Origin of the sequence: Gordonia sputi NBRC 100414, from assembly GCF_000248055.1 — a bacterium.
Classification (GTDB): domain Bacteria; phylum Actinomycetota; class Actinomycetes; order Mycobacteriales; family Mycobacteriaceae; genus Gordonia; species Gordonia sputi.
On the sequence record NZ_BAFC01000087.1, the window covers coordinates 1 to 57,375 of the forward strand.

At 65.3% G+C, this 57,375-nt stretch carries 51 protein-coding genes (1 of these 51 only partly in view); 29 read left to right on the forward strand and 22 right to left on the reverse strand.

From position 1 onward, the window contains the following. Positions 1-81: 81 nt before the first annotated feature. The 5 genes from soxR to GOSPT_RS14655 are packed head-to-tail and all read left to right on the forward strand — an operon-like array spanning position 82 to position 4,483. Positions 82-528, forward strand: a complete 447-nt coding sequence (gene soxR, locus GOSPT_RS14635; RefSeq protein ID WP_005207156.1) for a redox-sensitive transcriptional activator SoxR — start codon at positions 82-84, stop codon at positions 526-528. Positions 529-566: 38 nt separating this feature from the next. Then, entirely contained in the window at positions 567-1,574 is a 1,008-nt protein-coding gene (locus GOSPT_RS14640) for a patatin-like phospholipase family protein (RefSeq protein ID WP_005207157.1), read from the forward strand. A 5-nt stretch (positions 1,575-1,579) separates the two neighbouring features. Then, positions 1,580-2,806, forward strand: coding sequence for an MFS transporter (locus GOSPT_RS14645; protein WP_005207158.1), 1,227 nt, complete (start codon positions 1,580-1,582; stop codon positions 2,804-2,806). Between the two features lie 46 nt (positions 2,807-2,852). After that, positions 2,853-4,088, forward strand: a complete 1,236-nt coding sequence (locus GOSPT_RS14650; protein ID WP_005207159.1) for an arginine deiminase — start codon at positions 2,853-2,855, stop codon at positions 4,086-4,088. An 8-nt stretch (positions 4,089-4,096) separates the two neighbouring features. Beyond that, positions 4,097-4,483 carry a GntR family transcriptional regulator gene (locus GOSPT_RS14655; protein WP_005207160.1) on the forward strand — a complete coding sequence of 129 codons (387 nt, stop codon included), beginning with the start codon at positions 4,097-4,099 and terminating at the stop codon, positions 4,481-4,483. A gap of 194 nt (positions 4,484-4,677) precedes the next feature. On the opposite strand, the gene GOSPT_RS14660 is transcribed toward GOSPT_RS14655, so the two are convergent. Next, entirely contained in the window at positions 4,678-6,300 is a 1,623-nt protein-coding gene (locus GOSPT_RS14660) for a dolichyl-phosphate-mannose--protein mannosyltransferase (RefSeq protein ID WP_005207161.1), read from the reverse strand. 29 nt (positions 6,301-6,329) lie between these two features. Here GOSPT_RS14660 and rsmI point away from each other — a divergent pair, with 29 nt between their 5' ends. Next, positions 6,330-7,205, forward strand: coding sequence for a 16S rRNA (cytidine(1402)-2'-O)-methyltransferase (gene rsmI, locus GOSPT_RS14665; RefSeq protein ID WP_039856150.1), 876 nt, complete (start codon positions 6,330-6,332; stop codon positions 7,203-7,205). A gap of 369 nt (positions 7,206-7,574) precedes the next feature. On the opposite strand, the gene GOSPT_RS14670 is transcribed toward rsmI, so the two are convergent. The 3 genes from GOSPT_RS14670 to metG are packed head-to-tail and all read right to left on the reverse strand — an operon-like array spanning position 7,575 to position 11,560. Beyond that, entirely contained in the window at positions 7,575-8,777 is a 1,203-nt protein-coding gene (locus tag GOSPT_RS14670) for a GAF domain-containing protein (RefSeq protein ID WP_005207163.1), read from the reverse strand. A gap of 10 nt (positions 8,778-8,787) precedes the next feature. After that, entirely contained in the window at positions 8,788-9,969 is a 1,182-nt protein-coding gene (locus GOSPT_RS14675; protein WP_039856165.1) for an aminodeoxychorismate synthase component I, read from the reverse strand. Between the two features lie 19 nt (positions 9,970-9,988). Then, positions 9,989-11,560, reverse strand: coding sequence for a methionine--tRNA ligase (gene metG / locus GOSPT_RS14680; RefSeq protein ID WP_005207165.1), 1,572 nt, complete (start codon positions 11,558-11,560; stop codon positions 9,989-9,991). A 206-nt stretch (positions 11,561-11,766) separates the two neighbouring features. Here metG and GOSPT_RS14685 point away from each other — a divergent pair, with 206 nt between their 5' ends. Next, the gene (locus GOSPT_RS14685; protein WP_005207166.1) at positions 11,767-12,882 is read left to right on the forward strand and encodes an alpha/beta hydrolase; all 1,116 of its coding nucleotides are present in this window, start codon (positions 11,767-11,769) and stop codon (positions 12,880-12,882) included. A 30-nt stretch (positions 12,883-12,912) separates the two neighbouring features. On the opposite strand, the gene GOSPT_RS14690 is transcribed toward GOSPT_RS14685, so the two are convergent. Beyond that, positions 12,913-15,267: a glycoside hydrolase family 65 protein gene (locus tag GOSPT_RS14690; protein ID WP_005207167.1), complete on the reverse strand. Its 2,355-nt coding sequence runs from the start codon at positions 15,265-15,267 to the stop codon at positions 12,913-12,915. Next, positions 15,264-15,974, reverse strand: coding sequence for an HAD family hydrolase (locus GOSPT_RS14695; RefSeq protein ID WP_039856167.1), 711 nt, complete (start codon positions 15,972-15,974; stop codon positions 15,264-15,266). Before GOSPT_RS14695 ends, GOSPT_RS14690 begins: the two co-directional genes overlap by 4 nt. 162 nt (positions 15,975-16,136) lie before the next feature. Between GOSPT_RS14695 and GOSPT_RS14700 the strand changes: the two genes are divergently transcribed. From GOSPT_RS14700 to rsmA, 4 genes are all read left to right on the forward strand, one after another. Next, positions 16,137-16,994, forward strand: coding sequence for a PhzF family phenazine biosynthesis protein (locus GOSPT_RS14700; protein ID WP_005207170.1), 858 nt, complete (start codon positions 16,137-16,139; stop codon positions 16,992-16,994). A gap of 65 nt (positions 16,995-17,059) precedes the next feature. Next, positions 17,060-17,974 carry a TatD family hydrolase gene (locus GOSPT_RS14705; RefSeq protein WP_005207171.1) on the forward strand — a complete coding sequence of 305 codons (915 nt, stop codon included), beginning with the start codon at positions 17,060-17,062 and terminating at the stop codon, positions 17,972-17,974. 203 nt (positions 17,975-18,177) lie between these two features. Next, positions 18,178-19,263, forward strand: a complete 1,086-nt coding sequence (locus tag GOSPT_RS23645; protein ID WP_005207172.1) for a resuscitation-promoting factor — start codon at positions 18,178-18,180, stop codon at positions 19,261-19,263. Next, on the forward strand, positions 19,227-20,135 hold the full coding sequence (gene rsmA, locus GOSPT_RS14715) for a 16S rRNA (adenine(1518)-N(6)/adenine(1519)-N(6))-dimethyltransferase RsmA (protein WP_005207173.1): 909 nt from the start codon (positions 19,227-19,229) through the stop codon (positions 20,133-20,135). The genes GOSPT_RS23645 and rsmA overlap by 37 nt, the downstream gene beginning before the upstream one ends. 121 nt (positions 20,136-20,256) lie before the next feature. Here the strand turns inward: rsmA and GOSPT_RS14720 are convergent, their stop codons facing one another. The 3 genes from GOSPT_RS14720 to GOSPT_RS14730 are packed head-to-tail and all read right to left on the reverse strand — an operon-like array spanning position 20,257 to position 23,268. Then, on the reverse strand, positions 20,257-21,576 hold the full coding sequence (locus tag GOSPT_RS14720; RefSeq protein ID WP_005207174.1) for an amidohydrolase family protein: 1,320 nt from the start codon (positions 21,574-21,576) through the stop codon (positions 20,257-20,259). After that, positions 21,573-22,607, reverse strand: coding sequence for a PDR/VanB family oxidoreductase (locus GOSPT_RS14725; RefSeq protein WP_005207175.1), 1,035 nt, complete (start codon positions 22,605-22,607; stop codon positions 21,573-21,575). Before GOSPT_RS14725 ends, GOSPT_RS14720 begins: the two co-directional genes overlap by 4 nt. 55 nt (positions 22,608-22,662) lie before the next feature. Beyond that, positions 22,663-23,268, reverse strand: coding sequence for a helix-turn-helix domain-containing protein (locus GOSPT_RS14730; RefSeq protein WP_005207177.1), 606 nt, complete (start codon positions 23,266-23,268; stop codon positions 22,663-22,665). 369 nt (positions 23,269-23,637) lie between these two features. Here GOSPT_RS14730 and GOSPT_RS14735 point away from each other — a divergent pair, with 369 nt between their 5' ends. The 12 genes from GOSPT_RS14735 (at position 23,638) to GOSPT_RS14790 (ending at position 36,707) form a co-directional block, all read left to right on the forward strand. Then, the gene (locus GOSPT_RS14735) at positions 23,638-24,876 is read left to right on the forward strand and encodes an amidohydrolase family protein (RefSeq protein ID WP_005207179.1); all 1,239 of its coding nucleotides are present in this window, start codon (positions 23,638-23,640) and stop codon (positions 24,874-24,876) included. A gap of 63 nt (positions 24,877-24,939) precedes the next feature. Next, positions 24,940-25,713 carry an ABC transporter ATP-binding protein gene (locus GOSPT_RS14740; protein WP_051993929.1) on the forward strand — a complete coding sequence of 258 codons (774 nt, stop codon included), beginning with the start codon at positions 24,940-24,942 and terminating at the stop codon, positions 25,711-25,713. After that, a complete protein-coding gene (locus GOSPT_RS14745; RefSeq protein WP_005207182.1) occupies positions 25,710-26,591 on the forward strand; it encodes an ABC transporter permease in 882 nt (293 codons plus the stop codon). The genes GOSPT_RS14740 and GOSPT_RS14745 overlap by 4 nt, the downstream gene beginning before the upstream one ends. 73 nt (positions 26,592-26,664) lie before the next feature. Further along, entirely contained in the window at positions 26,665-27,840 is a 1,176-nt protein-coding gene (locus GOSPT_RS14750; protein WP_005207184.1) for an ABC transporter substrate-binding protein, read from the forward strand. Next, a complete protein-coding gene (locus tag GOSPT_RS14755) occupies positions 27,840-29,171 on the forward strand; it encodes an FAD-binding oxidoreductase (RefSeq protein ID WP_005207187.1) in 1,332 nt (443 codons plus the stop codon). Before GOSPT_RS14750 ends, GOSPT_RS14755 begins: the two co-directional genes overlap by 1 nt. Continuing rightward, the gene (locus GOSPT_RS14760) at positions 29,168-29,941 is read left to right on the forward strand and encodes a creatininase family protein (RefSeq protein WP_005207188.1); all 774 of its coding nucleotides are present in this window, start codon (positions 29,168-29,170) and stop codon (positions 29,939-29,941) included. The genes GOSPT_RS14755 and GOSPT_RS14760 overlap by 4 nt, the downstream gene beginning before the upstream one ends. Before the next feature lie 116 nt (positions 29,942-30,057). Further along, positions 30,058-30,555 carry a pyridoxamine 5'-phosphate oxidase family protein gene (locus tag GOSPT_RS14765; protein ID WP_231894565.1) on the forward strand — a complete coding sequence of 166 codons (498 nt, stop codon included), beginning with the start codon at positions 30,058-30,060 and terminating at the stop codon, positions 30,553-30,555. Next, a complete protein-coding gene (locus GOSPT_RS14770; RefSeq protein WP_005207190.1) occupies positions 30,552-31,934 on the forward strand; it encodes an amidohydrolase family protein in 1,383 nt (460 codons plus the stop codon). Before GOSPT_RS14765 ends, GOSPT_RS14770 begins: the two co-directional genes overlap by 4 nt. After that, on the forward strand, positions 31,931-32,437 hold the full coding sequence (locus GOSPT_RS14775) for a cupin domain-containing protein (RefSeq protein ID WP_005207191.1): 507 nt from the start codon (positions 31,931-31,933) through the stop codon (positions 32,435-32,437). Before GOSPT_RS14770 ends, GOSPT_RS14775 begins: the two co-directional genes overlap by 4 nt. Before the next feature lie 96 nt (positions 32,438-32,533). After that, complete coding sequence (locus GOSPT_RS14780) at positions 32,534-33,511, forward strand: 4-(cytidine 5'-diphospho)-2-C-methyl-D-erythritol kinase (RefSeq protein ID WP_005207192.1); 978 nt, start codon at positions 32,534-32,536, stop codon at positions 33,509-33,511. A 76-nt stretch (positions 33,512-33,587) separates the two neighbouring features. After that, positions 33,588-34,745 carry a lipase family protein gene (locus GOSPT_RS14785; protein ID WP_005207193.1) on the forward strand — a complete coding sequence of 386 codons (1,158 nt, stop codon included), beginning with the start codon at positions 33,588-33,590 and terminating at the stop codon, positions 34,743-34,745. A gap of 72 nt (positions 34,746-34,817) precedes the next feature. Beyond that, positions 34,818-36,707, forward strand: coding sequence for an ABC-F family ATP-binding cassette domain-containing protein (locus tag GOSPT_RS14790; protein WP_005207194.1), 1,890 nt, complete (start codon positions 34,818-34,820; stop codon positions 36,705-36,707). A 30-nt stretch (positions 36,708-36,737) separates the two neighbouring features. Here the strand turns inward: GOSPT_RS14790 and GOSPT_RS14795 are convergent, their stop codons facing one another. Further along, positions 36,738-37,589: an SGNH/GDSL hydrolase family protein gene (locus tag GOSPT_RS14795; protein ID WP_005207195.1), complete on the reverse strand. Its 852-nt coding sequence runs from the start codon at positions 37,587-37,589 to the stop codon at positions 36,738-36,740. 175 nt (positions 37,590-37,764) lie between these two features. Here GOSPT_RS14795 and GOSPT_RS14800 point away from each other — a divergent pair, with 175 nt between their 5' ends. Together GOSPT_RS14800 and GOSPT_RS14805 are read left to right on the forward strand one after the other, a co-directional pair. Continuing rightward, a complete protein-coding gene (locus GOSPT_RS14800) occupies positions 37,765-40,053 on the forward strand; it encodes a carbon starvation CstA family protein (protein WP_005207196.1) in 2,289 nt (762 codons plus the stop codon). 11 nt (positions 40,054-40,064) lie between these two features. Beyond that, positions 40,065-40,259, forward strand: coding sequence for a YbdD/YjiX family protein (locus GOSPT_RS14805; protein ID WP_005207197.1), 195 nt, complete (start codon positions 40,065-40,067; stop codon positions 40,257-40,259). Positions 40,260-40,657: 398 nt separating this feature from the next. On the opposite strand, the gene GOSPT_RS14810 is transcribed toward GOSPT_RS14805, so the two are convergent. After that, the gene (locus GOSPT_RS14810; RefSeq protein WP_005207198.1) at positions 40,658-41,422 is read right to left on the reverse strand and encodes an alpha/beta fold hydrolase; all 765 of its coding nucleotides are present in this window, start codon (positions 41,420-41,422) and stop codon (positions 40,658-40,660) included. A 74-nt stretch (positions 41,423-41,496) separates the two neighbouring features. Next, positions 41,497-43,038 carry an ABC-F family ATP-binding cassette domain-containing protein gene (locus tag GOSPT_RS14815; RefSeq protein ID WP_005207199.1) on the reverse strand — a complete coding sequence of 514 codons (1,542 nt, stop codon included), beginning with the start codon at positions 43,036-43,038 and terminating at the stop codon, positions 41,497-41,499. Positions 43,039-43,288: 250 nt separating this feature from the next. Between GOSPT_RS14815 and GOSPT_RS14820 the strand changes: the two genes are divergently transcribed. After that, a complete protein-coding gene (locus tag GOSPT_RS14820; RefSeq protein WP_039856156.1) occupies positions 43,289-44,290 on the forward strand; it encodes an enoyl-CoA hydratase/isomerase family protein in 1,002 nt (333 codons plus the stop codon). A gap of 5 nt (positions 44,291-44,295) precedes the next feature. Here the strand turns inward: GOSPT_RS14820 and GOSPT_RS14825 are convergent, their stop codons facing one another. The 4 genes from GOSPT_RS14825 to GOSPT_RS14840 all read right to left on the reverse strand — a co-directional run bounded on the left by GOSPT_RS14825 (position 44,296) and on the right by GOSPT_RS14840 (position 48,626). After that, positions 44,296-45,156 carry a hypothetical protein gene (locus tag GOSPT_RS14825; protein ID WP_245548725.1) on the reverse strand — a complete coding sequence of 287 codons (861 nt, stop codon included), beginning with the start codon at positions 45,154-45,156 and terminating at the stop codon, positions 44,296-44,298. A 20-nt stretch (positions 45,157-45,176) separates the two neighbouring features. After that, a complete protein-coding gene (locus GOSPT_RS14830; RefSeq protein WP_005207202.1) occupies positions 45,177-46,787 on the reverse strand; it encodes a peptide chain release factor 3 in 1,611 nt (536 codons plus the stop codon). A gap of 70 nt (positions 46,788-46,857) precedes the next feature. Further along, positions 46,858-47,874 (reverse strand): beta-ketoacyl-ACP synthase III, encoded by a 1,017-nt coding sequence (locus GOSPT_RS14835; protein WP_005207203.1) that lies wholly within the window; start codon positions 47,872-47,874, stop codon positions 46,858-46,860. A gap of 50 nt (positions 47,875-47,924) precedes the next feature. Next, on the reverse strand, positions 47,925-48,626 hold the full coding sequence (locus GOSPT_RS14840) for a PadR family transcriptional regulator (RefSeq protein ID WP_051993926.1): 702 nt from the start codon (positions 48,624-48,626) through the stop codon (positions 47,925-47,927). A 272-nt stretch (positions 48,627-48,898) separates the two neighbouring features. Between GOSPT_RS14840 and GOSPT_RS14845 the strand changes: the two genes are divergently transcribed. Together GOSPT_RS14845 and GOSPT_RS14850 are read left to right on the forward strand one after the other, a co-directional pair. Beyond that, on the forward strand, positions 48,899-49,912 hold the full coding sequence (locus GOSPT_RS14845) for a daunorubicin resistance protein DrrA family ABC transporter ATP-binding protein (RefSeq protein ID WP_005207205.1): 1,014 nt from the start codon (positions 48,899-48,901) through the stop codon (positions 49,910-49,912). Beyond that, on the forward strand, positions 49,909-50,670 hold the full coding sequence (locus tag GOSPT_RS14850) for an ABC transporter permease (RefSeq protein ID WP_005207206.1): 762 nt from the start codon (positions 49,909-49,911) through the stop codon (positions 50,668-50,670). The genes GOSPT_RS14845 and GOSPT_RS14850 overlap by 4 nt, the downstream gene beginning before the upstream one ends. Before the next feature lie 61 nt (positions 50,671-50,731). Here the strand turns inward: GOSPT_RS14850 and GOSPT_RS14855 are convergent, their stop codons facing one another. The 4 genes from GOSPT_RS14855 to GOSPT_RS14870 all read right to left on the reverse strand — a co-directional run bounded on the left by GOSPT_RS14855 (position 50,732) and on the right by GOSPT_RS14870 (position 55,126). Continuing rightward, positions 50,732-51,802 carry a beta-ketoacyl-ACP synthase 3 gene (locus tag GOSPT_RS14855; protein WP_005207207.1) on the reverse strand — a complete coding sequence of 357 codons (1,071 nt, stop codon included), beginning with the start codon at positions 51,800-51,802 and terminating at the stop codon, positions 50,732-50,734. A 151-nt stretch (positions 51,803-51,953) separates the two neighbouring features. Next, on the reverse strand, positions 51,954-53,789 hold the full coding sequence (locus GOSPT_RS14860; protein WP_005207208.1) for an SLC13 family permease: 1,836 nt from the start codon (positions 53,787-53,789) through the stop codon (positions 51,954-51,956). Positions 53,790-53,882: 93 nt separating this feature from the next. Next, positions 53,883-54,449, reverse strand: a complete 567-nt coding sequence (gene pth / locus GOSPT_RS14865) for an aminoacyl-tRNA hydrolase (protein WP_005207209.1) — start codon at positions 54,447-54,449, stop codon at positions 53,883-53,885. Positions 54,450-54,499: 50 nt separating this feature from the next. Next, entirely contained in the window at positions 54,500-55,126 is a 627-nt protein-coding gene (locus GOSPT_RS14870) for a 50S ribosomal protein L25/general stress protein Ctc (RefSeq protein ID WP_005207210.1), read from the reverse strand. 236 nt (positions 55,127-55,362) lie between these two features. Here GOSPT_RS14870 and GOSPT_RS14875 point away from each other — a divergent pair, with 236 nt between their 5' ends. Continuing rightward, on the forward strand, positions 55,363-55,818 hold the full coding sequence (locus tag GOSPT_RS14875) for a limonene-1,2-epoxide hydrolase family protein (protein WP_005207211.1): 456 nt from the start codon (positions 55,363-55,365) through the stop codon (positions 55,816-55,818). Between the two features lie 11 nt (positions 55,819-55,829). Here the strand turns inward: GOSPT_RS14875 and eutC are convergent, their stop codons facing one another. Both eutC and GOSPT_RS14885 read right to left on the reverse strand, forming a co-directional pair. After that, complete coding sequence (eutC, locus tag GOSPT_RS14880) at positions 55,830-56,618, reverse strand: ethanolamine ammonia-lyase subunit EutC (RefSeq protein WP_005207212.1); 789 nt, start codon at positions 56,616-56,618, stop codon at positions 55,830-55,832. Then, positions 56,615-57,375, reverse strand: partial view of an ethanolamine ammonia-lyase subunit EutB gene (locus GOSPT_RS14885; RefSeq protein ID WP_005207213.1) — the 3' portion only. The gene runs 646 nt beyond the window's last position; the window shows 761 of its 1,407 coding nt (coding positions 647-1,407); its start codon lies beyond the right edge, outside the window — the gene reads right to left on this strand; the stop codon is at positions 56,615-56,617. Before GOSPT_RS14885 ends, eutC begins: the two co-directional genes overlap by 4 nt.

Sequence of the window (57,375 nt, forward strand, 5' to 3'; positions counted from 1 at the left end):
ACGCGTTCGATCAGCGGTTGGCATCTCGATCAGCGGGCATAGGCGACTTCAAGTCAACTTGAAGTCGCCTATCCTCGTCGTATGGGCCTGAAGAAGATCGAACTGTCCGTCGGTGAGTTGGCGCAGCGCGCGGGCATCGCGCCGTCGGCCGTGCGGTTCTACGAGGACCAGGGGCTGATCTTCTCGCGGCGTACGCCGGGCAACCAGCGGCGATACCACCGCGCGATGCTGCGCCGGGTCGCGTTCATCCGCGCTTCCCAGGCGGCGGGGATACCCCTCGCGGTGATCGGGGAGGTGTTCACCGAGCTCGGCGATCACGAGTCGCCGTCGCGCGCAATGTGGGAGGCGGCGTCGCAGCGCTGGATCGCCGACATCAATCACCGGATCGAGCTGCTCGAGACCATGCGCGACATGATCGGCTCCTGCGTCGGATGCGGTTGCCTCTCGCTGGGTGCGTGCAACCTGCTCAACCCCGGCGATGAGCTGAACCGGCAGGGTGCGGGGCCGCGTCGGCTTCCTATCGACTGACGCGTGCGGCGTCGGACGTCATCGTTAGGCTGAGCATCATGGCCCGATCGACTCGCGTGGCCCTCGCTCTGGGAAGTGGGGGAGCTCGCGGCTACGCACACATCGGCGTCGTCGCCGAACTCGACGCACGTGGGTACGAGATCGTCAGCGTCGCCGGATCGTCGATGGGCGCGCTGGTCGGCGGGCTCTACTGTGCCGGGCGCCTCGACGACTACGTCGACTGGATCAGCGGGTTGTCCCAGCTCGACGTGATGCGACTGCTCGACGTCTCGCTGTCCAAACCGGGCGGGATGATCGGCGCCGAGCGCATCCTGGCACGGGTCCGGGAGATCCTCGGCGACACCGTGATCGAAGACCTCGACATCCCGTTCACCGCGGTCGCCACCGATCTCGCCGCCGGGCGGCCGGTGTGGTTCCAGAAAGGCAGTCTCGTCGACGCCATCCGGGCGTCGATCGCGATTCCCGGAGTGATCCGACCCCACGAGGTCGACGGCCGACTGCTCGCAGACGGCGGCATCCTCGACCCACTGCCCGTCGCGCCGACGTCCGCGGTCAGCAGCGACGTGACGATCGGCGTTGTGCTCGACGCCGACGACGGTGCAGAACACGGCGCGAGTCGAGCACCCAAGACCAAGGGCGTGATCCGCCGCAACATCACCCCGTTGTTGGAGAACGACTGGGTGCGCTCGGTGCGCGAACGGTTCGGCGTCGAGGCCGACGACTCCGTTAGCCACGACGCACCCGCGGAGGACACGCCCGCCGGGTCGGACGGATCCGACGACGTCGAGCCGCTGTCAACGTCGAGCGACGTCGACGACGGCGCCAAAGCGGCTCCGATGGGCAGGATCGAGATTCTGTTGCGCTCGCTCGACATCATGTCGATCGCGCTGACGCGCTATCAGATCGCGGGATACCCGCCGGACATCCTGATCCGAGTGCCGCGTAAAGCCGTGCGCACGTTGGATTTCCACAAGGCGACGGAGATGATCGAGCTGGGTCGTGCACTGACCGCCGAAGCGCTCGACAAGCTTCCGGAGGAGCCGTGATCTGAGTGAAGCAGATTCCTCGCGGGATCTGGGTGCTGCTGGCGGCCAACGTGGTCATTGCTCTCGGCTTCGGTCTGATCGCGCCCGCGCTCCCGACTTTCGCGCGCAGCTTCGACGTCGGCTACACCGCGGTCTCAGCGGTGGTGTCGGCGTTCGCGGTGATGCGACTTGTCTTCGCGCCTGCCACCGGACGCCTGGTGACGGTCCTCGGCGAGCGTCGGATCTACCTGACAGGTCTACTGATCGTCGCGGCGAGCACGTTGGCATGTGCGTTTGCGCAGAACTACATTCAGCTTCTGCTGTTCCGCGGTGCGGGCGGTATCGGTTCGACGATGTTCACGGTGTCGGCGATGGCGCTGCTGATCAGGTTGTCGCCCAACGAGATCCGCGGCAAGGTCTCGGGCTTCTTCTCCGCGGGCTTTTTGATCGGCAACATCACCGGGCCGCTGATCGGCAGCGCGCTGGTCGGATTCGGCTTGCGCATGCCGTTCGTCGTGTACGCCGTCGCGCTGTTGATCGCATCGGCAGTCGTCGCAACACAACTGCGCGATACCGCGGCGCCAGAGGTCTCCGACGCTCCGCAACGAGGGGCGATGTCGCTGCGAACCGCGTTGCACGACAGCGCCTACCGCGCGATCATCGCGTCGAACTTCACGCAGGGTTGGGCGTCGATGGGCGTGCGCGTCGCGGTGGTGCCGCTGTTCATCACCGAGGGACTCGACGAGTCGGCCGCCATGACCGGTGTGGTCCTCGCCGTTTACGCAGCCGGTAACGTCGCCGCGATCCTGGTCGCGGGCAGGATGTCCGACAGGGTCGGTCGCCGACCGGTGATGCTTCCCGGCCTCGCCGTCATGGCGATCTCGACGGCGCTGCTCGGCTTTTCGCCGAACATCGTCGTCGCGCTGGTGCTGTCGCTGTTCGCCGGAGTCGGATCGGGCTTGTTCGCTCCGACGCATCAGGCCGCGCTCGCCGACGTTCTCGGCGCCAGACGTCAGGGCGGTTCGGCGCTTGCGGCGTACAGCATGTCGTCGGATCTCGGTGCGGTCACCGGACCACTGATCGTCGGTTTCGTTGCGGGAAGCGTCGGATTCGGCCCGGCATTCGTGCTGACGGGAGGGGTGGCCGCCGTGGCTTTCGTCGCGTGGCTGTTCGCACGCGAGTCGGCACCCGAGGTTGTCGGTGCCGTCCCGCGACTGCATCCGACCCAGCAGTCCGATCCCGACGCACCCTGACGCTCGGCGTCGAGCATGCACGGCCCTCGGCGACTAGATTTGATCCATGCCTGCGTCGACTGCCAGCAGTGACTACACACTCGGCTCAAACACAGAGGTCGGCCGACTACGCGCGGTGATGCTGCACCGTCCCGGCGACGAACTACTGCGCCTCACCCCGCGCAACAGCGACCAACTACTCTTCGACGGTTTGCCCTGGGTGGCCCGTGCCCAAGAGGAGCACGACGAGTTCGCGGAAGCACTCACCGCGCGCGGCGTCGACGTCTTTCTCCTCGGTGACCTGCTCACCGAGACGCTCGACCACAGCGGTGCCGCGCGAATCCAGGGCATTGCCGCGGCAGTCAACTCGCGCCTACTCGGGCCGCACCTCGCGGAGGAACTCGCCGGGTATCTGCGCGGGCTGTCCGCACCGGAACTCGCCGACGTGTTGACCGCTGGGATGACCTTCGACGAATTGCCGTTGACCCCGGCCGCGGAGTCGGCGTCGCTGGTGCGTCGGATGCACGTCGGGCCGGAGTTCGCCATAGCGCCGCTGCCCAATCTGCTGTTCACCCGCGACAGTTCGTTTTGGATCGGGCCTCGATTTGCGATCACCTCGCTCGCACTGCCGGCCCGCGTGCGCGAGACCTCTCTGACCGATCTGATTTACGCGCACCACCCGCTGTTCACGGGTGCGCGACGCGCGTACGAATCGCAGGTCGCACCCGTCGAGGGAGGCGACGTGCTGCTGCTGGCACCGGGAGTCGTCGCCGTCGGAGTCGGTGAACGCACCACTCCCGCAGGCGCAGAAGCCTTGGCGCGCAGCCTGTTCGCCGACGGACTGGCCCACACCGCGCTGGCGGTTCCCATCGAGCAGCAGCGCGCCTTCATGCACCTCGATACGGTCTGCACCATGGTCGACGCCGATGCCGTCGTGATGTACCCGAACATCCGCGACACCATGTCGGCATTCACGTTGCGCGACCTCGGCGACGGCGACGTCGACGTGAGCGGGCCGCGACCCTTCGTGGAGGCGGCAGCGGACGCGATGGGCATCGGCAAACTCCGCGTCATCGACACCGGCCTCGACCCGGTCACCGCCGAGCGCGAGCAGTGGGACGACGGCAACAACACTCTCGCAGTCGAACCGGGCGTCGTGGTCTCGTACAACCGCAACGTCGAGACCAACCGCAGACTCGTCGACTCGGGTATCGAGGTGATCGAGATCGAGGGCCGCGAACTCGGCTCGGGCCGCGGCGGTCCACGGTGCATGTCGTGCCCGCTGTCGAGAGATCCGCTCTGAGGTCGACGATGGATCTCGCCGCACAACTCGCCATCGACGCCGACTCCGATCGCGCACCCTTCGAGCAACTCCGCCTCGGTGTCATCGACCTCGTCACACGCGGCGAACTGCTTGTCGGAGAACGACTTCCGACGGTGCGCGCACTGGCCGCCGACCTCGACCTCGCCCCGAACACGGTCGCGAAAAGCTATCGCGAACTCGAGGCCGCCGGGATCATCGAGACCAGGGGCAGGCGCGGATCGTTCATCAAAGCCGGATCGAACACGACGCTCGACGACGCGCAGCGCGCCACCGTCGAGCACGTCGAAGCGCTGCGCGCGATGGGAGTGGACGACGCCACGATCGTCGAACTGGTCACGCGGGCCGTCGGCGGCGATGCGCAGCCCGCCCGCTGAGCAACGTCCTGCTGGTTGAGCACGATCCCCGCTGGTTGAGCTACGTCTCGCTGGTTGAGCCTGTCGAAACCACACGGCCGCTGGTTGAGCTTGTCGAAACCACCCGCCGCTGGTTGAGCCTGTCGAAACCACCCACCGCTGGTTGAGCGACCCGCCGCTGGTTGAGCTTGTCGAAACCACCCCGCCCCGAAGGCTCAGCCCCAGCTCGGCAGCCAGAGCTGTTGGTGCCACTGTTCCGGCGAGATGGGGCTCGCGGTCAGGATCGGCCACAGCCAGGCGAAGTTCGCCACCACCAGCCCGATGTAGATCGCGACGACGATGATGCCGAGTGCCTGCCGTTCCGGCCGGGGTCTGCATGGCGACGATCTGGTCGTTCGCAGTATGTCGCCGCAACACAGTGCCAGGCCCATCACTAGGAACGGCGCGAGGACCGTCGCGTAGAAGAAGTACATCTGGCGGTCGAGTTCGGCAAACCACGGCAGAAATCCCGCTGCGTATCCGACGATCACTGCGGCGTATCGCCAGTCGCGTCGGATGAGAAAGGCCCACAACCCCCAGAGCAGCATCGGAAGCGCGAGCCACCACATCGCCGGCGACCCGATCAGCATCTGGGCCCGGACGCACTGGCCGCCGCCACACTGATCGGGCCCATTCTCGAGCGCGTACAGCATGGGGCGCAGGCTCATCGGCCAGGTCCATGGCTTGGACTCCCACGGGTGGTGGTTGCCTGCGGAGTTCGTCAGCCCCGCGTGGAACTTGAGCACCCCCGCCTCGTAGTACAAGAGTGATCGCCACGCGCCGGGAACCCACGCGAACGGGCCGTCGGTCCCGATCGTGTTGCCGACCTGGTAGCGGTACACCGACGTCTCGCTGGTGAACCACGGCACGAAGCTCGCGAAGTAGATGGCGATCGGCATCGCGACGAGGCTCGCGACACCGGGCACGGCGTCGCGGACAAGAGCGCCGGCCCAGGGACGTCGAACGTGATAGGCCTTGCGCGCGGCGACGTCGAATCCGATCACCAGCAGGCCGAAGAAGACGATGTAGTAGATGCCCGACCACTTCGTCGCACACGTCAGGCCGAGCATCACACCTGCGGTGAAGCGGTACCACCGGAAACCGAGGCGGGGTCCGAACTGGGAGTCGTTGATGCGGCCGTCGAGGTAGGCGTTGAACATTCGCTCGCGTACCTGGTCGCGGTCGCAGATGACCGCGGTGAATGCGGCGACGACAAACAGGCACTGGAAGATGTCGAGCATGCCCATGCGGGACTGCACGAAGAGCACGCCGTCGCAGATCGCGAACACCGCGGCGATCGCTCCGACGAGCGTCGACCGTGCCATACGACGCACGACCCGATAGATCATCACCACGATCGCGACGCCCGCGACCGCGGACATGACTCGCCAACCGAGCGGACTGTAGCCGAACATCCACTCGCCGACGGCCAACAGCCATTTGCCGACCGGCGGGTGCACCACGAGCCCGTAGGCCGGATTGTCCTCGATCCAGTTGCCGCCGGTCAGCACCTGCCAACCCTGCGGAACGTAATGCTTCTCGTCGAAGACCGGTGTGGCGTGGTCTGTGGGGAGGTTCAGCCCCCAGAAGCGGGTGGCGATGGCCACCAGGGTGATGATCAGACCGACGATCAGGCCCCGCCTGCGGTCGGGTGCGCCGAAGAGCGGCACCTCGATTTCGGGATCGGGCCGCACCCGCGTCGAACGCAGGGCAGCCACTTTGAGCAGGCGTCCACGGTCGGGTGTCGGATCGGCGGCGGGCGCAGCGATGGGGCCGTCGACGATGGTCACCCGGCCCATCGTAATGGGCCGCTCGTACAGTGATTCGCATGAATCCCGCTCCGGACGTGTCAGATACCGACACCGGCAACGGCCGACTCGTGCTGGCTGCGACGCCGATGGGCCAGGTCGACGACGCCTCGTCGCGGCTACGGCACGCCCTCGCGACCGCCGACATCGTGGCCGCAGAGGACACCCGACGCACCAAGGCGCTGGCCCAGGCGCTCGACGTCACGATCACCGGGAACATCGTCAGCTACTACGACCAGGTCGAGGCCGCGCGCACCCCGGCACTCCTCGATGCCATCCGCGCCGGAAGCACCGTGCTGTTGGTCACCGATGCGGGCATGCCCTCGGTCAGCGATCCCGGGCACAAGATCGTCGCAGCATGTGCGGCAGCGGGTCTGCGGGTGACGGCACTGCCCGGACCGTCGGCCGTGACCACCGCGCTGGCGGTATCGGGCCTGCCGTCGGATCGCTTCTGCTTCGAGGGGTTCGCGCCACGCAAGCACCAGGCGCGGCTCGACTGGCTGGCCCAACTCGTCGACGAACCGCGCACCGTGGTCTTCTTCGATTCGCCCCACCGCCTCGCCGACACCATCGCGGACGCCGTCGACGTACTCGGACCCGATCGCGAGGCGGCCGTGTGTCGGGAACTGACGAAAACCTATGAGGAGATCCGCCGGGGCCCGCTCGCCGACCTCGCGCAGTGGGCCGCCGAGGGTGTCCGCGGCGAGATCACCGTCGTCGTGGCGCCGGGGGAACGTCGGGTACCCGCCGTCGACGACCTCGTCGAGCAGGCCGAACGGCTCGTCGCGGGAGGTCTTCGACTCAAGGAGGCCTGCGCGCAGGTCACCGAGGGTACGGGCGTGTCGCGGCGCGACATCTATGAGGCGGTCCTGGCTGCGCGGTCGGAAGTCGATTGAGCGTGCCGACGGTGTCGGGGGCGGGGCGGGCCGGTGCGCGGTGGTGCGGAAAGTGGGGGAAGGGTTGTTTCCCCGGGTTGTTGACGTTTCCCCGCGACGTTTTGCGGGGAAAGGTTCGAAACTAGCGGAAGGGTTTCTTCCCCTACTTTCTGCGGGGCGCGGCGCCCGGCGCGGGGCCCGGCGCGGTAGTGCGGAAACTGGGGGGAAGGGTTTTTTCCCCGGGTTGTTGACGTTTCCCCGCGACGTTTTGCGGGGAAAGGTTCGAAACTAGCGGAAGGGTTTCTTCCCCTACTTTCCGCGCCGCGAAACGCGCGGAAGTCGACGCCGCCACAACCGCGACGGGACCACGAAGCCCGCAGACGACGCCGGTCAGTCGGGGACGACGGTCAGCGTCACGTCGGTGGCAAGGCGGTACGGCCGACTCGACACCAGGGCGCCGACGACGCGGCGTAGGCGCGACATCTCGGACCGGACAGACACCTCGTGGGTCGTGTCGCCGAACAGAAACCTGCTCAACTGCGCCGAGGTGAGTCCCGCGCGCCCGGCGTCGGAGAGCAGTAGCAGGATCTGCGCGTGACGCCGCGTGACGACAATGGTGATGTGGTCGGGGCCGTCGGTGACGTGAATCGACGGTTCGCCACGGAGATCGAGCTCGATGAGGATCGGACCGGCCGGCCCTGACGGACGTACCACCCAGCCGCCGTCGACGCGCTCCGCGATGCACACGCCCAGCCCGGCCACGAAGCGCATCTCACCGTCGCCCGGTGGGGCTATCCGGGTCGGGGCGATCACTCCGCGGCTGTCGGCGACGAGGCCGTCGTCGTCGACGAGGAGCGCGGTCTTGAAGGCGGACAACGTGGTTCGGCCGGTCTCATGCAGTCGGCTCAATCTGCGCTGGTGCTCGTCGGAGACGTCGCGTGCGCAGAACTCGGCGACCGACGCGGCGAGCATGAGCGTCGCGGGCTGGACGGCATTCATCTGCCCGGCGAAGGCGATCACCCCGGCGACCTCGCCGGTGACCCGATCGTGCACAGGCGCCCCCGCGCAGTACCACTCGCCCAGCGCATGCGCATAGTGCTCGGCCGGGTAGACGCGCTGCGGTCGCGGGTCGGCGAGTACCTGTCCCACCACCGTCGTCGCGGCCGATTCTTCATCCCAGCGCGCACCCTCCCGGATGTGCAACGCGTACGCGTGGTCGCGGAGTCGGGAATCGGCTTGTCCCCAGAGCATCACGCCGTCGGCGTCGAACATCCCATATACGAGATCGGCGTCGTCGATGCTTGATTCGACGATCGCCTGTGCGGCAGTTGCCGAGTGGCGTAGCGAACTCTGTTCACGCCGACGATCGAGTTCGTCGTCGCTGACCAGTTCGGGTTGGTGGGTGTCGCGGCTGTGCCCTCGCGTACGTGCCCGCAGCCACGACTCGAGAACGGGTGTCGGCGGCGCGTAGTCGTCCGGATAGTAGTGCGGAGTGGGTGTCGCGCCGGTTGATTCATCGATGATGGACGCTCGGATATCGGCGAGGTCGGACGTCATCTCGGCTGCCTGCTGCACGCTCGCGGCCCGATTCATGCCGACTACGTTAGCCGAGCACGCTCGGTCGCGCGTTGACCACACTTGCCGCTTTGTCGAGGCATTCCTGCCATTCGCGACGCGGGTCCGAATCCGCGGTGATTCCGCCACCCACGCCCAGTGCCATCGAGCCGTCGGGTGTGATCTCGACGGTCCGAATCGCGACGTTGAGGTCGAGTAACCCTCCGGGGCCTGCCAATCCGACGGCTCCGCAGTACACCCCGCGTGGGTCGTGCTCCCAATCGGCCAGCAGTTGCATTGCCCTGAGTTTGGGTGTTCCGGTGACCGACGCGGGAGGGAATGTCGCGTCGAGTAAGGCCACGTTGCCGATCTCCGGAGGTAGTTTGGCCCCGACCCGCGAGACGAGGTGCCACACACCCGGCGCGCCGACGATCTCGAGTAGCCTCTCGACGCGCACCGAGCCGGTGCGTGCCACCCGACCCAGGTCGTTGCGTACGAGGTCGACGATCATGATGTTCTCGGCGATGTCCTTCGACGACGCCGCGAGCAACGTGGGGTCGTCGCCCGCGGCGATCGTGCCCTTGATGGGCGCCGACCACACGCGTTCGCCGCGTCGGGACAGGAAGGTTTCGGGGGAGAAGCTCGCCACCGAACCCCAATCGCCCTGTAGGAAAGCGGATTTCGCGGGTCGTGTGCGCTCGGCGAGATCGGCGAAGAAGCCGCACGCCGATCCGGTGAGCGTTCCGGTGAAGCGGGTACACAGGCACGCCTGGTAGATCTCACCCGCGCCGATGGCGTTCAGGCACTGCTCAATCGCGGCGACGTGTGGTCGGGGATCGGGCGGTGTCCACCGCGTCGACCACAGTTGCGTCCCGTCGTCGACTTCCGTTGCGGCAGCGGCCAATACCTCGCGCACCCAGTCCGGTGCAGCCGCGCCGGAGGCACTGACGAACTGCGAGCGTCCGTCTTTGAGCACCAGGAGATGATCGGTCTCGCCACCAGCGATCGTCGGCAAGGCTGATTCGACGCCGCGCACGGGAAAACCCAAGTATCCCAACCAGAATCGGTCCGGACGATCGGGCGGTGCATGGCCCGGGCGCACCTCGATCGAGGGTACGATGACCGCGTCGGCGTCCCACCAGTCGCCCACAAGGGCTGCGGGAGGCGGTGATCCGCGACGCGCGGCGGCGAGCTGCAGCGAACGCAGCAGGTCCGTCGCGGTCGGGGTCACCACGTCACCGCACAGTTGCTCACGCGTCGCGGCGCGGGAAAATCACTGTGGGCTTGGGCAATTGGGTTCCGGGCGCGAGGCGATCGTCGACGGTTGTGAAGTCGCGCTCGTCGCCGACGGCCAGCAGATCGAGCAGTGCGTTGCACGACGTCGGCATGACCGGTTGTGCCAGCAGTGCGACGACACGGACCACCTCGGCGCACACGTAGAGCACGGTGCCCGTCCGGTCGAGGTCGGTCTTCGCGAGCTTCCACGGCTCCTGTGCCGAGATGTACCGATTGGTCTGCGCGAGCACCGACCACAGTGCCTCGAGTCCCAGATGGATCGCCTGCACGTCGAAGTGGTCGCGCACGCGCGGCAGCAGTTCGGTTGTGGCGTCGAGGATCTCGGTGTCAGCCTCGGTGTAGGTGCCGGGGGTCGGAACCGTGCCGTCGAAGTACTTGCCGATCATCGACAGCGTGCGCTGCGCGAGATTGCCGAACTCGTTGGCGAGGTCGGCGTTGACGCGCGCGGTCATGCTCTCGGCAGAGTACGAGCCGTCTTGGCCGTAGGGCACCTCGCGCAGCAGGAAGTAGCGCAGCTGATCGAGACCGAACTCGTCGAGGAGGCTTTCCGGATCGACGACGTTGCCGATCGACTTGCTCATCTTCTCGCCCTTGTTGAACAGGAAGCCGTGCGCGAAGACCCGCTTGGGCAGTTCGATTCCTGCGCTCATCAGAAACGCCGGCCAATAGACGCAGTGGAAACGGATGATGTCTTTACCGATGACGTGCAGATCCGCCGGCCAGTACCGCTCGAACGTGGCGGCGTCGTCGGGGAAGCCGACGCCGGTGAGGTAGTTGGTGAGCGCGTCGACCCACACGTACATGACGTGATCGGCATGCCCGGGCACCGGGACACCCCAGTCGAACGTGGTCCGCGAGACCGACAGGTCGGTCAGGCCGCCCTTGACGAAGCTGACCACCTCGTTGCGTCGGACGTCCGGTCCGATGAACTCCGGGTGCGATTCGTACAGTTCGAGCAGCCGGTCCTGATACGCGGAGAGCCGGAAGAAGTAGGTCTGCTCCTCGGTCCAGGTCAGCACGTGCCCGTTGTCGGAGGCCACGCGTTCGCCCGAGTCGTTGACCGTGGTGTCGGCCTCGGCGTAGAAGGTCTCGTCGCGGACGTCGTACCAGCCCGAATAGGTGTCGAGGTAGATGTCGCCCGCGTCGGCCATGCGCGTCCAGATGACTTCCGACGCCCGTTTGTGGTCGTCGTCGGAGGTGCGGATGAAGCGCTCGTAGCTGGAGCCGAGGCGGTCCTGGAGAGCCTGGAAGCGGTCGGAGTTGCGCTTGGCGAGCTCCGCGGTCGGGATGCCTTCCTTCTCCGCGGTCTGCTGCATCTTCTGCCCGTGCACGTCGGTTCCGGTGAGGAATCGGACGTCGAATCCGTCGAGACGCTTGAACCGCGCGAGCGCGTCGGCCGAGATGTACTCGTAGGCGTGCCCGATGTGCGGTGCGCCGTTGGGATAGGCGATGGCCGTCGTGATGTAGTACGGACGCCCGGCGCCGTGTGGTGTACGCGTGTCGGTGCTGGTCAGATCAGTGGGCATAGTGCCTGCCAGGATACTTGGTCGCCTGCCACCCGAGCGCCCCGCGTCGACCGTGCTGTTCTGACTGCCGAATGGGCGCTCGAGACGGCCAACTGGGCGCTCGAGACGGCCGACTGTGCGCCATATCGTGCCGACTGGGCCCTCGAGACTGCCGACTGGGCGTTCATCGAGGCCGATCGACGTGACCCGTCACGTATTCTGACCGCATGGTTATGGCTGATCGACCCGAGGTAGAGACCGCGTCCAAGCCGGTCGCGGCGCTGACGATGGTCGGCCTCGGCGAGAGTCTGCTGAACGGTCTCGCGCGGGTGCCCTTCTCGAAACCGTGGAAGGGGCCTGCCGGACTGCTCGACAACGTCGGCCAGTCCGTCACCAGAAACACCATCCGCGCGTTCATGGGGTACTCGATGGGACTGCCCATCGAGGAGTTCCGCTCGATGGAGAAAGCGCTCGACGACATCTGCAACGTCGTTCTGCCGCCGGTCATCGAACTAGCGGGCAAGGTCGAGATCACCGAAGACGAGATCAACGGCGTGGCGGGGATCTGGTGCCGAGCCAAGGCCAGCACCGACGCCTACGTCGATGACGACGACGCCAAAGAATCCATCGGCGCAACGGTCCTCTATCTGCACGGCGGTGGATACATCGGCACGACGCCGATCATGTACTCCGCATTCGCCGCCGCGCTGGTGCGGATCACCGGTTTCGAGATCTTCATCCCGGATTACCGGATGGCCCCCGAATTCCCGTTCCCGGCAGGGGTTCTCGACGCCGCCGACGTGTATCAGGGTCTCCTGGACAGGGGGCTCGGCGCCGACCATCTGATGGTGGCAGGGGATTCTGGCGGTGGTGGCCTCGCGACGTCGTTGATCAGTTATCTGCACAACAAGGACATGCCCCGGCCCGCGGCACTCGCGCTGTTCTCGCCGGAGATCGACCTCGACCTCGACAATGCGTCGGTGACCGAGAACGCCAAGTACGACATCCTGCCCTGGAGCATCCCTGTCACCCCGTATCTGCACGGCGTGCAGCCCAACGACGTCCGGGTGTCGATCGTCTACGCCAACCCGAGTCCCGACTGGTTCCCGCCGACGTTCGTCTGTTGGGGCGAGGACGAGATGTTCCGCGACGGCATCCGCGACTTCGTCGGAAAACTCGAGGCCAACGGGGTCGGCGTGTACGGGTACGAGGGTCGCGGTATGTTCCACGTCTTCCCGATCCTGATGCCGTGGGCAGAAGCGTCGAAAGACGTTCTGCGAGATCTCCGTACGCGCATCGCGCGCAACATCAAGCCCGACCCGCAGGCCAAGCCGACGCACTGAGGCCTCGGCCGCCTTCGCGGCCGAGGCGCGTCAGTCGCGGTGATACGGCTCGCAGCCCACCGGTGCCTTCGGTGGTTCGCGGTGCTCGATCTCCGAGATGTCTCGTGTCACCGGGTGTTCCTCGGTCAACGTGAACTTCTCGCCGTGGTGCGCGAGGTCGATCTTCGGCCCCGAGATCAGACGGTACGTGGCCGTCTTCTTGTCGACGGCGACGACGATCTTCGAATCCCGCACCGTCATACGGAAAGACATGTACGTCAGCCGCGGTGGGAGCCTCGGCGCAAACGTGATGTGGCCGCCGAAGTCACGCATACCGCCGAACCCGGCCACGCAGTCCATCCACGCGCCCGCTAGCGCGGCGATGTGCAGGCCGCTGCTGACGTTGCTGTGGAGATCATGCAGGTCGGTGAATACCGATTCGGCGAGCAGGTCATAGCTCAGGCCGAGGTATCCGACCTCGGCGGCGGTCACGGCTTCACAACACGCCGACAACGACGAGTCGCGGACGGTGAGCGGGTAGTAGTAGTCGAAGTTGCGAAGCTTCTGCTCTTCGGTGAATGCGCGACCGAACATGTACATCGCGAACACGAGGTCGGCCTGCTTGACCACCTGTTTGCGGTACAGGTCGTAGTACGGGTAGTTCAGCAGCAGTGGGTACTTGCCGACCGACGCCGCGAAGTCCCATGCTCCGAGCAAGGTGAACGCCTCGCACTGCTGGTGCACGCCCAGTGCGTCGTCGAACGGGATGGTCATGTCATCGGCACACGATTCCCAGTGTGCCGCTTCGGCATTCGTCACACCGTACTTCTGTGCGAGGTCGGGTCGGCGATGCACCCAGGCGACGCCGTCGCGGAGTGCGAGTTGCGCAGCGAGGTTGGTGAACACGTTGTTGTTGACGACCGCGGTGTACTCGTCCGGGCCGGTGACGCCGTCGAGCCGGAATCGCCCGTTGACGTCGTGGTGTCCTAGCCCGGCGAACAGACGCGCGATCTCGACGAGAAGTTCGACGCCGCACTCGGTTTCGAACTGTTCGTCCTCGGTGGCGCGCATGTAGCGCGCGGTCGCGTTCGCGATGTCGGCGTTGACGTGCACGCCCGCGGTTCCCGCCGGCCAGTAGCCCGAACACTCTTCGCCGTTGATGGAGCGCCACGGGAACATGGCGCCGCGCTGGCCGAGCTCGGCGGCACGCGCCTTTGCCTTGTCCATCGTCGAATGGCGCCACCGCAACTCCTCACCGGCAGCAGCGGGGACGGTGTAGGTGAGCATGGGCAGGATGAAACTCTCGGTGTCCCAGAAGGTGTGACCGTCGTAACCGGGCCCGGTGAGTCCCTTGGCGGGGATGGCTCGGGACTGCCCGCGCGCACCCGCCTGAAGCACGTGGAAGAGCGCAAAGCGCACCGCCTGCTGCACCTCGGGATCGCCATCGAGCTCGATGTCGGCGTCGCGCCAGAAATCGTCCATGTAGGCGATCTGCATGGCTTTCAGCGATTCCCAGCCCGTTTCCATCGCCATGGCGAGCGCCGCGTCGACCTGCGCGCGTAGTGCGGGCACCGATCGTCGCGCCGACCAGCCGTATCCGATGTACTTGGTCATCTTCAGCGACGTGCCCTGCGGGACGTTCGCTGCGATGGTCAGTCGTGCGAGGTCTTCGTCGGCACGGATGAAACTGTCAGCGGCGCCGGGGAAGTCGATCTGGTGGTCCATACCGGCTGCCATGTGCAGCCCGGACTGTTTGGTGTGGTGCACCAGGATGCCCCAGTAATTGCGGCAGGTTGCGAGGTCGGAGACCAATGGTGACTCCAGCGCCGCCGCGAGTCGGGGATCGTTGCCGGGTACGGGGACGGGCTCGTTGGCGAGCAGGTCGGACTGCAGGACGATCTTCATGTCCTCGCCGACGGGCTCCACCTCGTAGTGGATCGCCGCGATGGTGCGTGTGGTGAACGAGACCAGTCGCTCGGACTTGATGCGTACGGTGCGGCCGGTGGGAGAGGTCCAGAGTGTGTTGCGGCGCAACGTGCCCGTGCGGAAGTCGAGTGTCTGCGAATGCTCTTCGGTGCGGCCGTATCGAAGGTCCATCGGCTCGTCCTCGACGAGGAGCCGGATGATCTTGCCGTCGGTCACATTCACCACGGTCTGGCCCGACTCCGGATAGCCGTAACCACTTTCGGCGTACGGCAGATCACGCAGCTCGTAGAAGCCGTTGAGGTAGGTGCCGGGATGATCGACCGGCTCGCCCTCCTCGAAGCTTCCGCGGAGGCCGATGTGACCATTCGAGAGTGCGAACAACGTTTCCTTTCGGCCCAGCATGTCGAGATCGACTCCGCGCCAGTGCAACTGCCACGGATCGATGTCGAAACCGGTGCTCTGCTCTGTCGTGCGGCTCATGCGGGGATCAACTCGTCGAGATCGTTGACGACAACGTCGGCGCCCGCGGTACGCATGGCCTCCGCCTGACTACCGCCCACCCGATCGATGCCGACGACGTAGCCGAAATGGCCGGCCACGCCTGCCTGCACACCGGAGATCGCGTCCTCGAAGACGGCTGCCGCCGTCGGTTCGACGCCCATCAATTCTGCCCCCAAGAGAAACGAGTCGGGCGCGGGTTTTCCGCGCAGTCCGCGTGCGGCCGTCTCCTGCCCGTCCACAAGCACTTCCACGAATGTCGACAGCCCGGCGGCGTCGAGCACGGCCTCTCCGTTCTTCGACGATGTCACCACTGCAACGCGCAGTCCGGCATCCCGGGCGGCCTGCAGGTAGCGCACCGATCCGGGATACGGGCTCACACCATCGCGTGAGAGTGTGTCCACGAACATCGCGTTTTTCTCCGAGCCGATCCTGGCGATCGTCGCGTCGTCGACATCGTTGATGCCCCGCGAGGACAAGAACGCCCGTACCCCGTCCTCGCGAGGACGACCGTCGACATAGTCGAGGTAGTCCTGTTCGGTGAACGGCACGAAGTCGTCGCCGTCGCGGTCACGCAGGAAGTCGTCGAAGGCGGCTTTCCACGCAACGCGATGTAGGACGGCGGTACTCGTGAGAACACCGTCGAGGTCGAATAGGGCGACCGAGATCTGTTCTGGCAAACCCAACACGTCCGACACGCTACCCGCCTGGGCAGTCCACGGCGCGGTATGCGAGCAGACCACACGTCGCGTCCAGGCGCTCGGCGGCGCGTCGGACCTGCGCTCGAAGGTCAGACGTCCGTCGTCGCAAATCGCTGGACAACCCTCGGTCGCGGCGGCAAGCATGGGGACATGTCATCAGCGCAGCAGTCCCGACGTTTTGCCCAGGTCGACGTATTCAGTTCAAAACCATTGCGCGGCAACCCCGTTGCTGTCGTGATCGACGGCGACGGGATCTCCGACGACGAGATGGCGGCGTTCGCTCGCTGGACTAACCTTTCCGAGACGACGTTCATCCAGTCCGCGACCGACCCCGGCGCCGACTACCGACTGCGCATCTTCACTCCCGGCGGCGAACTCCCCTTCGCGGGGCACCCGACGCTGGGTTCGGCGCACGCGTGGCTCGCCGCGGGCGGATCGCCGCGCGGGGCGAACGTCGTCCAGGAGTGCGGCGTCGGACTGGTGACGATCCGTCGTGACGGCGATCGACTCGCCTTCGCGGCGCCCCCGCTGCGCCGATCGGGTCCGGTCGACGACGCCCTCGTCGACGAGGTGCTGCCCGCGCTCGGGCTCTCACGTCAGCACGTCCGCGCCGCAGAATGGATCGACAACGGCCCGCCGTGGTTCGTGCTGGAACTCGACTCCGCGCAGCGGGTGCTCTCGGCGCGACCCGACCTCGCGGCGCTGGGCGCGTACGACGTCGGCCTCCTCGGCCGCTACGAGTCCGGACACCCCGACGACCCCGACGTCGAATTCGAGGTTCGCGGACTCGCGGGCGGCGAGGCCGTCGGAGAAGATCCCGTCACCGGCAGCCTCAATGCAGGCATCGCGGTGTGGCTTCGGTCGAACGGCCGCGTCGGAGCGAGCTACGTGGCCTCGCAGGGCACCGCCGTGCAGCGATCAGGACGAGTCCACATCGACGACGACGGCGAGCACATCTGGGTCGGCGGGCAGTCGACCACGGTCATCAGCGGGACCGTCGATCTCTGATCGCCTGATCTCCGATCTCTGATCTCTGATGGGGGGCGCCTGCGTCACCTTCTAGAGTCGAGTCCATGACGGAGGGTGCACAGAGCTCGGCCGGTTCGCAGTCGGCGGAACCATCGGCGACAGAGAGCGCCAAGGCCGCGAAGAAGCGTCGACGCCGCGAGCCGCCGCCGGACCCGACGCCGCTCTACGGGCTCATCGACGCGCACACGCATCTCGCCGCGTGCGGTGGTCGTTCGCCCGAGACCGTTCGGGCGATCGTCGACCATGCCGAGAGTGTCGGCGTTGAGATGGTTGTCACAGTTGCCGACGACATGGTCGACGCGCGGTGGGCGGTTTCGGCGGCGGACTGGGACGACCGGGTCTACGCGGCGGTCGCGCTGCACCCGATGAACGCGGGCGACCTCGACGACGCCACCTCGCGCGAGCTGGAGCAGATGGCGCAGCATCCGAGGGTGGTGGCCGTCGGCGAGACCGGTCTCGATTACTATTGGCCCGCCCGGTCCGACGACTGCGCGACGCCCGAGATTCAGCACGAAGCCTTCCGCTGGCACATCAGGCTCGCGAAGAGCATCGGCAAGCCGTTGATGATCCACAACCGCGAAGCCGACCGCGATGTGCTGGACATTCTGGCTGATGAGGGCGCTCCCGACACCGTGATCATGCATTGCTTCTCCGGTGACCAAAACGTTGCACGCGAATGCGTCGAACGCGGTTACTACCTCAGTTTCGCGGGCACAGTGAGCTTCGCCAACGCCGCGTCGCTGCGAGATGCCGCACGCGTCGTGCCGGATGAGTTGCTGCTCGTCGAAACCGACGCTCCGTTCCTGACGCCGGATCCCTATCGGGGACAACCTAATCAACCATACTGTCTGCCGTACACGGCCAGGTCGTTGGCATCGACGCGTGGAGTCGATGCCGAATCCTTGGCCAGGACGCTCGGCGACAACGCGCGACGCGCCTACCAGCTACCTTTGCGGTAATCGCCCCGTCTCGTTATCGTATTGTGATCCCGCGTGATGGTGGGCGTCGATTGAACGGATGATTCGGTCTCTGTTTGATAGTGACCTCGGGGCCGTAGGGCCTCGGTGACTTACTCCTGAGACGCCTGACGTGGGTTGACTCTGTCGCCGATCAGGATGCTTGGACCTTGTCTGTACTTGCGAGAATTCACAACTCAGAATCGATGCGCGCTCGCGTGGCCGTTGGTGCCGTGCTCGCCACCCTCGCCGCCGGTGGCGTCGCGGGTGTCGCGATGCACAAGAACGTCACGCTCGACGTCGACGGTCACACCATGAAGGTCTCGACCATGGCGATGTCAGTCGATTCGGTGCTGCGCTCGCAGGGGTACACCCCGGCCGACGGCGACCAGGTCAGCCCGGGACCCGACGCAGGCTTCGGCGACGGCTCGACCATCACCATGAAGCGCCTCAAGACCGTCGTCATCGACGTCGAGGGTCGCAAGGAGCAGGTCAAGACCACTGCGGTCAAGGTCGACGAACTTCTCGCAGAGAAGGGACTCGCGCACGGCGACGACGAGACCAACTTCTCGGCAGGCGGAGCGATCCCGGTCAGCGGTGCCGTCGTCGACGTCACCCTGCCCAAGCAGATCACGGTTGTCGACGGCGGTGTGCGGTTCAACACCACCGTGCCCGCGGCAACTGTCGCCGACGCGCTCACCGCGACCGGCAAGCCCCTGTCCGACGAGGACAAGGTCACGCCTGCCGCAGACACCAAGGTCACGCCGAACATGGTCATCGACGTCACCCGCATCCGGACCGAGCAGGACACCGTGCTCGAAGACGTCGCACCACCGGAGAACAAGCAGGACGATCCGACCCTCATCCGTAACAAGAAGGTCGTCGTGAACGCGGGTAAGCCGGGACGCGCAAACGTCACCTACAACGTCACGATCGTCAACGGCAAGGTCGTCAAGCGCGACAAGCTCTCCGCCAACCAGATCGCCGCCCCGGTTGCCGCCACCGTCAAGATCGGGACCAAGGAGGGCGCGCCCGACGTGCCGTCGGGTTCGGTCTGGGACCGCCTCGCGCAGTGCGAGTCCACCGGAAACTGGGCCATCAACAACGGCAACGGCTTCTACGGCGGCATCCAGTTCGACCAGAACACCTGGGACCGCTGGGGTGGCCAGGAGTATGCCGCGCGTCCCGACCTCGCCTCGCGCGAGGAGCAGATCGCGGTCGCGCAGAAGACCCTCGCAGCTCAGGGCTGGGGCGCGTGGCCTGCCTGCTCGTCGAGTCTGGGTCTGCGCTGACAGACGACGCGGATTCGACCGCTCCGCGGCTGCTGGGCCCGGCACAGATCCGACGCCTCGCCGCCGAGCTCGACGTTCGTCCGACCAAGACGCTCGGACAGAACTTCGTCCACGACGCCAACACCGTTCGACGCATCGTCGCGGCGTCCGGAGTCGGCCCTGACGACACCGTCCTCGAGGTCGGCCCCGGACTGGGTTCGCTGACGCTGGCACTGTTGGGCACGGCGGGCCGGGTCGTCGCGGTCGAGATCGACCCGAAGCTCGCTGCGCGGCTGCCGCACACCGTCGACGAGCTCGCGCCGCAACGGGCCGACGCACTCGATGTCGTCACCGCCGACGCACTGGCCGTGACCGCCGACGATCTGCCGGTGACCCCGACCGCGCTCGTCGCGAACCTGCCCTACAACGTGGCGGTGCCCGTCCTGCTGCACCTGATGACCCAATTCCCCACGATCGCAACGGCTCTCGTCATGGTGCAGGCCGAGGTGGCTGATCGACTCGCGGCAGGCCCCGGCTCCCGCGTCTACGGTGTGCCGAGCGTCAAAGCGCGGTACTTCGGCGACGTTGCCCGCGCAGGTGCCGTGGGGCGCAACGTCTTCTGGCCGGAACCCAAGGTCGAGTCGGGTCTCGTCCGCATCACCCGCACCGACCCATTCGTCGACGAATCAGTCACCCGCGCACAGGTTTTCGCTGTCATCGACGCCGCCTTCGCGCAGCGCCGCAAGACGATGCGCTCGGCGCTGACCACCTGGGCGGGCTCGCCCGTCGAGGCCGAACGCCGACTTCGGGCAGCGGGCATCGACCCCCAGATCCGCGGCGAGAGGCTCGACGTCGGCGACTTCGTGCGCCTCGCGGCCGTCGAACCCGCCTGAGCTACCGGCCGGGCGCTACACGCCGCCGACTGGGCGCTCGAGACTGCCGACTGGGCGCTCGAGACCGTCGACTGTACGCTCCACGCCGCCGATTGGGCGTCTCGTGCCGCGAACGGCGCGTCTATCCGGACGCCGCCGCGCGCTGCTCCACGAGTGTCCGTAGCCGCCAGGCGATTGCGCGCGAGTCCTGGGACACCAAGTGATAGTCGCGCACCACCCAGCGTCCCGCGATCATCACGTCCCGCGGCTTTCTGCCCGGCGACGCCCACAGCAGACCATCTATGGGGTCGCCGACACCGGCATCGGAAACGTCTCCGCAATCCCATACGCAGAGGTCGGCTGCCGCACCTACCTCCAATCGGCCGAGCTCGCTGCGACCCAGTCCCGCAGCGGATCCGCGCGTTGCCGCCTCGACGAGGGTGCGCGCGGAGAGAGGCCGACCCGTCAATCCCGAAGCCTGCATCGCGAGCCGCGCGTCGGCCAGCAGATGTCCACCGTCGTTGCTGCCGCCTCCGCTTGTCCCGAGGCCGACGACGATCCCGGCCTCGAGTAGGTCCGCGACGGGCGCGATGCCCCAGCCCATGGGAATGTCGCACCCCGGTGCATGAGTCGCGTGTACTCCGGCCTCCGCGAGTCGAAGCACTTCGTCGTCAGTGACATCACAGAGGTGAGCGACCGTGACATCGGTATCGAGCCAGCCCCAATCCTCGAGAAGCCTCAGAGGGCGAGCGCCGTAGCGCTCGCACGCAATGGCGACGTCGATCTGCTCATTTGCCTGAGTGCGTCTCCGTAGCCCCAATTCCGTTGCCGCGCGGCCCAGTTCGTGAAAAGTCTCCTTCGAGTCGGCATGCACGCCCGACGGGCCGGTGGCCAGTTGAAGCATTCCGTCGTCGCTGATGCCACCCGACGTCGAACCCAGGTAAGCGGCGTGAATCGCTCGCACGGAATCGGCTGCGGCCCAGGGATCGTCGCGCGCGGTACCGCGGACAAAGACGAGTCGTGCACCGAGATCGTGGGCCGCCGCGATCGTCGCGCCTGCCAACTCGACCGAATCAATGTCCGCAGGCCAGGTCAGGTGATGGTCGGCGATGGTTGTGACGCCCGCCAACACCGACTCCGCGAGCCCGACCGCTGCTGCTGCACCGGCCAGGTCTGGATCGACTCGAAGCCCGCGGTACGCGGCGCCCATGATCCGCAACCATTCGTGCATCGGCTGGAATCTGCTGCCGGGCAATGTTCGAAAGGCACTTTGCAGTAGGTGATGGTGTGCATTGACCAGACCTGGAGTGACGACGCAGTCGGTGCAGTCGACGACTTCGGGCTCACCGGCGAGTGCCGTGTGGTTCTCGACGATGAGTCCATCGTCGACCACTACGGCATCGGCCGTTTCGGCGCACGCGCCGACGACAGCCAGGGCGTTCTGCAGTCGCGTGCTGCTCATAGATCAAGAACCAAACGTCCGCTGGTGCAACGGGATACACAAAGCATCATTGTTTCGTTCTCGGCGCGTTCCTCAGATGTCAGCACCGAATCGCGATGCTCGACCTCACCGCTGACGACCTCAGCCTCACAGGTTCCGCACACACCTTCGCGACACGACGACACCGTCACGATCCCCTCGTCGTCGAACACATCCAAAATGGACCGGCCAATCGGTACCTCGACCGTCCTGCCAGACAATGCCAGGGAGACCTCGAAGGGTGAGTCCTGTGCTGCCGCATTGTCGGTTGCGGCGAAACGCTCATAGAACACATCGACGGCGTGTTGGTCCGCGCAGGCAGCTGTGGCGTCGGCGATCAGCGACTCAGGTCCGCAGGTGTACACAGCGGTGCCGGGTGGGAGGCCCGCGAGCTGGTCGAACAGAGTCACACGTCCCTCGTTCGACGACGAGTGGATGACGACTCGGTCGCCGTATCGCTCGCAAAGCTCTGTTGCATATGCCATGTGAGCTTGGTCGGCACCTGTGTAAAGGAGACTCCATGGGCGACCTTTGCTTTCGGCTTCGGCCACCAGCGAGATCAGTGGAGTAATGCCTATTCCGCCGGCAACAAACACATACTTGAGCGCACGCGTAAGTGCAAAGTGGTTGCGTGGCGGACTGATTCGAAGTACAGAAGCTTCATGCGACCCGTGGTGGAGAGATAGCGAACCGCCGCGTCCGTCCTCGCACTTGGCGACCGCGATGCGATAGTGGCCGTGGTCATCGGGGTCAGAAGTGAGAGAGTACTGGCGGACTACGCCTGCGGGAGTGTGGACGTCGATGTGTGAACCGGGCGACCAGTGGGGGAGTGAATTCGACTGGATGGGGGCAAACGTGAACTCGTCGACGCGATCGGTCAGTTGACGACGTTCGATGATTCGCACATCGATGAGTCCGCCGGGGCCAGCGGACAAAACATCACTGCTCTCGCGGTGGTTGTCGTCGGAAGATGTTGCGCTACTGCCATTTTCAGGTTGTGAATCGGTTGACATGAGAACTCCTCAATGGAAGGTCTCCGTCGGGTTCCCAGCCAAGGAACCGCTATTCCTACCCCGAGGCCTGTACGACGATCAATCGAGCGATATGGCCGTGACTCAGTCGCCAGCGGTGAGGAATGTTGCCAGCATAGTAAAGGCTGTCACCCGCTCGCAATTCGATCGTTTCGCTCTCGCCGAGGTCGACCTCGATACTCCCTTCGATCACGTGCACCCACTCGTCCTGGTGATGTTGGTAGTACCGGTCGAACCCCGTGCTCCGGATGACGTTTTCCTGCGGATAGAAGGCGGCGTCCCCACGCACCAGCAGTCGGGTGTAACTCTCCTCGCCGTTCCCTCCGGTGCGTGGTAGCGCGGTGCCCTCCTCGTTGCGAACAAGTGCCGCGCCGGCAGGGAGTGTCACCTCCTGCGGTGCCGACGTTTGAGGGGGAGCGGCCGCGAGCATCAGGCTGACCTGGGTTGTTCCCAGCGCTGATGCGATGCGTTCGAGCGTGACCATCGATGGCCTGGCATAACCTCGCTCGAGCTGGGACAAGAATGGATGAGAGATGTCCGCCTCGGCGGCAAGCTGCGCGAGCGTGACACCCTTGTCCCTTCTCCTTCTACGGATCTCGGCACCCAGGGCCTCCTGTGCGGGATCGGGGTTGGCGAGAGCCACTGGACCACTCCTGTTGTCTCGGTCGTCTTGTCTCGGTCGTCACCGCCTGTCGCAATGGCACTGACCATGGTCAGTTGCGTACAACGCACGGAATTGACGTTGATGATCACGATAGCCGGGACACCAATTCCTCTGCGCCCCTTACGGAGAGGTGTGTCGACACCCTGGTCCTGCATTCGGTCGACCCGTAGCGTCTCACCTCCACACTTGTCACACATCCATCGCTTGGGCGTAACAAGTCGGCAATAGGACGACCGTAATTTGATCGATGTTGACCACATCAACAATCCCCGTCGCCCAGCCAGGCGGGACCGCTACAGCCTTGGTCTGCATTACTCGATATCGCAGCCGACACCTTCGGAGAACCACATGCCAGCTTCTGATTTGCCGACGCTTCGGCTGATCACCGCACGCTCGCGCACTGGCGAGATGATTGACGTGTTGTTGGATCGTGGCGTCGACGGCAGGGCGCGGGTCAAGAACATCGCGCCCGGAGGCTCGATCGGCGAAGTCGACGGTCACCTGGTTCTCGACGATCACGTGCTGCTGCCCCCGGCGGCCGACCCGCATGCTCACCTGGACAAGGCGTTGTCATGGAACGTACTGAATCCGCAGGTCGGAGACCTCGGCGCCGCCATCGACTGTTGGCGAGCGGGTGCCGAGAGGTTCGACGAGGAGTCGTTCTATCGGCGTGCCCATCGAGCCGCCACCACGATGCTGGAACGAGGAACCACAGCCGTCCGGACGCATGTCGACGTGCTTGCCGATGACGATCCCTATCGCGCCATCCGTGCGATAGATCGCGTTCGGCATGAACTCCGGCCCTTCATGACGATTCAGATCGCACTGCTTGCGCCGCCGGGAACGCCCGACGACGTGATCCACGGTGCACTTGACGTCGGCGCCGATCTAGTCGGAGGTGCGCCACACATCGCCGACGATCCAGTGGCAGAAGTCGCCCGCCTCATCCACATCGCCGAAACACGCTGTGTGGGCGTCGATCTGCACACCGACGAGTTTCTTGCGGGCGATCACACAACGATTGGCACGTATGCCGAACTCGTGGCGCACTGGCCGGCCGACGTTGTGCGTACCGCCGGACACTGTTGCCGACTCTCGACGATGGATCGGCAGGAGCTGTCGACATCGATTGACGCGCTGCGAAACTCCGGAATCTCGGTCGTCGCACTGCCGATCACCAACCTCTATCTTCAGGGCCGCGCAGACGACGGTCGCGGGGCGCCGCGTGGAATCGCGCCCCTCTCTGCGCTCGCGGATGGAGGTGTAAGGGTTGCCGCCGGCGCCGACAACATACGAGATCCGTTCAATCCGATGGGAAGTGGTGATGCGCTCGAGACAGCCTCACTGCTTGTCACTGCTGGCCATCAAATACCCGCAACAGCAATTGATCTCGTGACATCATCGGCGCGCTCGGTGTTGGGCTTGGCCGAGGCGGGCCCGGTCGTGGGAGCACTCGCAGACTTCATGGCGGTGCGGGGTGCCGACCAGATCGAGGCCATGGCCACAACACCCGATGCTCGTGTCGTCATTGTCGACGGCCGGATCATCTCCCGAACAAAGTCGAGCACCTGGTCGGTATTCGACTGACTACCAATCTATCTCGGCAGATCTGTTACAAGAATCGAACATCCGTTGATCGTGAAGGACACCATGACATCGACATCACCACCATCGGACTCAGTGACCACCGGGCATCCGGTGGTTGGCTTTGAGCACGTCGACCTCCGCTTCCCCGATGGGACCCACGCCCTCCACGATGTGAACCTCGAAGTGCGCGAGGGAGAGTTCGTCTCTGTCGTCGGACCCTCGGGTTGCGGGAAATCGACGCTTCTGCGGTTGTCCGCTGGACTGGAGACGATATCCGACGGTTACATGCAATGTGGTGCTGACCGCATCGGCTATGTCTTCCAGGACGCGACCCTGCTTCCGTGGCGTTCAGTCGCAGACAACGTTGCGCTCCTGGCGGAACTCGACGGTGTCGGAAAGCGGGAGCGACGTAGTCGCGCCTCGGCGGCTCTCGAACTAGTGGGGCTTGATGGATTCGGAGATCACCTGCCGCACATGCTCTCCGGAGGCATGCGGATGCGCGTCTCGCTTGCTCGGTCACTGACCGTCGATCCACAGCTGTTCCTTTTCGACGAGCCCTTCGCGGCGCTCGACGAGATCACCCGCCAGCGTCTTGGCCAGGAATTGACCGAGCTATTCGACCGCACGACATTCGCCGGTCTCTTCATCACGCACTCGGTGAGCGAGGCCGTCTATCTGTCCACGCGGGTGGTCGTGATGTCCGGACGGCCCGGGACCATTGTCGGAGAGTTCGACGTCCCGTTCGACTACCCGCGCTCGCCCGACCTCCGATTTGACCGCGAGTTCACTGACCTCACCGAACGAGTGTCGGTCGCACTACGAGAGGCGCACTCATGACCAACTCCACAGCCACCGGGCCCGGACCGGACGCAGCCGCCACCGCTGTCTCCGCCACCGCTGATCTAGCGCTGGCGACTCCGCCAATGCGCAATCGCGCTACGTGGGTACAAAAGGTGCGTCGCACGGTTGCGCCGCTGCTCGTGTTCGCGATCGTCATTGGGGCCTGGTATCTGGTCAGCTATGTGGTGCTCGACGCGTCCAGACGCTTCCTGATGCCACCGCCCCAGGAAGTGGTCCGCGACGGCCTGTTCGGTGACTCGGCCCCCGAGATGTGGCAAGCGCTCGGGCGCACTGCGGCGGTTGCTCTCACGGGACTGCTGATCGCGGCGGTCGTCGGCATCGCCTGGGCCATAGCGATGGCACATTCGAAGACGATGGAGAATGCGCTGTTCCCGTATGCTGTTGTATTGCAGTGCATTCCGATCCTTGCATTGGTTCCCCTCGTTGGATTCTGGTTCGGATTCGGTTTTGGTGCACGGGTATTCGTGTGCGTGTTGATCGCGTTGTTCCCCATCGTGTCGAACACGCTCTTCGGATTCCAGTCGGTTGACCCCAGGATGCGCGACCTGTTCGCGCTGCACCATCCGAGCCGGATGACGGTGCTCCGCAAACTCGAGTTCCCCGCGGCCATGCCGGCGATATTCGCGGGCCTTCGTATCTCGGCGGGTCTCGCAGTGGTCGGCGCCATCGTCGGTGATTTCTTCTTCAAGCAGGGCAACCCCGGTATCGGAATTCTGATCGACAATTATCGGTCCCGTCTTGAAGCCCCGGAACTTTTTGCGGCAATCCTGCTTGCATCGCTCCTTGGTGTCGCCGTGTTCTGGTTCTTCGGCTGGCTCGGAAACCGAATTGTCGGGCGCTGGTACCAGAAGTAGCTCACCCCCAACATATTTCGTCACTGAACACTCGATTCCATCGAGTGTCGCTCGTTCACACGATGAGGAAAACATGAAAATCAATTCTGCAGGCTTTCGTACCCTCTTCGCCGCCTCTGCGGCAGCGGCAGTCGTCGTGGCGGCTGCCGGATGTGGGGGATCGTCGAATACCGGAGGATCCGGTTACACCGGCTCGATCGGACCGGTCAATCTCAGTGTCGATTGTCCCAAGACCGTTGTGGTGCAGACCGATTGGTATCCGGAAGCCGAGCATGGCCACCTGTATCAATTGCTGGGGCCGAATCCGAAGATCGATGCATCGGCCAAGAAGGTCGTCGGTCCGCTGTTCGACCGCGGGCAGTACACCGGCGTCGACCTCGAGATCCGCGCGGGCGGACCTGCGATCGGCAATCAGTCGGTGACCGCACAGATGTACTCGGACGATTCGATCACGCTCGGGTACGTCGACACCGACCAGGCGGTTCAAATGTCCAAGAACAAGCCGATCACGGCCGTGATGGCACCGCTCGACGTCTCACCGCAGATGATCATGTGGGACCCGGCGACGTATCCACAGGTAAAAGGGATTGCTGACCTCAAGAATGTCGACGCGACCGTCTTGTACTTCGAGGGCACCACATGGATGAGCTATTTGACAGGCGCAGGCATCCTGAACACGCAGCAGGTTGACGCGAGTTACGACGGCACTCCTGCCAACTTCGTCGCAGCAGGCGGCAAGAAGGCGCAGCAGGGTTATGCGAGTGCCGAGCCCCAGATCTACGAGGAGGAAGTGGACGGCTGGAAGAAGCCGGTGAAGTACCAGCTGCTCAACGATGTCGGTTTCCCCACCTACAAGTCAGCTTTGTCGGTGCGTTCGGGTGACCTGGAGAAGCAGTCGGCGTGTCTCAAGAAGCTGGTGCCGGTGATGCAGCGTGGGGTCGCCGACTACGCGAAATCGCCCGAGACCGCGAACAAAGTCATCCTCGACGCGGTGAAGGAGTACAACACCGGCTGGACGTACTCAGAGCGCAACGCGGAGTACGCGGACCAGACGATGTCGCAACTCAAGCTGGTTGGGAACGGCACCAACAACGCGACCGTCGGTGACTTCGATGAAACCCGGGTCCAGCGCATCATCGACATCACCACGCCCATCTATGCCAAGCAGAAGACACCGGTAGCCGATGGTCTGACACCCGACAAGGTTGCGACCAACCAGTTCATCGATCCTTCGGTGGGGATGAACTGATGTCGGCACCGGTGTTCGGTTCCCATCGGCAGGACGGGAGGCCCGAATTCGGGCCGGATGACGTCGAAGCATTGGCCGACGACCTTCTCTCGATACTCGGCCCTCGCGGTGTCAGCTCGTTGCCGCGTGCAATCACACGCGCGTCCCGCGACGGATCCGGGATGAGTCCGATCCTGTCCGCGCAGGATCTCGGCCGGCCGGATCTCGTCTGCTTTCCACGAAATCCCGAGGTCGTCCCGCAGATCGTCAGTGCTGCTGTGCGTCGCGGTGTGCCGCTGACCACGAGGGGAAAGGGAACAGGTAATTACGGCCAGGTTGTCCCACGCTTCGGTGGGTTGGTCATGGACATGACATCGCTCACGGCCATCCACGACATCGACGAGCGGTGCATCACGGCCCAGGCTGGCTCACGCATGATTACCCTCGAGCAACACGCGTGGGACAACGGCTCACAGCTGTGGATGTACCCCTCGACGGTCCAGTCGACCCTCGGCGGGTTTCTTGCGGGCGGTTCGGCGGGTACCGGGACGATCGTGCACGGCCGTAATCACCAGGGATTCGTCGACGCCCTCGACGTCGTGTACGCCACCGAGGACGCAGAGTTGGTACACCTCGAAGGCGACGACGCGCAGCCATTGGTCCACACCTACGGTGTTGCCGGTGTGATCGTCGGGGCCCGAGTTCGCGTCGAGCCGCTCCAGCAGTGGCGCAGTGTGTACACGAGTTTCGCAGACCACCATGACGCGTTCGCAGTGGCGTTGGACGCCGCGTCGCTCGACCCCGCACCACGTCTACTCTCCGCCGATCGCGCTGAGGTTGTCGATTCGTTGCCGGCTGATCCTGCGCTCGTGCGAGGCCGCGCAAGCGTGAGGGGGATCGTCGATGTCGCGTGCGTAGACGATCTGTGTGACCGAGTCGTGTCCGCGGGAGGTCGCGTCGAGGCGGTGCGAGAGGGAATTGCGCAGACCGTGAAGCTCTCGACGCTCTCGTACAACCACCCGACCTGGTGGCTTCAGAAAGCGCAGCCGGACAAGTACTTTCACATGGAATGTCGCGGCGATGCACTGGTCGAGAGGCTCGACGAGGTAGAGGCCGTCTATGACGGCGGAATGGTCCACCTCGAAATGGGACACGAAATGATGTTCGGCATGCTCAACGGGATCTACCACAGCCCTGAACAGATCATGGAGGGTGTCGACAAATTGGAAGCACTGGGTGTCAACGTCCATTCGCCGCACCAATGGTACGTGGATCTCGATGCTGATCGGGTGAAAGCTGTTGCGGCGCGCACTGATCCGAAGGGGTTGCTGAATCCGGGGAGGTGGATGTGAGCACCGCAACGAGGCGATACGCGGACCTGACCACTGCGGAGGTAGCCGACGCACTCGGTCGTGACTCCGTCCTGGTGCTGCCGACAGGGGCTATCGAACCGCACGGCCCGCACCTGCCGTTGTCGACGGACCTGATCATGGCTGAGTCGATCGCCGCCGAGGTCGTCGACCGTGGCGCGGCCGCAGGGCATGACGTGTGGTTGCTGCCTGCGTTGGCGTACACAAAGTCCGATGAGCACGCGCGACTTCCCGGGACACTATGGCTGCGTGCGTCGACTCTTCTGGAAACTCTCATCGATCTGGGATCGGCCATGTCCTCGACACCGGCGAGACGTCTGCTGGTGATCAATGCCCACGGTGGTAACTCCGCACTGATCGAGGTGGCAGCACGCGAGTTACGTCGACGATTCGACTTGCAGACGTTCTTTTCATCTGGACCTGCGACGCCAGGCCCTACCGAACGCGGACTCGGTATTCACGCGGGATGGGCTGAGACCTCGATGATGCTGCATGTCCGACCTGATCTCGTACACATGGACCGTGCGGTGGCCGCAGTCGCGGACAAGGTTGCCGACTACGAGCACGTCGGTTTTACGAAGTCCATCAAATTCGGTTGGCTCTCAACCGATTTCGATGAGTCCGGAGTCGTCGGTGATCCCACCGGCGCTGACGCTCTGACGGGAGCCGACTTGTTCGAGCGACGCGTGAGTGACCTGGTGTCGGGGTTGGGTGACGTCGCGGTCTTCGATCCGGGACGGGTACGCGCATGATCACCAGCAGTGCGGATTTCGGCGTCGACTGTGAGCCCGATGAGGAACGCAGTGTCGACCCTCTCACTTTGCTCGGGAGATGGACGAGGTCAGGTGGAGAAGGCGCTCCGCCGCTGATGTCGCTGGCGACGAATGGTGTCGACGGTTATCCGCGTGTGCGTCACGTGTTGTTGTCCGAAAGTGACGACACCGCAGTGTATTTCCACACGGATTCTCGCTCAGACAAGGCCGAGCAGATCGCACGTTCGCCCCGAGCGGCGTGCGCGCTGGTGTGGCCGACCGAGGGGAAGCAGGTGGTGATGTATGGCGATGTGCGACCGGTCGATCCCACAGAGGCCGCCGACGCCTACGCCAGACGTACGCGCTACCTTCAAATCTTGGCATGGTGCAACGACGTCGAGATGGCGCATCGTCGGCAAGGAGATCGCCGCGATGCGTGGGCCCGTTTTGACACCCAACACGACCAGCTCGACCCTCCGCCGACGTGGGCCGGCTATATGTTGACGCCCTGCGAGATTACGTTCTGGCGTGGCGACCCTGTCGGCCCATCGCGACGAATTCGCTTCGTCCGCAAGACTGGCGATGAGTGGGAGACCGAGGTGTTACCGGGATGAGTTCGACTGTGTTCCACAATGCGACGGTTCTCCCCGTCGACGGCGAACGCGACTGGTTCCACGGTTGGATTTCGGTGTCCGATGGTCGAATCACGGCGCTCGGCGATGGGACGCCGCCAACCGGCGCTGACGCCTATCGCGACTTGCACAACTGTTTTCTCGCACCGGGTTTTGTCTCAGCGCACAGTCACATCTACACCGGAGCGATGCGCGGGGTCGCCGCGACAAGTCCGCTCTACGAGTGGGTCAGCACGAACAGTCTGATGCTTTCGCATGCGCAACCGGATGACATGTACTGGCTATCGCTCGCGGGTGCATCAGATCACCTGGCAGCGGGCATCACCTCGGTTTACAACTTCACGCAGTCGAGGGTCGTGTCGCTCTTCGACTACGGCTCTTCGACTCTGCGTGCAGAGCAGATCAACGAGCCGGAGTTCGTGACACGACAGGTCGACGGTGTGATGCACTCCGGAATCCGGTCGGTGACGAGCGTCCGTCTCGATGACGAACAATTGCCCCTCGGAGACGCGGTTGCCGGATTCGACGCAGTGATGGCCCACCTGTCGACGATCGACGCGTCGTCGAATCTCGGCGGCTCGGTCTATGGTTCCGTGCAGTGGTCGTCGTCGCCTGCCACAGCCGAACGCGAGCGCGAGTTGATGACACGGCACGAGATCACAAACCAGGCGCACTTCGTGGAAACCGCCGAGCAACTCGGGATTCAGCAGGCGAAGTTCGACTGGTACGACGCGGCGGGTTGTCTCGGTGAGGATTTCGCGTTCGGCCACTTTGTGCATCCGACGGAACAGATGGTGCAGCGGGTCTGTGAATCGGGGACAGCTGTTGTGTGGCAACCGATGTCGAACGGAAGACTGGGCTCGGGCATAGCCGACGTTCCGAGGCTGCTCGATCGTGGAGTGCGCGTGGGGATGGGTGTCGATGATCAGTCGTGCACCGACATCTCCGACCCCTTCGAGAACATGCGTACGGGACTCTACCTGCAGCGTGCCAAGCACTCCGATCCTCAGATCCTCTCGCCCGCAACCGTTCTGTGGGCGCACACACGAGGAGCTGCCGACGCTGTGGGCATTGCCGACAAGGTGGGTTCGCTCCAAGTGGGAAAGTATGCCGATTTCGTCGTCGTCGACCCGTTGACGCCTCACCTGGGCCCGATCTGGGACCCGATCGCGACGTATGTCTTGGCGTGCGGACAGAGAAACATTGCGTCAGTCCACGTCGGCGGCGACGCCGTCTGGGAGCGCGGCCGCCGGGATGCGCTGCGTGAGGAAGCCGACGCCGAAGCGACTCGACGCATGATCCGATGCGCCGCCGCGGTCGGCATACATCCCGCACTGGCATACCCGGAAGTCGTCCGATGACCAAGGACATACCGCCACCGGTGTCTGCGCACGTCGACGACGTAGTCGGGTACCGCATCAGTCCAGACGACACCGTGGTGCTCGTCGTATTGTCAGGTCCGCGGACGTCCGGCTCGCAGACAACGGTGTGTTTCGAGGTGTGGGAGCCCGGCGGCTCACAGCCGGACAACTCTCACCCGTCGTCAACAGAGACCTTCGTGGTGTTGCAGGGTGAAGGGCTGGCGCACAGCGATTCTCATGACGTTGCACTACGAGCCGGCTCGGTCATCGTGCTGCCGCCGGGTTCGGTGCATCGGATCGAGAACACGTCGGCGACCGAGCGTCTCTACACGCTGACAGTGATGGAGAACGACGACGGCTTCGAAAATCTGATTCTCTCGGGGACACCCACGGGGCTGAGCGCAGAAGATCGAGGCGTCCTCGCGAGACGCACCTCACCCGCTGCTGACTGCAGCTTTGCACGCAGTGGCTCGGCGGCCTCGTCGAGAGAATGCCTGCTGTGAGCCTGCTCCGATCTGGATGAGCGCGACGTTGGTGAAGCCAGCTCCCCACCTCACCCGGACCCTCACCCGGACCACAGTCCATTACGCTGGAACATTGTGTCTCCTACGTCGCTGTCGGTCGTGTCCGACGCCGTGCGTGTCCGGGTGCCTGCAAAGGTCAACCTGCACCTCGGCGTCGGTCCGTTGCGTGCCGACGGCTACCACGATCTCGTGACAGTATTTCAGGCGCTCTCGATCTACGACGACGTCGCCGTCGCCCCCGCCACAACGCTGAGCGTGTCAGTGACCAGGGACAACGGCAGGGGGTCCGGCTCGCGCGACGTCTCCGACATCCCGGTCGACAACACCAACCTGGCTGCACGGGCGGCCATCGCTCTCGGTGAGTACGTCGGCAGGGAGCCTGCGGTCTCGATCGACATCGTCAAGCGCATTCCGGTCGCGGGCGGCATGGCGGGTGGCAGCGCCGACGCCGCGGCGACGCTCGTCGCATTGGCGGCTCTCTGGAAGCTCGACATCGACCGCTCCGAACTCGCCGAGATCGCCGCGGGCCTCGGCAGCGACGTCCCGTTCTCGTTGCGCGGCGGCACGGCACTCGGCACCGGTCGCGGCGAGCAACTCGTGCCCGTCCTCGCGCGCGGGGAACTGCACTGGGTGTTGGCCCTCGCACGCGACGGACTGTCTACGCCGGCGGTCTACCGCGAGCTGGACCGGTTGCGGGACAACGGTTCTCACGAGGTCCCAGAAGGCGACGTCGACCCGGAGACCGCGCACCCCGATGCTCTGATCTCTGCGCTGGCCTCCGGCGACGCCCACGCCGTCGCATCACACCTGCACAACGACCTACAGCGTGCCGCACTGAGCTTGCAGCCGACGCTGCGTCGAACTCTGCGTGCGGGTGTCGACGCCGGGGCGCTCGCCGGAATCGTCTCCGGTTCCGGACCCACGTGCGCGTTCCTGTGCGCCGACGAGGTGTCGGCGGTCAACGTCGCAGCAGAACTGTCGGGAGCGGGCGTCGCCCGCGCGGTTCGCACGGCGAGCGGCCCCGTCCCCGGCGCACGCGTGACCGATGAGTGACGGCGTGCCGATAAGCGATGGCGTGCCGATGAGTAACGCCCAACCAGCCGATCGTCGACGCCGCTACCCTGTGCGAATGCAACAGGGGAGACGTGGTCTGGCGCGGGGCGTCTGCGCTGCTCTCTCCGTGGTCGTTTCGGCTTCGCTGAGCGTCGCGCTGGCGCCGGCGGCCAGCGCCGACGACCGCGTGCCCGGTGGGACGATCATCAGCCGCGAGCGTGTGCCTGCAGCGCAACTCCCGCCTGGAGCCGCCGCGGCTGAACGCGTCGAATACGTCACCCGCGACCAGTCCGGACACAGTGCGCCATCGTCGGGGATCTACTGGATTCCGCAGGGCACACCGCCGCCCGGCGGGTGGAAGATCGTCTCCTGGGCTCACGGCACCACTGGAATCGGCGACGCCTGCGCGCCGTCGAAGACCAAGACGGGGTCGGGAGTCGACGCCGCTGTCATCGCCGCGCTGAAGGCGGGATATGCGGTCACGGCAACCGACTACGCGGGACTCGGCACGGCCGAGCAGACGGAGTACCTCGGTGGTCGGGCCGCCGCGCACTCCGTGCTCGACATGCTGCGTGCGGCACGTTGGGAAGAGTCTCGGCTGAGCAACGACTGGGTGTCGATGGGCCATTCTCAGGGCGGACACGCCGCGCTCTGGGCCGGGCACATGGCCGCCAGCTATGCCCCTGAGCTGCGGCTACACGAGGTTGTCGCAGCCGCGCCCGCGTCGGGTATCGAGTCGGTGTTCAGTGCGTTCACACCCAACGTGCCGAGTCTTGGCAAGGGAAACATCGTCGGCGGGCTGTTGCTCTTCATCCTCGCGGGCCTCGACCACGCGCGCCCCGAACTCAACGTGCGCGATCACCTGACCGTCACGGGTGAGAAGTATCTCGAACTCGCGCACGAGAAATGCTCCGGCGACTTCTCCGACGCGATGCGCACGGTGTCGCCGGGATCGCTCGTTGCGCGCGCCTTCACCGACAAGGCATTCACCGACGCCCTCGCGGACTACACGTCGGTGCCGTCGAACGACTGGCATGTGCCGATCCGGATCGATCACGGCCTGTTCGATCCTGTTGTGCCCTACGTACTCTCGGCCTCACTGGTGCGTCGGCTGCGCTCAGCGGGCGCCGACGTCTCGTTCGTCACCCACCCGCGCGCCGATCACACGAGCGTCGTCGACCAGTCCCTCGACGACGAAATGCGCACAATCGGGCAGGCGTTCAGCAACGATTAGCCCGCGTGGCCTGCCACGTGACCAGACACGGCCACGACCACCGCTCACCGGGCGCATTGGTAGCCTCGACCGGTGTCACCTGCCAACCCAACCGCGCTGATCAACGCCGACCGCATCAGTAAGAGCTATGGGATCAAACCGCTGCTCGACGAGGTGAGCCTCGGCGTGCACGAGGGTCAGCGCATCGGCGTCGTCGGGCTCAATGGCGGCGGCAAGACCACGCTCCTCGAGATCCTCGGCGGCGTCACCGAACCCGACGCCGGGCGCATCTCGCAGACCGGTGGCATCCACGTCGCAGTCGTCACGCAGCGAGGTGAACTACCCGTAGGCGCAACAGTTTCCGACGTCGTCGTCGGCGACGACACAGAAGTCCACGAGTGGGCAGGCGACGCACGAGTGCGCGGCATCCTCGCGGGCATCGGTATCGACGGTCTTCTCGATCGACGCGTCGATGAACTCTCCGGCGGGCAGCGACGTCGGGTCGCACTGGCGGCCGCGCTGGTCACAGACTCCGGCGTCCTGATCCTCGACGAGCCGACCAACCACCTCGACGTCGAAGGCGTGCAGTGGCTTGCCGAGCATCTCGTTTCTCGACGCGGCGCGCTTGTCGTCGTCACCCACGACCGTTGGTTCCTCGACACCGTCGCCACCCGCACCTGGGAGGTGCACGACGGTCAGGTCGACGAGTACGAGGGCGGCTACAACGACTGGATTTTCGCGCGCGCCGAGCGGGCCCGACAGGCCGACGCCGCGGAGGAACGTCGACAGAATCTCGCGCGCAAAGAGCTGGCGTGGCTGCGGCGCGGACCGCAGGCCCGGACCTCCAAACCCCGCTATCGGGTCGAGGCTGCCGAAAAGCTGATCGCCGACGTACCGCCGCCGCGAGATTCGGTGGCGCTCTCGGCATTTGCGCGACGCAGACTGGGCCGCGTCGTGATCGAACTCGAAGACGCGCACATCAACACACCGCCGAGCGACGACGGCACTCCCGGGCGGGTCCTGCTCGACGATCTCACGTGGCGCCTCGCGCCGGGCGAACGCGTCGGTCTCGTCGGCGTCAACGGTTCGGGCAAGACCACGTTGCTTCGCGCGTTGGCCGGTGAGGTCGACGTCGAGCCCGGGCGTCGGGTCGAAGGCCTGACCGTCAGTATCGGTTGGCTCAAACAGGAACTCGACGACCTCGACCCCGACCAGCGGGTGCTCGACGCGGTGGAGTCGGTGGCAACGCGAATCACGCTGGGCGACAAAGAGATCTCGGCCAGCCAACTCGCCGAACGACTCGGCTTCTCGCCAGCACGCCAGCGCACGCCGGTCGGTGATCTCTCCGGCGGTGAGCGGCGTCGACTGCAGTTGACCCGCATCCTGATGGGCGAACCCAATGTGCTGCTGCTCGACGAGCCGACCAACGATCTCGACATCGACACCCTGCAGCAACTCGAGGACCTCCTCGACAACTGGGCCGGAACCATGGTCGTGATCAGTCACGACCGCTACCTCATCGAGCGTATCGCCGACACCACCTGGGCTCTGTTCGGCGACGGCAAGCTCACCAATCTTCCCGGCGGCATCGAACAATATCTCCAGCGGCGCAAGGAGATTGCGGCCAGCAGCACCGGCGACAATCGTTCTGCTGTGCTGTCCGGCGTGGCGGACAAGACGACAGGGGACAAGTCGGCAGGGGGCAAGTCAGAAGGGGAGACACCGGCAGGCGAGAAGTCGTCGGCGCCGGTTGCGCCCGCCCTGAGCGCGTCGCAGCACCGCGAGGCACGCAAGGCGATGAATCGACTCGAGCGTCGGATCGCGCAGTTGGACGAGCGAGAATCCAAGCTGCACGTCGAATTGGCCGATGCGGCAAGCGATCCCGAGCGTCTCGTGACGCTCGGCGCGGAGCTGCGCGGCGTCGTCGACGAGAAGGAGACAGCCGAGATGGAGTGGCTCGAAGTCGCCGAGCAGCTCGAATAGGGTTGTGAGAGTGGGTTTTTGCCGGAGTGATCAGCGTCGGATCGCGCCGTTGACAAGCGCCGCGACACCGATCGATCCCGACTTGTTCAGGTGATAGGGATACGCGATGCGATTACTCAGACTCGACTCGTACCACGACGTGAGGCCGCACGGATCATGGCCTGCCGACGCACGATTGACGTCGACGAACTGTCCGTCGACCTTTGCGGTGGCACGTGCGAGAGCACGGTTGGCCCGGTCGAAGACCCCATGAAGCCACCGCACGTCTGGGTCGCTGATCGGTACGAGCGGCCAGCATCCGTGGGAACCCATGAAACCGCCGATACCCACGACGATGATCTGCGCGTGCGGGGCCTTTCTGCGGATGGCTGCGAGCGCCGGAGTGACCGCGTTCTCCATGACAGCGATGCGGTTGACGGCGAGCTGCGCCAGGCCGCGGTTCGAGCGGCAGTGCCTGTCGCCGAACGGCGAAGTGCCGCAGGGTCCGACGATGCGTCCCCACGCCATGTCGTTTCCGCCGATGCTCACGGTGACGACCTGCGCGTCCGACGGAACCGACCACACCTGGGGCGGCTTGTACCCGCCGCTGGTTTGCTGGCCGACCCGATAGAGATGCTCGGCGAGTGCGCCCGAGCACGAAACGTCGATGAAGCGTCGCGGCAGAGTCAGCGCCGCAACGACTGTCGGATAGTTCAGCGCCGACCGTTTGCACCCCTCGAAGTAGCCGGGCGTCGGAGTGAAGAAGCTGCCCGAGGCGCGTGAATCGCCCAGCGCCACGTACGGCCCGCCCGAGTAGCGCACCGGTGTGCTGCCGGGATCCGCGCCGGCCCGCGAGGACGTGAATCCGCCGCTGGCCAGCAGGGTCGCAGTGCACAGCACCACGAGCGCGATCGTGACGATCGGTCGTCGTAGAAACCGCCTCAGATCAAGTTCACTCTGTTGCACAGAATGAACTTTAGGTTGTCTTGCGCACATTTTGCGTACGCGATGTGAATCACATAACCGTGAGTAGAGTGAGCCGCGGCATGTGCGAGCTTCCGAGGAAGGGCAGTGAGCGATGACAACCGTGTCAGAATCGTCGACGTCGACGCGTGACGAGTTTCCCGACGTCGAGTTTGTGACCACAGATCCCGACCGCCCGCCGGTGGCCGTGATCGACCGGAGTCCGATGACGCCGGGGAAGAAGGCGATTTTCGCAGTCATCGGCCTGCTCGGCGCCGTTGCCTGGGTGATCATTGCCTTCGTCCGAGGCGAATCGGTGAACGCGGTGTGGTTCGTCATCGCGGCGCTGTGCACCTACGTCGTCGCGTATCGCTTCTACGCTCGGCTCATCGAGATGAAGGTCGTGAAGCCACGCGACGACATCGCGACTCCTGCCGAGGAGTACGACAACGCTCGCGACTACATGCCGACCGACCGTCGGGTGTTGTTCGGTCACCACTTCGCGGCGATCGCCGGTGCGGGACCACTCGTCGGGCCGGTGTTGGCCGCGCAGATGGGCTACCTGCCGGGCACGATCTGGATCATCATCGGCGCGGTGGTCGCCGGATGTGTGCAGGACTACCTCGTCCTCGCGATCTCGACTCGACGTCGAGGACGCAGCCTCGGCCAGATGGCCCGCGACGAGCTCGGGTCCGTCGGCGGCACGGCCGCGATCGTGGCCGTGCTCGTCATCATGGTCATTCTGATCGCGGTGCTCGCGCTCGTGGTCGTCAACGCACTGGCCGAGAGTCCGTGGGGTGTCTTCTCGATCGCGATGACCATCCCGATCGCGCTCTTCATGGGTGTCTACCTGCGATATCTGCGGCCGGGCCGGATCAGCGAGGTGTCGGTGATCGGCGTCGTGCTGCTCCTGTTGGCCATCGTCGCCGGCGGGTACGTCGCCGAGACGTCGTGGGGGCAGGACTGGTTCAGCCTCTCGCCGGTGGTGCTCAGCTGGGCGATCATCATCTACGGCATCGCAGCGGCCGTCCTGCCGGTCTGGTTGTTGCTCGCTCCGCGCGACTACCTGTCGACGTTCATGAAGGTCGGCACCATCGCGCTGCTGGCCATCGGAATCCTGGTGGTACAGCCGGTTATGAAAGCCCCCGCGGTCAGTGAGTTCGCGTGGAACGGAAACGGCCCGGCATTCGCCGGTGCCCTGTTCCCGTTCCTGTTCATCACGATCGCCTGCGGCGCGCTGTCGGGCTTCCACTCGCTGATCGCGTCGGGCACCACTCCCAAGCTGCTGGCCAAGGAGGGACAGGCCCGGATCATCGGCTACGGCGGCATGCTCACCGAGTCCTTCGTCGCGATCATGGCGCTGATCACTGCATGCATCCTCGATCAGCACCTCTACTTCGGCATGAACGCACCGAAGGCGCTGACTCAGGGCACCAATCAGGGGGCCGCCGACTACGTCAACAGCCTCGGTCTCAGCGGAAAGCCGGTCGACGCACAGTATTTCGCCGACGCCGCGCAGAGTGTCGAGGAGAAGTCGATCGTCTCCAAGACAGGCGGTGCACCGACCCTCGCGATGGGAATGTCGGAGACGCTGCAGCGTGGGTTCGGCGGAGAATCATTGCGCGCCTTCTGGTATCACTTCGCGATCATGTTCGAGGCCCTGTTCATCCTCACCACGGTCGACGCCGGTACCCGCGTGGCGCGCTTCATGCTGTCCGACGGTATCGGCAACCTGCCGGGCGCTCGTCGTTTCAAAGATCCGTCGTGGCGCCCGGGAGCGTGGGCGTGCACCCTGATCGTCTGTGCCGCATGGGGTTCCATCCTGCTGATGGGTGTCACCGATCCACTCGGCGGTATCAACACGTTGTTCCCGCTGTTCGGCATCGCCAACCAGCTGCTCGCCGCGATCGCGCTGACTGTCGTCACGGTGGTCTTGATCAAGCGGCGGCAGTGGAAGTGGGCGTGGATACCCGGTGTGCCGTTGGCATGGGACCTCATCGTCACCATGTCGGCGTCGTGGCAGAAGATCTTCTCGTCGAATCCGGCCATCGGCTACTGGGCGCAGCACCGCGCATTCGTGAACGCCAAGGACGACGGTCTGACCACCTTCAAGACAGCCAAGAGCATCTCGGAGATCGATGCGGTCATCCGCAACACGTTCATCCAGGGAACCCTGTCGATCATCTTCGCCGTGCTCGTGTTGATCGTCGTCGCGGCGGGTCTCTGGGTCGCCATCAAGGCTGTGCGCGCGGGCGGACTGCCCACCACCGAGGAGAAACCCGTTCCGTCGAAGATCTTTGGACCGCGCGGACTGTTCCCAACACGCGCCGAGAAGGCGGTGCAGCGCGAATGGGATGAATACAATGCCGCGCACGGGATTTCAGCTCGGAGTAGCGGACACTAGAAGGCGATGACATGAAGACCGGCCTCACCCACGCCCTGACCTCGGTGCGCTGGTACGTGCAGAGCGTCATGGGTGATCGAGACTACGACCGCTACCTCGCACACCACGCATCGGAACACGGCGCGTCGGCCCCACTGTCCGAGCGCGAGTACTGGCGCCAACGCTTCGCCGACCAGGACCGCAACCCGCAGGGCCGCTGCTGCTAGGGCGGGTGGTGCGCCGATTGAGCCAACCTCCGCTGATCGAGCGCTCCTACCGCTGATCGAGCCAACCTCTGCTGATCGAGCCTGTCGAGATCACCCCGCCGCTGATCGAGCCGAGCCCGCCCCTGATCGAGCGCCCCCACCGCTGATCGAGCCTGTCGAGATCACCTCGATCAGCGACCGCGGCCGAGATGGGGAGCCGCGCCTCGCAAATGTGTGTCTAATCGAAGGATGTGGGTGCTGCAGCACCCACATCCTTCGATACGACACATATCTAGGCCCGGGCGACGTCGGTTGGTGGGTGATCTCGACAAGCTCGATCAGCGGCGGGGGCTCGATCAGCGGTGCGGGCTTGGTCGGTGGGTGATCTCGACAGGCTCGATCAGCGAGTGTGGGCTCGATCAGCGAGTCGACGCCCGATCCGCGGAGTCGACCGTGTCCGCGAAGTCGTCGATGAGAGCGGCGGTGTAGTCCGGCTGGATCAGCGGGAACAGGTGCATGGCCCGCGGGACGACGACGAGGCGTCCGTCGGCCGCGGTCTCGACGAACCTTTTTTCGTGCAGCCGGAACTGGTCCCACGCGCCGTTCGCGAACAGCGTCGGTCCCGGGTAAGCGGCGACGGAGGCGATGGCGTCGAAGTGGAGCACCGCGTCGACGACGTCGCGAATCGAATGGAGTGCGAGGCCGCCGGCCTCCATGTCGTCGGACACCTCGCGGCCAACGGCGATGCGCGTCAGAACCCTGCTGATCTGGGCAGCTTCGGACGGAAGCACACTGGTCGCCGCGCCGAAGAGACGGAACGGTGTGGCGAGCAGCCCACTTGGCTGCGCGGTCGCGCACAGCACGCCTAGTCCCGCGACACGATCCGGGTGTGCCGCGGCCGTCGCCATCGCGACGTAGCCGCCCATCGACATACCGACGACCACCGCAGAGCCGCCGACCGAGTCGATCGCGTCGACCACCGCGGCGACGGCGCCGTCCAATGTGAACGTCTCGTCGGCGCGTGAGCCGTGGCCCGGCATATCGGGGCAGACCACGTCACGGTCGGCGAGCGAGCCGGCCACGCGCCGAAAGGTCTGTCCGCTCACGCGCAATCCGTGCACCAGAACTATCGGTGTGCGCGACGTGGTGTGGGGAGAATCGGTGGCAACGCTGTCGGTGCTCATCGAAAGTCAGTATCCACGGAGAGTTGCGTGGGATCCACAGGTACAAAAATGCCCCCGTGGATCCCACGCAACTTTCACCTGGGCGTGATCTCGCGGTCGATTCCCACCTCTTCGCGGAAACCCGCGTCGTGCGAGACGAGCAGCAGTGCGCCCGACCAGTCCCGCAACGCCGTGACCAACTCCTCGACGGTGTCGATGTCGAGGTTGTTGGTCGGCTCGTCCATGATGAGGAGCTTGGGATCCGGGTCGACGAAGAGCGCATCCGCCAGTGCGACGCGAAGTCGTTCGCCGCCGGAAAGCTCGCCGAGGCGTCGATCGGCTCGTGAGCCGCGGAACAGGAATCGTGCGAGATGCGCTCGCACATCCTGACCGTCGACCTCCGGGTGCCGCTTACCGACGAATTCGACGACGGTCTGCGACGGATCGTCGAATGTGATCTGTTGCGGCACATACGCATAAGGGACGACGATGCGATCCTCGTCGATGAGGTCGGCGATCAGGCTGGTCTTGCCGGAACCGTTGCGTCCGGTGAGTGCCACGCGTTCGGGGCCGTCCATCCGTAGCCGTTCGTCGACGATCACCTGAGCCGAACTGCCCAGTGCCACATACGGCATGGTGATCCGTGCGCCGCGGTCGGAGCGTACGTCGTCGCGGACAGACTCGAGCCGTCCGGCGGCGGCGGTCACGTCGTCGCGGTGCTCGTTGCGGAAGCGTCCGGCAGACTTCTCTGCGGCGTCGCGCCGGAGATGCGCGATGATCTTGGGGACACGCTTCTCCGGTTCGGCCTTGGCCGCGGTCCGCGCACGTCGGTCGAGGGTGATCTGCGCGTTCACCATCTCCCGACGCTGCTTGCGAAGATCGTTGGCGGCGTTGGCAACTGCGGCCTGCGCTGTGGTCTGTTCCGCATCGACCACCTCGCGATAGAACGAGTACGGGCCACCGAACACCCGCACGTCGCCGTGATACAGCTCGAGCGTGGTATCGACGCGTTCGAGGAGCTCGAGATCGTGGGAGACGGCGAGGACGGTGCCCGCGAATCTGTCGATCAGCTCGAAAACTTTGTCGCGAGAATCGGTGTCGAGATTGTTGGTGGGCTCGTCGAGCAGCAGCACCGCCGGTCGGTGCACGATCCGCGAGACGATCGCGAGCAGCGTCGCCTCGCCACCGGACAGTGTGCCGACCGATCTGTCGAGGTCGGTGGGCAGCCCCAGCGTCGCCAGCTCGGAGGCCGCACGCGCTTCGATATCCCAGTCGTCACCCACGACATCGAAGTGCGCTGCGTCGACCGAGCCGGCCTCGATGGCGCTGATCGCGGCCCTGATCGGCTCGATCCCCAACGCCGACGCGATGGTCAGCGACGTATCGGAGAAGGCGTGCTGGGGAACGAGCGCGACGTCGCCGGTGGTGGTGATGCTTCCCGATGCCGGTACGAGATGGCCCGCGATCAGGCGTAGCAGCGTCGTCTTGCCTGCGCCGTTGGCGCCGACCAGCGAATACACGGCGCGGGGAACGGAGAACGAGAGCTCGTCGAATACCGATGTCCCGTCAGGCCACCTGTACGAAACGTCAGACAGTGTGATGGACGGTGCGAGATCGACGGATGACGGTGTGGACATGAACAACTCCGAGAAATTGGTGGGTGCGTACTGCGTCGGATCGACGCGGTCGCGCTGAATGCCAATCTCAGATGTTCATGTCTGTCAGATCACCCCTGTGCTCTTCGGAGAATGGTGCCGCACGTCCGTGCGAACCCTATCCACTTTAACTCTGCCGACGGACCTCTTGCCAACCGTGTTTGTGGAGTGTGCACAGGTGCGCTCGCCCGCCGATGGAGTCCGTGTTCGACGACGCGCTACCGTGAAACCCATGTCCTTCATCCGAACTCAGGTCGCGGGCGGTGTCGGTGAGATCATTCTCGACCGCCCCAAGGCACTCAATGCGCTCGATCAGACGATGATCGACGACATGCACGATGTCCTCGGGCGTTGGGGTGACGACGATTCGATCGAGACGGTGCTGGTGACCTCCGCGAGCGATCGCGCCTTCTGCGCCGGCGGCGACATCCGGGCGATCCGCGAGCACGCCGTCGCGGGTGAGTACGACGAGATCCGAAACTACTTCGCCGCAGAGTATCGACTCGATCAGATGATCGCGCACTACCCCAAGGCGTATGTCGCGCTGATCGACGGAGTCGCGATGGGTGGCGGACTCGGAATCAGCGTGCATGGCGAGGTCCGCGTCGTCACCGAGAACTCGTTGATGGCCATGCCCGAGACCGCAATCGGTTTCTTCCCCGACGTCGGCGCGACCTACTTTCTGCCACGCCTGCAGCGTGGTGTGGGAATGTGGTTGGGGCTCACCGGTTCACGCGTGCGCGGCGCCGACGCCGTCCACCTCGGGCTCGCCACGCACTTCGTGCCCGCGGCCGAGCTGGACTCCGTCGCCGACGCGCTGCGCGCCGGGGAGTCGCTCGTCGACATCCTCGGAGGCAGAAGCGAATTGCCCGCCTCCGACATCCCGATCGCCACGATCGGCGAGTACTTCGGCGACGACAACGTCGCCGCGATCCTCGGTGGGTTACGCGGCGCGGCAGGCGATGACTGGGCCGCGGAGATGGTGGAGCTCCTCGAAGGTGCGTCGCCGACGAGCCTGTGGGTGACCGCAGCGCTTCTCGACGCAGGCCGCGATTCGACGCTCGACGAGTGCTTCGACCGCGAATTGCATGCGGCGACAACGATCACGAAGACCAACGACTTCTCGGAAGGCGTGCGAGCAATGCTCGTCGACAAGGATCGCAGCCCGTCGTTCGAGCCGTCGACCATCGACGCTGTCGATCAGTCTGTGGTCGCCTCGATCGTCGAGGACTGAGCCGGTCACGGCTGCAGGTCGAACCATCCGGTGAGGCTTGTCGGGCGCTCGGGCCGCGCACCTGGCGTCGGTGCGGCCGCGGGCGCAGGTGTGGCGGCGGGCGCCGCACCGTCGTCGTCGACCGGCACGTCGTCATCCGGATCGAGCGGATTCTGTTCGGCGACAATCGTTTCAGGGCAGTCGAACGAGCCTGCCGCCCGTTTCGACGACATCGCGGTCAGTGTCAGTGTGCACGTCGTCGACGACCTGTACGTGCCCTTCTCCGACAGCCCGACGGTGGCGGTGATCGACGTGGTCAGCGGGCCAACGGGCGGGCGCGGACCATCGGTCGGCGGTAGGTGTTCGCCGGTCAGCGCGCCGACGGGAAATTCGATCTGCGCGCCGTCGGTGCCGTCGCCCTTGAACACGAACAGCAGGGATTCGGGTGGGACATCGGGTGTCGGTTCGCCCCAGCGGGCGAACTCGTAACATGCTGGGGCGGAAGACATCTGCTGCGCAGTCGGACTGGCCGACGCAGCTACCTGCCCGTCCGCCCCCACCTGTCCGGCCGCGCCTACCTGTCCTCCGACGCCGGCCTGGGCGGGCGATGCCGTCAACGGTCGCGGCGAGATCAGAATGTGTCCGCGGGTGAATCTCAGGTCATAACCCTGTCGGTCGATCGATCCCGACGGGGCCTTCTCCGCGCAGCGCGCCGGGTCTTGCTGAGCCGAAGTGGTCGGGGTTGCCGACGACGACTGCACCGCGCGCGTCACCGACGTCGAGTCGGCGCACGCCGCCATGATCGATGTGCCTGCTGCCGCAATCGCCAACGGTGCCGTGAGGCGCACCGTTCGGCCGGACAGCCCAGCGGTCGTTCGTCCGATCACGTCGTGTCAGCCCGCCCTGGTCAATCAGCCGTTGCGACAAGCGGTTCGAGCGTCAGGTCGCCGTGTTCTTTCTCGATGTACTGCAGTCGCCATTTGTCGCTGAAGAGTGCGAGTATCGCGCCGTCGGTCCGCGTGAACACCTCGACGCCCCGCTGACGGTTGAGTTCCGACGCACTGTCGGCGTCGGTCCGTCGGGCGAGGCTGTACCCGAGTGGCTCGATCACGGTGTCGACGTTGAACTCAGTCTTCATCCGTGCGGTGACCACCTCGAACTGCATCGGTCCGACGGCGGCCAGTACGGGCGACGCGTCGCCACGAGTGTCGTTGCGCAACACCTGTACAACGCCTTCGCTGTCGAGCTGATCCATGGCCTTGCGGAACTGCTTGTACTTGTCTGCGGTGGTGACGCGTAGCGTCGAAAAGTGTTCTGGCGCAAAGGAAGGGATGGGCGGGTACTGGATGCGCGGGCCGTCGTAGAGTGTGTCGCCCGGCGCGAGCGCCGTCGCGTTGACGAGGCCGACGACGTCGCCGGGGTAGGCGGTGTCGACCGTCGACCGGTCGCGGCCGACAACGGTGTGGGCGTACTTGGTGGCGAACGGTTTTCCGGTCTGCGCGTGGGTGACGACCATGCCGCGTTCGAACTCGCCGCTCACGATGCGCATGAAGGCCAACCGGTCTCGGTGGCTGGAGTCCATGCCTGCCTGGACCTTGAACACGACGGCGCTGAACGGGTCGGTGACCTCGCGTTCGGTGCCGTCGATCCCGGTGCGACCCGACGGCGCCGGCGCGAGTTCGACAAGCGCGTCGAGCAGTTGGCGGACACCGAAGTTCAGCATCGCCGAGGCGAAGATCATCGGCGACGTCTGGCCTGCGAGGAAGAGTTCCTCGTCGTGATCCTGGCCCATCTCGGAGAGCAGTTCACTCTCTTCGACGGCCGCGATCCAGGCGTCGCCCTCGCGCTCGAGGGCGGCGTCGGGATCGAGCAGTTCCTCCGGCGCGATCTTGGCTCCACCGGCGGTGCGGGTGAAGTGGATGTACTCGCCGGTGCGGCGGTCGAGGAGTCCGCGGAAATCGCCTGCGATGCCGACGGGCAGGAACAGCGGAGTGGGGATCAAACCGATACGTTCGCTGATCTCGTCGATGAGCTCCAACCGGGTGCGACCGGGGCGGTCCCATTTGTTGATGACGGTGATGACCGGGATGCCGCGGTGGCGACACACCTGGAACAGTTTGAGCGTCTGCGGCTCGAGGCCCTTGGCGGCGTCGATGAGCATGACCGCGGCGTCGACCGCGGTGAGCACTCGGTAGGTGTCCTCGGAGAAGTCGGCGTGGCCCGGAGTGTCGACGAGGTTGATGACCGCGCCGGGGCCGTCGGTGCCTTCGAGTGCGTAGTTGAACTGCAGGGCGGTGGAGCTGACGGAGATTCCGCGAGCCTTCTCCATCTCCATCCAGTCCGACACCGTCGACTTACGGCCGGCCTTGCCGTGGATGGCGCCCGCCTCGCTGATCACGTGCGCGTGCAACGCCAGGGCCTCGGTCATCGTCGACTTACCCGCGTCGGGGTGGGAGATGATGGCGAAGGTACGTCGACGCTGGGCTTCGAGCCGCAGCTCACGCGCGTCAGAACTCACCAGACGAGGCTACTAGCCGGGCGAGCGTCGGAGCAAAACGCTCGACGCTGCCCGACGGTCGGTCCAGACGCTACTCGAACGGCACCGGCGGCATCTTGACCACCTGCGCGGCGTAGCTGAGTCCCGCACCGTAGCCGAGCAGCAGTGCTGTGTCGCCCGGCTTGGCCTTGCCGGTCGAGAGGAGATCCTCCATGGCCAGCGGGATCGATGCCGCCGACGTGTTGCCGGTGTATTCGATGTCGTTGGCCACCGGGGTGCCCTCGGGCAGATGCAGCGTCTTCGCAAGCAGATCGTTGATGCGGGTGTTGGCCTGATGGGGGACGAAGACGTCGAGGTCTTCGGCGCCGATCTTGGCGGCGTCGAGCGCGCGCTGTGCCACCTTGCCCATTTCGAAAGCGGCCCAACGGAATACCGCAGTGCCCTGCAGACGCACGTAGGGCCGCTGCACCCGGTCGCCGTCGAGGAAGGTCACCCAGTCGATGTCCTGGCGGATCGCGTCGTATTGACTGCCGTCGCTACCCCAGATGACTGGTCCGAGCTGCTGGTCCTCGGTGGGTCCGACGACGACGGCTCCGGCACCGTCGCCGAAGATGAAGCAGTTGGTGCGGTCGGTCATGTCGAGGGTCACGGACAACTGCTCGGCGCCGATGACGAGGACATGCGTTGCGCTTCCGCCGCGCACCATGTCGGCGGCGAGCGCCATGCCGTAACCGAATCCGGCGCAGCCGACGGTGACGTCGAATGCGGGAACACCGTTCGCGCCGAGTTCGGTGGCGACCTTCGTCGCGCCCGCAGGCGTCATGAGCAGATGGGTGTTGGTCGCGAGGATGACGGCGTCGATGTCGGAGCCGGAGAGCAGAGCATTGGCGATCGCCGTGCGCCCGGCCTTGACGCCCATCTCCACGACGTCCTCGTCGCGGCGCGCGAAGCGTCGGGTCTTGATGCCGGTCCGCGTGTAGATCCACTCGTCGGAGGAATCGATGTGCTCGCAGATCTCGTCGTTGGTGACGACGCGCTCGGGACGGTACGCACCGATGCCGAGCATGCCGATGTTGTTGACGCCCGCTGTATCCGCGATCTCTGCCATGAGGTTCCTTCCGTTATGCGACCCGACATAGACCGTCTCACATCGCGGCGCTACTCGGAAGTACTGATGCGCGGCGACGGGGCATCGTGGCCGGGCTGACCCTGCAGAATGCGCCTGTAATCGGTGCGGTCGACGGTCATCTGGTGGCCCGGGTCGTCGGGTGGTGGCGTCCAGTCGGCGTTCTCCAGAAACGACAGCGTCCCGTTCTGGACGTCGGCGATGACGTCGGTGAGCCAGTCCGCCTCGGCCTGCGCGAGGCGCAACCACAGGCGAGCGCCTTCCATGGCATGCGGCGGAGCGTAGGGGTTGGCACCGGGTTCGGTTGCTGCGGAGTATTCGCGCATCACGTCCTGCAGCGTCACCAAACGCTGTTTGAGCAGCGTCGTCGCGTGGTCGTCGCCGAGGAGTGGCAGGAGATTGAACGCCGCCTGGAACGCGCTGCGGTCGAAGACGTCGACGCCGATGATCGCGTGCTCGAGCATGCTGTGCAGCCTGACCCGACCCGACTCGGTGATCTCGTAGACGCTGACCTCGCGTGAGCCGTCGGAGACCTCGCGTCGCGTGAGATCGCCTGAGTCGCTGAGCTTTCCGAGGGCGTGGTAGATCGAGCCCGGATTGACGTTGGCCCATTTGTCGACCTGCCACGACAACAGTTCGCGTCGGATCTGATAGCCGTTGACCGGCCCGAAGATCCCGACGACGCCGAGCAGGAGTAGCGGCGTCGTCGGTGGGATCGGTGGCGTGGAAGCCATGACCTGACAGTAATGCGTCGACGCGGATTCCGAATCGAGGGCAGGGGTTGTCCGCATTTCGATGAATCATCGACGAGCAGGTGGTCAGTACAAGCAGAGAGAGCCACGAGGTGGGCGCCGTCGGGTTTCCGACGCCGCCGACGACTACCTCTGCGACGAAGCCGGCATCTAGTCAACTTTGACTAAATGGCTTATATTCAAGTTTGAACACTATGCGTGAGCGGCTCATTCGACGTTCACACGCAGAGAGGGGACGAGCTGTGACACCGACGATGATCCAAGCGCGAGGTCTGGTGCAGACATTCACGACGGGGCGAGGCAAGAACAAACGCGAGGTGCGAGCCGTCGACGGCGTCGACCTCGATATTCACGAGGGCGAGGTGGTCGGATTTCTCGGCCCCAACGGCGCGGGGAAGACGACCACGCTGCGCATGTTGACGACGTTGCTGCGGCCGACCGCCGGAACCGCGACCGTCAACGGATACGACGTCGTGCGCGAGTCGGTGATGGTCCGTCGCAGTATCGGATACGTGTCGCAGGCGGGTGGAACGTTCAGCCAGGCCAGGGCGGGCGACGAGGTGGTCGACCACGGGATGCTCTACGGACTCTCGCACGCCGACGCCACTCGACGCGGGCACGAACTGTTCTCCCGACTGCAACTCGACGGACTGTGGGAACGGCAGCCCAAGAACATGTCGGGTGGTCAGAAGCGTCGCCTCGACATCGCAATGGGATTGATCCACGATCCCTCGCTGGTCTTCCTCGACGAACCGACCACCGGCCTCGACCCGCAGGCGAGAGCGAACCTCTGGGACCACATCAGCAGGCTGCGCACCGAGCGTGGCGCCACGGTCTTCCTCACCACGCACTACCTCGACGAGGCCGACGAACTGTCGGACCGCATCCTCATCATCGACAACGGCAAGATCGTCGCGGCCGACACCGCTCAGAACCTCAAAGACCAGGTGTCGGGCGACCTCGTCGACCTCGAGATCCAGCTGGCAGCCGAGGTCGACATAGCCGCGGATCGTCTACGACGCATCGCCAACTCCGTCGAGACCGACGGCCGCCACGTGCGCGGCCGTGTGCGGCACGCGGGACGCGAGATACCGGGACTGCTCCGCGAACTCGACGCCTCGGGCATCGCGCTCGACAGCATCGAGGTGCTGCGACCCACCCTCGACGACGTCTTCCTCACGATGACCGGGCGTTCACTGCGCGACGCTCAAGCCACGAGCGAAGACGCCGCACTCGAAGAACTCGACAACGAAGGAGCCATCCGATGAACTTCCTCCGCGACTCCACCATCGTGTTCCGTCGACAGATCCGGATGAATCTGCGTAACCCGGCCTGGGTACTGATCGGGGTGCTGCAACCCGTGCTCTACCTGCTGCTGTTCGGCCCGCTGCTCAAACCCATCGTCGACCAGTTCCCCGGCGGCGCCGACAATGCCTACACGTTCCTGGTGCCAGGACTCCTCGTGCAGCTCGGATTCTTCGGCGCGATGTTCGCCGGGTTCAGTCTGATCGGGGAGTGGCGCGAAGGCGTCGTCGAAGCCGAACGCGTGACGCCCGCGAGCCGCACCGCACTGCTGGCCGGTCGGCTGATGCGCGACGTGCTGCAGTTGTTCGTCCAGGCGCTGATCCTGGTGTTCCTCGGCTACGCCATGGGTATGCGCGGATCCGTCAGCGGCGCGATCGTCGGCATCGCAATCACGCTGCTGATCGGCGCAGCGTGCGCCGCGGCGTCGAACGCGCTTGCCCTGACCGCCAAGAGCGAAGACGTCATGGCGCCGGTCATCAACATGGTGATGATGCCGGTGCTGTTGCTGTCGGGAATCCTGCTGCCGATGACGCTCGGACCGATGTGGCTGCAACGGGCCAGCGATTTCATGCCGTTCCGCTGGATCGTCGACGCCGTCCGCAGCAGCTTCGTCGGAGGCATCGCGACGTCGACGGTCGCGTGGGGTCTGCTCACCGCCATCGCGCTGGCGATTCTCGGAACATGGTGGGGCACAGCGGTATTCCGCAGGGAGAACGCGTAGCGGGTGCTACCCCAGGTCGTCGAAGCTGCTCACCTTCGGCGCCGGGGGCAGAGTCACGGTGTCACCCGAGGTCGTCGAAGCTGCTCACCTTCGGCGCCGGGGGCAGAGTCACGACAGCCCCGGCGTAGGAGAGGCCCGCGCCGAACCCGAGCAGCAGCGCGGTCTGGCCGCCCTTGGCCTTGCCGGTGGCCAGCATCTCTTCCATCGCGAGCGGGATCGACGCCGCCGACGTGTTGCCGGTGTTCTCGATGTCGTTGGCCATCGGCAGGTCGTCGGGGAAGCCCAGGTTCTTCTTCATCAAGTCGTTGATCCGAGCGTTCGCCTGGTGGGGTACGAACACCTCGATGTCGTCGATACCGATGCCGGACTGCTCGATGACCGACGACAGCGCCTTGGGCAGTGTGATTGCCGCCCAGCGGAAGACGCGTGAACCCTCCATCGTGACCACCATGCGGCCGACGGGCTCGGTCTCCGGATCCTTGTGCTGGTACTCCTGAGCGCGATCCATGTACTCGGGAATGTCGTAGTTCTGGCCGATCGCCTCGGCGTTCTCGCCGTCGGAACCCCAGACGGTAGGGGAGATCCCGTTGTCGTCACTCGGTCCGACGACGACCGCGCCGGCGCCGTCGCCGAAGATGAATGCGGTGTTGCGGTCGGTGGGCTCCATGACGACCGACATCGTCTCGACGCCGACGACAAGCACGTACTCGGCTGAGCCCGCGCGCACGGTGTCGGCCGCGACGCCCAGGGCGTAGCCGAAGCCGCCGCATCCCGCGGCGATGTCGTAGGCGGGAATTCCGTTGAGGCCGATGTCGTAGGCCACGATCGGGCCGCCGTGCGGGATCTTGGTCTTCCAGCTGTTGGTGGCCAGAATCAGCGCACCGATCTTGTCCTTGTCGATCCCGGAGTTCTCGATGGCCCGCTCGGCTGCGGCTGCGGCCATCGACCGCGCGGTCTCGTCGCCGCTGATCCACCGGCGATTCCGGATGCCGCTGCGCTCGAAGATCCACTGATCCGAACTGTCGAGAACCTCGCACACCTCATCGTTGCTGACCAGGCGCTTCGGTCGGTACGCGCCGATGCCCAACATCGCTACGTTCTGATGGCCTGTGTTGGCGGCGATGACGGTCACGCGTACTTCCCTTCGACAAACGGATCACGCAGCGGATAGCCCTGCGTCCGAAAAGAGTGTAGGCCCCGCCACATCCGGTGACGAACAAGGCCGCTTCTCACGGCTCCTGCTCGCCCCGGCCGTCGAGTGCGTCTCAGCGGTTGAGGGGGTATCAGCCGTTGATCGGCCAGAACACCGGGACCAGGGTCACGGTGACGATCAGCCAGCAGATCATCAGCACGATCCCCAGTCGCCAATAGTCGCCGAAGCGGTATCCGCCCGGATTCATCACGATCATGTTGGCGGGAGTGGCGATCGGTGTCAGCAGGGAAGCGGCGGCTGCGACGCAGACCACCATGAGCACAGTTCGAGCGTCGACACCGACGTCGGCCGCGGCGACGAGCGCGATCGGAATGACGATCAGCGCGGTGGCGACGTTGGAGATGAACTGTCCGAGTGAGGCCGTCAGCACGAACAGCATCGCGAGCAGAAGATACGCACTGTGCCCGGACACGAGGTCGACGATGGGTCGTGCGATCAACTCGGCACCGCCACTGCTCGTGATCGCCGCCGACATCGGGATCAGCGCGGCGATCAGAACCAGCGTCGCCCAGGGAACGGCACGATATGCCTGCTCGCTCGACAGCACGCGGAACAGCACCATCGCACCCGCGCCGAGTAGGCCGGCGACCACCGGGGGCACGACCCCGCTCGCCAGCAGCGCGATCGTGGCCACCAGGATGACGGCCGCGCGCGGAGCACTCCGTCCGAGTGGAACCGTCTGCCGCCGAACGGTTTCCGACGACGCGACCACCAGAACGTCCTTGTCGTCGGCCAGTGCGTCGAGCGCGCCCCACGGTCCGTACACCAGTAGGGCGTCGCCTTCCTGCAGCGTCGACGCGCGGGACGAGACGTCGTCGTTCTGCCTGCGCACCGACAACACGAGCAGTCCGTCTTCTGCGCGCACCATCCCGCCGAACGCCGGTCGTCCGATCCACGACGAGCGCGGCGGGATCACCAACTCACAGACTCCGTTGTCGCGGTTGATGAGACTGTCGTGGCGACGACTCATGCGCCTGCCGATGGTGTCCTCGACGGTGAGGTCGGTGTCCCGCGCGAGCGTCTCGACGGCGGTGCCCACGCCGGAGACGACGAGTACGTCCGACGGTTCGAGCTTATGCGTCGAACTCAGTACGCGGCCACGTTCGGACTGTGCGGCGACCGTGTCGATCGCGTCGTCGGTGATGGCGGCGCGGACAGTCTTCCCGACAAGCGTCGACGCCGCTTCGACGTGCAGGCGAAAGGTACGCACGCCGGTCGTCGCCAATCCCGACAATTCATAATGCTCAACGACGTCGCGCTGGTATCTGCTGAAATCCTCTGGCAGTGACTGTGATTCGCGACGCGGGATCAGCCGGTCGCCGACAAGCGCGATGACAACCAGCGTCCCCACGACCAGGGGGACGCCGATGAGGGAGAAGCCGAAGTAGCCGATCGAGGAACCGGTTTGCTCGGTGGCGGCTTCATCGATGATGACGTTGACCGGGCTGCCGCTCAGCGTGAGCAGTGAACCGGCGCTCGCGGCGAACGCGAGAGGGAGCAGTACGCGCGACGGTGACAGATGCGCCCGCCGCGCGACGGCGACGCTGACCGGGACCAACGCTGCCGCTGCGCCGTTAATCGTGATGAGTGGACTCAATGCCGCGGCGAGAACCATGATGGCGGCAACCACCCTGGTGCGTGTGCGACCTGCGACGCGCGCCAGCACGCTGCCCAGCCATGCGGTGATTCCCGACGCCTCGAGTCCCTCGCTGATCACGAACAGGGCCGCGATGAAGGCGATGACGCTCTGACCGAGACCCGAGGTCAGTTCGTCGAACTGCACGAGTCCGAGGAAGTAGAGCGCCAGCGCCGACCCGATGGCGACGAGGCCGACCGGCAGCTTGTTGATGATGAACAACACGACCGTGACGCCGAGGACGATGAGGCTCAGGGTGGCGTCCGACATTGGACCATCGTTGCACCGAGAGTGCACTCATGCTGCGGTGTCGGGCAGTGCGTGCCGCTTTTCAGTCAGCGGCGGCGTCGCCGAATCGCGGTATCACCAGGTGTGGACGACGTTCTGCGCTGCCTCGAGACCCGAGGCGATCAGCGCCTCGGTGGCGTCGGCGCCGTGCTGGATGAGTAGTTCGACGTCGGCGCGTGCCGACGACGGAAAGGGTTTGAGCACGAAGTCGGCGGGATCCTGGCGGCCGGGCGGGCGACCAATGCCCAAGCGGACGCGGTAGTAGTCACGCGATCCGAGTGCCTGGCTGATCGAGCGCAGGCCGTTGTGGCCGCCTTCGCCGCCACCGAGTTTGAGGCGGACGGCACCGAAGTCGATGTCGAGTTCGTCGTGCAGCGCGATCAGATCCGACGGGTTGATCGAGTAGAACTTCGCGAGTGGGCCGATCTCGCGGCCGGTGGTGTTCATGTACGTGCGTGCACGTGCCACCAACACCGACTGGCCGGCGAGCGTGATGGGTGCCACCATCGCGCCGGAGCGCTTGTGCACCTTCCATCGCTCGCCGGCCGTCGTGACGAGATGGTCTGCGACCATCGCGCCGATGTTGTGACGCGTCCGCTCATACTTGGAACCGGGATTACCGAGTCCGACAACAAGTTTCATGATTCCTGTGTCATCAGTAGTGGCGGAGCGTCGGAAGAGGTGACGCCGAATTACTCGGCCTCGGCCTCAGCGGCGGCGGCGTCGGCGTCAGCCTGCTCCGCGTCGGTCTCTTCCTCGAGCTCTGCGGCGGTGGTCGCCTCGTTGACTGCGACGATGAGGGTCTCCGGGTCGGTGATGAGCTCGACGCCCTGGGGGAGGACCAGGTCCGACGCGTGGACCGACGTGCCGACTTCCTTGCCCTCGACGTCGACGACGATCTGCTCGGGAATCGACAGTGCGTCGGCCTCGATCTCGACGGTGTTGGCGTCCTGGGTGACCAGGGTGCCGGGAGCGGCGTCGCCCTCGACGACGATGGTGACCTCGACGGTGACCTTCTCGCCGCGCTTGATGACGAGCAGGTCGACGTGCTCGATGTAGTTGCGGATCGGGTGGATGTCGATCTGCTTGGTCAGCGCGAGCTGGCTGGTGCCCTCGATGTCGAGGTCGAGGACCGCGTTGGTGCCGTTGTTACGCAGGATGGCGGCGAAATCGCGAGCCGGGAGGTTGAGGTGCTGCGGGTCGGTGCCGTGGCCGTACAGCACGGCGGGCACGTTGCCTGCGCGACGAGCGCGTCGAGCGGCGCCCTTGCCCTTTTCGGTGCGGGTGGTGACTGCCAGTGCGTTTGCCTGGGTTGCCATGTGACTCTCCTTGGTGGTTCGGCCGCGTCTGTGCGTGCAGCCGGGTGGTCGGTGCTCGGCGCTCTGTGGCAGTTCCGCAGGCCGACAATCCACGACCACCTGCGGAAAGTCGAGTCCGCAAGGAGATGTGCGATGGTCGCGCCGATTACGGTGACTGCTCACCCTCGCCGAGACAACCCGTCAAGAATAGACGACGACCTGCGGTGAAGTCACATCGCGCACCGTACGGTGACACCATGACCTCTCGTACCCCTGATCGCGTCGTCACCGACTTCCTCGACGCGCTCGCCCGCGACGACAGTTCCGCAGCCATGGCCGACCTCGACGACAACATCGTCTACACCAATGTCGGACTGCCGACGATCCGTGGCAAACGCAACGTCGCCAAGGTCTTCGGTGCCATGGACGCGTCGTCATTCGCCGGATTCGACTACGGGATCATCAACATCGCCACCGACGACACGGTGGTGCTCACCGAGCGGATCGACGAGATCCGGCTCGGTCCCGTGCGAATCCGGTTCTGGGTGTGCGGGCGCTTCGAGGTTCTCGACGGTGCGATCGCCGTGTGGCGCGACTACTTCGACTTCTGGGACATCACCAAGGGCTTCGTGCGTGGACTGGTGGGTGTCGTCGTTCCGTCGGCGGTGCAGTCGCTACCCGCGCGCACGGTCGACGCCCCCGGGATCATCTAAAGCCCCGCGACCTAGCCGAGTTCGCCCTGCGCAGCGGCAGCGGCGACGGCGGGGTCGGCAGACGAGGTGTCTTTGAGTGCGACGCCCGACGCGCCGAGTTGCCGTGCCCCGGACACCAGTGCTTCGACGATCCGGGCGGCGTCGCGGTATCCGAGCCCGTCCGGCGGATGGATGTTGGAGATGCAATTGCGTTCGGAGTCACGACGTCCCGGCTCCGGACGATAGGTCAGGTAGATGCCGAGGCTGTCGGCGACGGACAGTCCCGGGCGTTCCCCGATGATCACGAGAAGGATCTCGACGCCGAGCGCCTCCCCGATGTGATCGCCGAGCGCGACGCGTGCCTGGGTGGCAACGACCGGCGGAGCGATCGAGAATTGCGGCGAGAGTCCGGCAGCGATCGTATCGACGAGCGTGACCGCGTGCGTGTCCACCGCCGTCGCCGACAAGCCGTCGGCGATCACGAAACCGATTTCGGCACCTGAATGTTGCACTGCGGAAAGGTCATTCGGGATTCGGCCGAGGTCGGGTCGGCGCAGATACTCCGCCCGCGACGACGCCTGACTCGTGACGACCGCCGGCTCGCCCAACCCCAGCCCCTTCAGACCGTCGACGACGCCGTCGGAGTCCATCGGGGTGTGCACGGCGTCGCGTGCTGCCGCGTGATCGGCCTGGAACTGCAGCACATCAGCACTCGACAGCGCATTTCCGCTGCGCTGCAAGCCGATTCGGGCCTGGGTGAGTCCGCGCATCGATTTCCACGGATCGACCGACGGGATTGATTGCGTCTCGGGCGTGTTCACGACGCCGCCAGTCCGCGCAGCGCCGACGTCTGCGGGTCGAGTGGCACGACGTGGCCGCCGTCGTCGGCCATGCCGATCGTCTGCATCCACTCCTCGAATTCCGGTGCGGCGCGCAGGCCCAGGACGTCGCGCAGGTAGAGCACGTCGTGAAAAGACAGGCTCTGGTAGCCGAGCATGATGTCGTCGGCGCCCGGCACGGTGATGACGAATCCGACTCCGGCCATCCCGAGCAGGCTCAGCAGCGTGTCCATGTCGTTCTGGTCGGCCTCGGCGTGGTTGGTGTAGCAGACGTCGACGCCCATCGGCAGCCCGAGAAGCTTGCCGCAGAAGTGATCTTCGAGTCCCGCGCGGATGATCTGCTTGCCGTCGAAGAGATACTCGGGGCCGATGAATCCGACGACGGTGTTGACCAGCAGGGGTTCCAGCGACCGGGCGACCGCGTAGGCGCGCGCCTCGAGGGTTTGCTGGTCGACGGGCCGGCCACCGGTCCCGAGGTGAGCGCCTGCCGACAGTGCCGAGCCCTGCCCGGTTTCGAGATACATCACGTTGTCGCCGACGGTCCCGCGGTGCAACGACCGCCCGGCCTCATTGCCTTCGTTGAGAACTGCCAGGTCGACGCCGAATCCGCGGTTGGCGCCCTCGGTGCCCGCGATCGACTGGAAGACCAGGTCGACCGGCGCGCCCGCCTCGACCAAGCCGATCGTCGTGGTGACATGCGAGAGCACGCACGACTGCATCGGAATGTCGAAACGCTGCC

What these genes read in the sequence shown, in the direction of transcription:
- soxR (WP_005207156.1), top strand. Translation starts at nt 82, where the DNA reads ATGGGCCTGAAGAAGATCGAACTGTCCGTCGGTGAGTTGGCGCAGCGC.
- GOSPT_RS14640 (WP_005207157.1), top strand. Translation starts at nt 567, where the DNA reads ATGGCCCGATCGACTCGCGTGGCCCTCGCTCTGGGAAGTGGGGGAGCT.
- GOSPT_RS14650 (WP_005207159.1), top strand. Translation starts at nt 2,853, where the DNA reads ATGCCTGCGTCGACTGCCAGCAGTGACTACACACTCGGCTCAAACACA.
- GOSPT_RS14655 (WP_005207160.1), top strand. Translation starts at nt 4,097, where the DNA reads ATGGATCTCGCCGCACAACTCGCCATCGACGCCGACTCCGATCGCGCA.
- GOSPT_RS14660 (WP_005207161.1), bottom strand. Translation starts at nt 6,300, where the DNA reads ATGGGCCGGGTGACCATCGTCGACGGCCCCATCGCTGCGCCCGCCGCC.
- rsmI (WP_039856150.1), top strand. Translation starts at nt 6,330, where the DNA reads ATGAATCCCGCTCCGGACGTGTCAGATACCGACACCGGCAACGGCCGA.
- GOSPT_RS14670 (WP_005207163.1), bottom strand. Translation starts at nt 8,777, where the DNA reads ATGAATCGGGCCGCGAGCGTGCAGCAGGCAGCCGAGATGACGTCCGAC.
- metG (WP_005207165.1), bottom strand. Translation starts at nt 11,560, where the DNA reads ATGCCCACTGATCTGACCAGCACCGACACGCGTACACCACACGGCGCC.
- GOSPT_RS14685 (WP_005207166.1), top strand. Translation starts at nt 11,767, where the DNA reads ATGGTTATGGCTGATCGACCCGAGGTAGAGACCGCGTCCAAGCCGGTC.
- GOSPT_RS14690 (WP_005207167.1), bottom strand. Translation starts at nt 15,267, where the DNA reads ATGAGCCGCACGACAGAGCAGAGCACCGGTTTCGACATCGATCCGTGG.
- GOSPT_RS14700 (WP_005207170.1), top strand. Translation starts at nt 16,137, where the DNA reads ATGTCATCAGCGCAGCAGTCCCGACGTTTTGCCCAGGTCGACGTATTC.
- GOSPT_RS14705 (WP_005207171.1), top strand. Translation starts at nt 17,060, where the DNA reads ATGACGGAGGGTGCACAGAGCTCGGCCGGTTCGCAGTCGGCGGAACCA.
- GOSPT_RS23645 (WP_005207172.1), top strand. Translation starts at nt 18,178, where the DNA reads ATGCGCGCTCGCGTGGCCGTTGGTGCCGTGCTCGCCACCCTCGCCGCC.
- GOSPT_RS14720 (WP_005207174.1), bottom strand. Translation starts at nt 21,576, where the DNA reads ATGAGCAGCACGCGACTGCAGAACGCCCTGGCTGTCGTCGGCGCGTGC.
- GOSPT_RS14725 (WP_005207175.1), bottom strand. Translation starts at nt 22,607, where the DNA reads ATGTCAACCGATTCACAACCTGAAAATGGCAGTAGCGCAACATCTTCC.
- GOSPT_RS14735 (WP_005207179.1), top strand. Translation starts at nt 23,638, where the DNA reads ATGCCAGCTTCTGATTTGCCGACGCTTCGGCTGATCACCGCACGCTCG.
- GOSPT_RS14740 (WP_051993929.1), top strand. Translation starts at nt 24,940, where the DNA reads ATGACATCGACATCACCACCATCGGACTCAGTGACCACCGGGCATCCG.
- GOSPT_RS14745 (WP_005207182.1), top strand. Translation starts at nt 25,710, where the DNA reads ATGACCAACTCCACAGCCACCGGGCCCGGACCGGACGCAGCCGCCACC.
- GOSPT_RS14750 (WP_005207184.1), top strand. Translation starts at nt 26,665, where the DNA reads ATGAAAATCAATTCTGCAGGCTTTCGTACCCTCTTCGCCGCCTCTGCG.
- GOSPT_RS14755 (WP_005207187.1), top strand. Translation starts at nt 27,840, where the DNA reads ATGTCGGCACCGGTGTTCGGTTCCCATCGGCAGGACGGGAGGCCCGAA.
- GOSPT_RS14765 (WP_231894565.1), top strand. Translation starts at nt 30,058, where the DNA reads ATGTCGCTGGCGACGAATGGTGTCGACGGTTATCCGCGTGTGCGTCAC.
- GOSPT_RS14770 (WP_005207190.1), top strand. Translation starts at nt 30,552, where the DNA reads ATGAGTTCGACTGTGTTCCACAATGCGACGGTTCTCCCCGTCGACGGC.
- GOSPT_RS14775 (WP_005207191.1), top strand. Translation starts at nt 31,931, where the DNA reads ATGACCAAGGACATACCGCCACCGGTGTCTGCGCACGTCGACGACGTA.
- GOSPT_RS14785 (WP_005207193.1), top strand. Translation starts at nt 33,588, where the DNA reads ATGCAACAGGGGAGACGTGGTCTGGCGCGGGGCGTCTGCGCTGCTCTC.
- GOSPT_RS14800 (WP_005207196.1), top strand. Translation starts at nt 37,765, where the DNA reads ATGACAACCGTGTCAGAATCGTCGACGTCGACGCGTGACGAGTTTCCC.
- GOSPT_RS14805 (WP_005207197.1), top strand. Translation starts at nt 40,065, where the DNA reads ATGAAGACCGGCCTCACCCACGCCCTGACCTCGGTGCGCTGGTACGTG.
- GOSPT_RS14810 (WP_005207198.1), bottom strand. Translation starts at nt 41,422, where the DNA reads ATGAGCACCGACAGCGTTGCCACCGATTCTCCCCACACCACGTCGCGC.
- GOSPT_RS14815 (WP_005207199.1), bottom strand. Translation starts at nt 43,038, where the DNA reads ATGTCCACACCGTCATCCGTCGATCTCGCACCGTCCATCACACTGTCT.
- GOSPT_RS14820 (WP_039856156.1), top strand. Translation starts at nt 43,289, where the DNA reads ATGTCCTTCATCCGAACTCAGGTCGCGGGCGGTGTCGGTGAGATCATT.
- GOSPT_RS14835 (WP_005207203.1), bottom strand. Translation starts at nt 47,874, where the DNA reads ATGGCAGAGATCGCGGATACAGCGGGCGTCAACAACATCGGCATGCTC.
- GOSPT_RS14840 (WP_051993926.1), bottom strand. Translation starts at nt 48,626, where the DNA reads ATGGCTTCCACGCCACCGATCCCACCGACGACGCCGCTACTCCTGCTC.
- GOSPT_RS14845 (WP_005207205.1), top strand. Translation starts at nt 48,899, where the DNA reads ATGATCCAAGCGCGAGGTCTGGTGCAGACATTCACGACGGGGCGAGGC.
- GOSPT_RS14850 (WP_005207206.1), top strand. Translation starts at nt 49,909, where the DNA reads ATGAACTTCCTCCGCGACTCCACCATCGTGTTCCGTCGACAGATCCGG.
- GOSPT_RS14860 (WP_005207208.1), bottom strand. Translation starts at nt 53,789, where the DNA reads ATGTCGGACGCCACCCTGAGCCTCATCGTCCTCGGCGTCACGGTCGTG.
- pth (WP_005207209.1), bottom strand. Translation starts at nt 54,449, where the DNA reads ATGAAACTTGTTGTCGGACTCGGTAATCCCGGTTCCAAGTATGAGCGG.
- GOSPT_RS14870 (WP_005207210.1), bottom strand. Translation starts at nt 55,126, where the DNA reads ATGGCAACCCAGGCAAACGCACTGGCAGTCACCACCCGCACCGAAAAG.
- GOSPT_RS14875 (WP_005207211.1), top strand. Translation starts at nt 55,363, where the DNA reads ATGACCTCTCGTACCCCTGATCGCGTCGTCACCGACTTCCTCGACGCG.